Genomic DNA, 41,557 nt, shown 5'->3' with positions numbered 1-41,557 from the left:
AGTCACGATTGACGAAGCTTGCGCTTCATTCGTTTTTGTATTCCGTAGAATACGATTTTTGCCTCATCGTTCAGTTTTCAAAGTTCGTCGTGTCGTTTTCAGCGACTTTAATATCTTAACAAGTTATCAACCCGATTGTCAACAACTTTTTTGATATTTATTTTTGTGTGTCACGACCATTCGCGGCACAAGAAGTAATATACCATGGCTTTTTGAATCCTACAAGCATTTTATTAGAAAAACATTTAAAAACTTTTATTTACCCGTTTTTCGACTCGTTTATCCCTGTGTTGACTTCAAAAAGAATGCTCCATTCCTTCTATACAGTATAGAAAGAACGGAGCTCCACTCATTAATTTTGTTGGTGACGCATCGTTGGGAAGAGTAATACATCACGAATCGATGGCGCATTCGTCAACAACATGACGAGACGATCGATCCCGATCCCAAGACCACCCGTTGGCGGCATACCGTACTCGAGTGCTTCAATGAAGTCTGTATCCATTTCATGTGCTTCATCGTTTCCTGCTTCTTTTTCGACGAGTTGTGCTTCGAAGCGTTCACGTTGATCGATTGGATCGTTCAATTCCGTGAAGGCATTCGCATGCTCACGACGGACGATGAATAATTCAAAGCGATCCGTAAAGCGTGGATCCTCTGGATTTTTCTTCGCAAGCGGTGACACTTCAACAGGATGACCATAGACGAATGTTGGTTGAACGAGTGTTTCTTCTACTTTTTGTTCAAAGAACTCATTCAAGATATGTCCCGTCGTCATGTGTGACTGAACTTCAACACCGTGTTCATGTGCTAGTTCGAGGGCACGTTCGTTTGAAATCTGTTCAAAGAAGTCGACACCTGTCGCTTCTTTAACGAGATCGACCATGTGTGCTCGTTTCCAACCGACAGATAGATCAATGACGTCTTCTCCGTAAGTGACTTGTGTCGTACCGAGTACTTCTTGTGCGACGTGAGCGATCAGGTTCTCTGTTAAGTTCATGATGTCTTTATAATCCGCATACGCTTCATAGAGTTCGATCATCGTAAACTCTGGGTTATGGCGTGTTGAGATTCCTTCATTACGGAACACGCGACCGATTTCGTAGACTTTCTCAAGTCCACCGACGATCAAACGTTTCAAATGGAGCTCGATCGCAATCCGCATGTAAAGCGTCATGTCGAGTGCATTATGATGCGTGATGAACGGACGAGCCGATGCTCCACCCGCAATCGTGTGCAACATTGGTGTTTCAACTTCCAAGTATCCGAGGTTATCGAGATATTGACGAATTCCACGAATGACTTTACTCCGCGCGATGAATGTCTCACGTGATTCTTGGTTCGTAATGAGGTCGAGGTAACGCTGACGGTAGCGTTGCTCGATATCTTTTAATCCGTGATATTTATCCGGAAGCGGACGTAATGCTTTCGTTAATAACGTAAATGCTGTGACGTGAACAGAGAGTTCACCAACATTCGTCTTGAACACATATCCTTGAATTCCGACGATGTCGCCTAAGTCACATGTCTTATAGATCTCATACGCCTCTTCGCCGACGTCATCTTTACGGACATACAACTGAATTTGACCTTGCACATCCTGAACATTCGTAAAGCCAACCTTCCCTTTACGACGTGTCGTCATGACACGCCCCGCGATGGCAACTTCCGGTTTCAGTTCAGCCAATTCTTCTTTTGTATGTTCACCAAATGATGCACGAATGCTCTCAGTATCCGTCGAACGTTCAAAACGTGCGCCGAATGGATCGAGACCTTGTTCACGCATGGCGTTCATCTTACCGAGACGCACCTGCATTTGATCGTTCATTTCCATATCCTGACTCACTGTCTTCACTCCTTTTAATAATGGTTCACGACGATTCTCTCGAATAAAAAGCTGTCGGAATGACCGACAGCCCTTTTAGAAAACCGATACGCTCATCTTCAATGCAACTAGCGTAACACAAAACGACTCTGTCCGACTATACTTTACCTGTTAGGCATATGCTACGTCTGCTTCGAGTGTCTGCAAGTACTGCTGTAACAGTTCGACGAGTCCTGCGTGTGTGTCGATATTGAATAACGCATTGCGAACGCGACCGTTCCCCTTCATTCCTTTCAAATACCAGGCGACGTGTGTCCGCATTTCGCGTACGGCGAGTTCTTCTCCCTTTAGCGCGACTAGTCGTGTTGCGTGTAAGAGACAGATATCAATCTTCTCACGCGCCGTCGGTTCTGCCGGAAGCGTTCCTGATTCGAGATACTGGATCGTCTGATACAACATCCACGGGTTCCCGAGAGCTGCCCGTCCGATCATGACACCGTCGACGCCGATCTCATCAATCATCCGTTTTGCATCTTGCGGCGTCTGAACATCTCCATTTCCGATGATCGGAATGTTGACCGCTTTTTTCGCTTCGCCAATGATGTTCCAGTCTGCGACCCCTTCATACTTTTGCGAACGTGTCCGCCCGTGGATAGCAACGGCTTTCGCACCACCCGCTTCTGCCGCTTTGACATTATCGACACAATAGATGTGATGACTGTCCCAGCCGGTCCGCATCTTAACAGTAACGGGTTTATCGATCGCTTGCGTCACCGCATGGACCATCTCATATACCTTATCCGGATCAAGCAACCATTTCGCTCCAGCATCACTTTTCGTGACTTTCGGGACCGGACAGCCCATGTTGATGTCAATGATATCGGCATTCGTGTTCGCTTCGACATATCGTGCCGCTTGAACGAGTGTCTCTTTTGAACCGCCATAGATTTGAAGGCTGAGCGGTTTTTCCCGCTCATCCACGTACAGCATCTGTAGCGTCCGTTCATTCTCGTACAAGATCCCTTTATCGCTGACCATCTCCGCACAGACGAGTCCCGCACCGAATTCCTTTGCAATTAACCGAAACGCCGGATTACAGACGCCTGCCATCGGTGCCAAGATGACTTGATTCTTCAGTTTGACATCACCAATGTTAAATTCCATTATTGTTCCTCCGCTTCTAAAAGCCCACCTAACCGTCGTACACCGTTTCGTTCTGTCTCTGGTAACTGCTGATACAACTGCTCGACACTTTGTCCAAGACCGGGTATGACGCATGTTGCTGCGAGTTCACGTAATGGTGCGAGGACGAATGCCCGCTCTTGCATCCGCGGATGCGGAACGGTTAATCCTTCGAGATCAATGCGTTCTTCCTCATATAGCAAAATATCTAAGTCAAGCGTTCGTGGTCCATTTTTGAACAGACGCTCGCGTCCTTCTAGCTGTTCAATTTCCTGCAGTCGTCTAAGTAAGACAGATGCCTCATCCGTCGTTTGAATTGCGACGACCATATTATAGAATAAATCCTGCTCGAGATATCCGACAGGTACCGTCTCATAAATGGAAGAGGCCTTCACATCATGAACAGACGGTAACGCTCTCAGGCGAGCAATCGCTGCTCTTAAGTGAGCCGCCTTATCGCCGATGTTCGAGCCGAGTGCAATGTAAGCTTCCTTCATGCATAGTCCTCCCGAAGGCGATTGATCTCGACCGCCACATGTTCATAATGACCGGCAATCGGCGGATCCGGTTTGATGACCTTGATCGACGCTTCTTGAATTCGTTCGTCTAACGCAAATACTGCTTTTGCAATACGGTCCGCCAAGGCTTCGACGAGTTGGAGCGGTTCTCCTTCGACGACACGTTTCGTCGCTTCATACAATTCGGCGTAATTGACACTTTTCGTCAAATCATCCGTCCGACCGGCTTCTGCCAATGCAAGTCCGATCGATAAGTCGACATTGAATCGTTGACCGAGTTTTGTCTCTTCTGCGAATACACCGTGGTACCCATAAAAACGCATTCCTGTTACATGAATTCGATCCACCGTTATTCCCCCTTCGTCGCAGCCAACATGATGTCCATCATCTGCGCTGCCCGTTTGACTTCTTTGACGTCATGCACACGCATCCAGTCACATCCTTGTTGAATCCCATAGCAAACCGTCGCAATCGTTCCTTCGAGTCGTTCTTCTGTCGGTAATCCAAGCGCGAGACCAATCATCGATTTACGGGATGTCCCGAGTAAAACCGGATACCCGAAGTCCGTTACGATCGATAGATGACGCATCAGGTACAAGTTCTCTTTATGCGTCTTCATGAATCCAATCCCCGGGTCGAGCCAAATGTGCTCTTCCGCCACGCCTGCCTGTTTTGCTAACCGAATTGATTCCTCAAGGTCAGCTCGAACTTCTGCCAGCATATCTGTCCCATGCGCCGTCTCCCGGTTATGCATCAAAATGATGGGTACTTTATACTGCGCAGCAACGTTGACCATCGAACGATCGCCCCACTTCGAGCCCCAAACATCGTTGATGATGTCCGCTCCCGCTTCAATAGCAGCCTCTGCGACGACAGGTTTGTACGTATCGATCGACACCAGTACGTTCAGCTCTCGTTTGATGCGCTTGATGATCGGTAAAACACGGGCGAGTTCTTCTTCGACTGATACGAACGCTGCACCCGGCCGTGTCGACTCTCCACCGACATCGATCGCATCTGCTCCATCCGCGACGAGCTGACGCGCTTGCCGCATCGCTTGCTCGACATCGACATATTGTCCACCGTCCGAAAAGGAGTCCGGTGTCACGTTCAAGATACCCATGATGTAAGTCATCGTTGTTCTCTCCTTGTCGTCACATGTTCGACGGATTGATCGAACAGCGTCATGATTTGTGCATATCCTGTTCCGTTGATTCCAGGGAAAGGGCGTCCGTCAAGTGACGAAATCGCGACCGCTTCCTGAACGGAATTCGTATAGATGATCTCATCTGCTTCTTCGAGCTGCGGTAAATAAGCCAAGCGTTCTTCGACCGGTACATGTTGCATGAGAAACTGACGGGTAATCCCGTTCAGTGCACCGGTTTCAAGCGGTGACGTATACCATGTACTTCCGTAACGCCAAAAGATGTTTGACGTAATGCCCTCACAGACATGACCTTCCTTCGTTAAAAACAGCCCTTCTGCTTCCGGATTGAACAATTGGCGTTTCGCCACTAGATTGTTCATGTAATGATGTGACTTCAAGCGGTAAGTCGTCTCCGGCGTACTGCGCGGTAAACGAATCGTCTCGAGTGCACGTTCCGCCCGTTTTCGCGGAGCGATTGGTTTCGCATAGATCAACACGGTCGGCGTATCGTAAGGATCGATTGATAAACCGATCTCGCGTGGACCGGCTGAGACGTTCAACCGAATATATAAATCGTTCGCCCCATATGCTGCATATAAATCTTGGATCGCTTGCCGCAAGGTTTCCCGGTCATATGCTAGCTGGATTCCGAGTGCGACACAACTCATCCGTAAGCGTTCAATATGATCATCGAACAAAAACGGATGTCCGTTATAGGTCCGAAACGTCTCGAATACACCCATCCCGTAGACGAATCCGTGATCGAGCGGGGAGATGCGTACTTCTTCTTCTCGTTTAATGGTCCCGTCATGCCAGAGATACATAATGCGTCAACTCCAAGAAATTTTTTAACATCTGCTTCCCGTCTCGCGTCAAAATCGCTTCCGGATGGAACTGGACACCGAGAATCGGCAACGTCCGGTGACGGAGTGCCATGATCTCTCCACCGGCTTCCGCCGTCACTTCGAGCACTTCCGGGAATGTCTCGCGTTCAACGACGAGCGAGTGGTAACGTGTCACCGGTGTCGATTGTGGGATCCGTTCAAAGATACCTTGTCCGTCATGCGTCAGTGGCGAGACTTTTCCGTGCATCAATTCCTTCGCGCGGACGACTTTACCACCGAATACTTGCCCAATCGCTTGATGACCTAAGCAGACCCCTAGTATCGGCACCTTCCCAGCAAAATAAGCAATCGCTTCTAAACTGATCCCCGCTTCATTCGGCGTACAAGGACCCGGCGAGATGACCAGATGATCCGGTTGCAACGCTTCGATTTCCGCAAGGGTAATCGCGTCGTTGCGAAATACCCGGATGTCTTGTCCGAGTTCGCCAAAATACTGGACTAAGTTGTACGTAAAGGAATCATAGTTATCAATCAATACAATCATTGCGTTCCCTCCGCTGTTTCTTTGGTCACCCATAACGCTTTGGCTTTACTGAGTGACTCTTCGTATTCACGTGCTGCGTCCGAGTCCGTGACGACTCCAGCACCTGCTTGGACATATGCCATCCCGTCTTTTGCAACGAGTGTCCGGATCAAGATGTTGAAGATGACATCATCCGCCCAACTGATGAAGCCAAGCGACCCGGTGTAGATACCGCGCCGGACCGGTTCCAGTTCTTCAATGATTTCCATCGTCCGGATTTTTGGTGCTCCAGTGATCGTACCACCTGGGAACATCGCAGCGAGCACCTGACTCCCCGAGTGTTCCGGAGCTACTTCCCCTCTGACGTTTGAGACGATGTGTTGTACGTGCGAGTATTTCTCGATCACCATCAGCTCATCGACATGAACCGTACCATAACGACTGACGCGCCCTAAATCATTTCGCTCTAAATCAACGAGCATCACATGCTCTGCCCGTTCTTTTTCATTATCGAGTAAGGTTTTCGCAAGTCGTAAATCCTCCGCTTCATCCTTCCCGCGCGGTCGTGTTCCGGCAATTGGACGTGTCGCTAACGCATCACCGATTTTTTCGACGAGCAACTCGGGTGAGGCGGACACGAGTGTTAAATCTTCATCCACAAAGTAACCCATGTATGGAGAAGGATTGACTTGTCGTAATACATCATACAAATGTTCCGCTGTCGTCCCTAGCGGCTCTTGTTGACGGACGGACAAATTAACTTGGAAGACGTCACCGTCCTCAATATAGGATTTAATCCGGTGTGCCGCTGTCATGAACGCCTCCTGTCCGAAGGCTCGTTCCCGCTCACCGGATGAACCGGTCGCTGTAAACTGAGGTGCGGTCGTCTCGATGCACCAGCGCGCGACTTCTTCTTCAAGGATCCGCTCCGCTTCCTCTGCCGTGTCTCGCGTCACGGCAATGAACAACTGCTTCGTCTCCTCATCAAACACGGCGACTTCATCGTACCAGTAAAATGACAGATCGGGTGTTTGCAAATCATCCATCGCTCGCTCCGGTAACTTTTCTAAATAACGGACGGCATCATAACTGACGTAACCGGCAAATCCACCAAAGAACGGTGGCATTCCATCCGGTCGGACTGATTCACGGTCGACGCGGAGCTGTTCGAGTACATCAAACGGATTCGCCGTCGATGTCTCGACTTTTCCATCTGTCTCAATCGTCGTCGTTCCGTCTTTTGTCCGGACGTATCCGACAGGACGAGTCGCCGCCATCGTATACCGGCCGATTCGACCGCTTTCGAGCCAGACGTGTCCCGTTGTGCCATTCGTCTGTTCAACATATCGATTGTAGAATTGTTCTTTCGTCCATGGTACTGCTTTGTATTTCGTCTGTCGCATACGCGTCCCTCACTTCACACTATTCTGCTCTCATTATACGCAAAAAAGTACACGGAAGCCGAATGACTTCCGTGTACGTCCAGTTGATTACTTCGATTGGTCTGCTTCTTCCTCGATTTGATACAGCGGTGTACTTAAGTACCGCTCTCCATTCGAAGGAATGATTGCGAGAACGTTTTTCCCTTTACCGAGACGTTTCGCTGTCTTGAGCGCCGCTGCAATCGCAGCACCTGACGAGATACCACCTAAGACACCATTCGTCTTCGCTGCTCGGCGTGCGTGATCGAATGCTTCTTCCGTCGTGATTTGCTCGACACCATCATAAATCTCTGTATCGAGAATCGACGGCACGAATCCAGCACCGATTCCTTGCAGTTTGTGCGGTCCCGGTTTACCACCTGATAAGACCGGTGAATCCGTTGGTTCGACGGCAATGATTTCAATACCTTGGAAAGCATCACGTAACACTTTACCAGCACCGGTGATCGTTCCGCCCGTTCCAATTCCCGCGATGAACGCATCGAGTTGCATGCCTTCGAACGCTTCGACGATTTCAGGACCTGTCGTTTTTTCATGGACGACTGGATTGGCACCGTTATTGAATTGTTGCGGCATGAAGTAACCGTGTTCTTCCGCTTCCGCTGTCGCGCGAGCGATCGCACCCTTCATCCCTTCAGGACCCGGAGTCAGAATCAATTCCGCACCATAGGCGCGAAGCAACGTCCGGCGCTCCATGCTCATCGTTTCCGGCATGACGAGGATGGCGCGGTATCCTTTCGCCGAAGCGACCATCGCTAGTCCGATCCCTGTGTTTCCACTCGTCGGCTCGATGATCGTGTCTCCTTCTTTGAGTTGACCCGCTTCTTCTGCGGCCTCAATCATAGATAGCGCGATCCGGTCTTTTACGCTTGATCCAGGGTTCATGTACTCCAATTTCAGATACACATCTGCATCCTCAGGACCCGTTAGATGATGTAACTTGACGATCGGGGTCCGACCGACTAAATCTAATACTGAATTCGCAATACGCATGACCATTCCTCCTCATTAGTGAACCGCTTGAATTCCAAGTAATCCGATAAACTAATTATCAGCGGATTGGATGAAATCTGTCAATCAAAGCGTTTGACTTCCGGCTTTTTTCCATCCTTCGTCTGGCGTTCGACCGCTTCTTGAATCAAACGATCAATCGTCTGTTTTTCCTGTTCCGTTCGCATCGTCTGATAGACCATCGCGCGCGTGATTTTCTCATCACCGACTTCGGCGACGACATCCTCGAGCGGACCACCGATGCTGTCTTGAACGATTTTAGGAGAATCGACCTTTGGGAGCTCACCCATGAAAGCGTAAGCACCGGTCATGAAATTCGTCAACATTAAGATGAAGATCAACATCCACAAGTACTTAGGTTGTACATTCCCCATATTAGATCCCTCTTATGCTCTTTCGAGTGATTTTTCGCGAAGTTCCTCTAATTCTGGAACATCATAGTGATAATGCTCTGAACAGAAGTGACAAACAGCTTCCGCACCACCATCTTCATCAATCATCGCTTGAATCTCATCTGGTCCAAGGGCGATGATCGCTGTCGCTAATTTGTCACGGTCACACGTACATTCGAATGATACTGGAATCGTATCAAGATGTTCGTAGTCACCGAGAACGAGTTCTAACATTTCTTCTGGTGTTTTTTCCTCACCGACGAGAATCGAGATCGGTTTTAGGGCTCCAACACGTTTTTCGAGTGCTGCAATCGTCTCTTCCGATGCACCTGGCATCAATTGAACGATCAAGCCACCTGCTGCGATGACTGATTCGTCTTCTGGATAAACGAGAACGCCAGCCCCAACGACCGATGGGCTTTGTTCCGATACAGCGAAGTAATACGTGAAGTCTTCGCTGATCTCACCTGTTTGAATCGGCGATTGACCACCGACGAAGTCACGCAACCCGAGGTCTTTGATGACAGAGATGTTTCCGCGACCGACCGCTTCACCGACTTTTAGTTTCGTCAGACCATCTGCATTGACATACGTATCCATCTCGACGCGGGGACGACTCACATATCCACGTACGACACCTTTTGCGTCGGCATCGACGATGATTTTCCCAATCGGTCCATCGCCTTCGACTTTTAATGTGACACGTGTATCGCCTTTTTGCATCGTACCCATCATTGCACCGATCGTCAGTGTCCGACCGAGCGCTGCTGTGACGACAGGTGTCGTCTGGTGGCGCAGTTGTGCTTCATAGACCGTCTTCGTCGAACGAATTGCAAACGCACGGACTTCTCCATTGAAGCCTAACGCCCGTACTAAATAGTCATCTTTTAATTGTGCTAATAATTCTTCACGTTTCATCTTGATTCCCTCACTTATTTCGTTCGTAGATAATCCGTAATCCATCTAACGTCAAGAATGGATCGACGACCTCAATCATCGTGGATTCCTCGCTGATTAATCGGGCTAAGCCGCCGGTCGCAATGACCTTCGCTTCTCCCATTTCTTCTTTCATCCGGTGAACGAGTCCGTCCACCTGTGCCACATATCCGAAATAGGTCCCCGACTGCATCGCATGGATCGTATTCCGTCCGATGGCTGACTGCGGTTTCGCGATTTCGATTCGCGGCAATTTTGCTGCCTTATTATAGAGTGCCTCGGTTGCAACCATCACACCGGGTGAGATGATGCCGCCGTAATACCGTTTTTGTGCATCGATGTAACAATACGTCGTCGCTGTTCCGAAATCGACGATGATCATCGGTCCCTCGTATTTCGCCGTCGCCGCTACTGCGTTGACGATTCGATCGGCTCCCACTTCCCGTGGATTATCGACTTTTAAATCCAGTCCTGTCTTGATTCCTGGTCCAATCAAGAACGGACGGCGTTTAAAGTAACGCACACACATATTTTCTAGTGGAAACACGACGGGGGGTACGACAGATGATAACACGATTCCCTCGATTTCTTCCACGTTTAGCTCTGCGTCACGGAACAACGCTTTGACGAGCATACCGTATTCGTCCGTCGTCCGTGTCCGGTCTGTCGCAATCCGCCAATGCTCAATCAACTCTTGTCCCTGATAGACACCTAAGACGATATTCGTATTTCCGACATCGATGACTAAAATCATTTGCTTATTTCCCCGCTTCTTCTCGATTTTCATGCTTCTATATTCCGTTGTTTCACGATCGGAATAATATACGTTGTGATTATACCATGCTCATATGGTCACACCTACCGATGTGTATTCGCTCGGTCTGCCACAAAAAAGAACGGATTCGATGCGAGATCGAATCCGTTCCATCCGTTTACACTTGATCGTCGCGACGCGGCGTGTCTGGTGTATCCGTATCTACATTTTTCCCTTCGTCAACGACTGAACCCATTTGCGTTGGAGACTGCGTCGGTTGATCAACAGTTGCATCTGTCGATTCCGGTGCTTTCTCTTCTGCTTTTGGAGTCGTTGCTTCTGGTTCATGTTTTTTGTATTCGCCCGTCTCTAGGAGATGGTGAATTTGTTTTTGATCGAGTGTTTCGACTTCAAGCAACGTCGTTGCAATCAAGTCGAGCTGATCGCGTTTCTCAGTCAGGATATCTTTCGCTTTTTGGTAACAGCGGTTGATGATCGCTTGGATTTCCGTATCGATCTCGTGTGCGATTGCATCCGAGTAATTCTGTTCGTTTTGGAAATCACGGCCGAGGAAGACGTTACCGCTTTGACCTGATCCGAATTGAAGTGGTCCGAGTTTTTCACTCATCCCGAACTCCATGACCATTTTCCGTGCAAGACCTGTCGCACGCTGGAAGTCATTGCTTGCCCCAGTCGAGACTTCTCCGAAGACGATGTCCTCTGCGACGCGACCACCGAGCAATCCAGTAATCTTATCTTCGAGTTCCGGCTTCGTCATGAAGTAACGATCTTCTTTTGGCAACATGACGACATATCCGCCCGCGTTTCCGCGAGGAACGATCGTTACCTTGTGTACTTCATCCGCATCGTCGAGCGTGACACCGATGATCGTATGTCCAGCTTCGTGCCATGCGACAATTTTTTTCTCTTTCGGCGAGATGATCCGGCTCTTCTTCGCTGGTCCCGCGATGACGCGGTCAATCGCTTCTTCGAGATCAACGATCGAGACTTTATCACGGTCTGAACGTGCTGCAACAAGTGCTGCTTCATTCAGAAGGTTCTCAAGATCCGCACCTGAGAATCCAGGTGTCCGCTGTGCGATAGCTTTCAAATCAACCGTCGAATCGAGCGGTTTGTTCCGTGCGTGAACTTTCAAGACTGCTTCACGACCGACGACATCTGGACGATCAACCGTGATTTGACGGTCAAAACGACCTGGACGGAGTAAGGCTGGGTCAAGAATATCAGCACGGTTCGTTGCTGCGATCATGATGATACCTTCGTTTTCACTGAATCCATCCATCTCGACGAGAAGTTGGTTCAATGTTTGCTCACGCTCATCGTGTCCACCACCGAGACCTGCGCCCCGTTGACGACCAACAGCATCGATTTCATCGATGAAGATGATACATGGTGCATTTTTCTTCGCGTTTTCGAACAAGTCACGGACACGTGATGCCCCGACACCGACGAACATCTCAACGAAGTCAGAACCTGAAATCGAGAAGAATGGTACGCCAGCTTCACCAGCTGCGGCACGTGCGAGCAACGTCTTACCTGTACCTGGAGGACCTACGAGGAGGACCCCTTTCGGAATACGGGCACCGAGTTTCGCGAATTTACGCGGATCTTTCAAGAATTCAACGACTTCGACGAGTTCTTGTTTCTCTTCGTCTGCGCCGGCTACATCATCAAACGTGATCTTTTTCTTCTCTGTATCATAGAGGCGTGCCTTCGATTTCCCGAAGTTCATGACGCGACCGCCACCACCGCCACCTTGTGCTTGATTAATCAAGAAGAAGAAGAGGATGAAGATGATGATGAATGGAACGATCGTCGTCAGTAACGCGATCCAACCACCATTCGTTTCTGCTGCCTTGAAGTCCAATTTGACTCCTTGGCTTCTGAGTTGCGTATAGAGATCCGTTAGTTCCGTATCAACAGCCGGTACGACCGTCTCATACGTCGAATCTTTTTCACGCAAATCTCCTGTCACATTATACGTCTGCCCTTCATATTGGAAGGTAGCCGTCTTGATTTCACCTTTTTCAACAGACTCGACAAACTGTGTGTAATTGATTTCTTTGCTTTTGTTCACTGGACTCTGCAAGTATTGCAGAAACAAGATCAAAGCTAGAAAAATGACCCCAAACACGAGGGTATTCTTCACTGCTCGGTTCATCTTATGCCTCCTCTCCGCATCCATCTCGTTTTTCTAGTGGATGAATACGAATCCTGGCGCGACAGGGCGCGCTTTGTAATTGGTTTCATCTTATCATGGGACAGACGAGATTAAAAATAATTAGCCGCCGTAGACTGCAGGTTTCAAGACACCTACATACGGAAGGTTACGGTATTTCTCTTCGTAATCCAGACCATAACCGACGACGAATTCGTGTGGAATGACGAAGCCGCTGTAATCTGCGTGCAAGTCATTCTTCCGTCCTGTTGGTTTGTCGAGCAACGTCACGATCTTAACGGACTTCGCTTTCCGGTACTTGAAGAGGTCGACGAGGTAGCCAAGCGTCAATCCGCTGTCGATGATATCTTCGACAATCAAGATGTCGCGTCCTTCTACCGATGTGTTCAAATCTTTTTCAATCTTGACTTCACCTGTTGATGTTGTCCCACCGTGATACGTTGAAACGTCCATGAAGTCCATTTCAAGGTGCATATCCATCTTTTTCACAAGATCAGACATGAAAGGCATTGCGCCTTTTAAGACACACACAAGCAACGGAAAACGATCGTGATAATCCGCTGTCAATTCGCCGGCGAGTTCGCCCACTTTATTTTGGATCTCTTCTTCTGAAATCAGTACTTTTTCCATATCGTTCATCAAGGTCATGCTAGGTATTCCTCCTCCATAATAAACACTACATTACCATTCTATCATTAAATAAGATTTTGCGAGGAGTTCAAATGACCCGAATATTGCAATTCGATGTCCAATGACGGCTAAAATCACTCCATTTGCATCGACGACGACCGGAACCTGTTCTCGGAGATAACGTGGAACCTTAGCATCAATCAGAATTCGACTGACTTTTTTCGAACCCACAGCAAGCTGAATCCGATCTCCTGGACGTGGCGGACGCACCGTCAACGGGAACGTAATCGCGTCCAGCGGGATACCTTGGTTTCCGATTGAGAAGCGAACCATTTGTTCACCATAATGATACGTTCCCAAATTCTCCCCTACTTGAAACGGTAAATCGTCATTCATTGACCGTATCACACGATCCTGCATCAAAAAGCCATATGCACGTCGCATCCTCCAGTTTCCATAATACACTTCGTCCGAGCCCTTATCCACCCGAAGCCACATGATGAAGTGACGAATCGTTTCTGAAGAAAACGTTTCTTTCGTTAGTGTCGGCAAGACAAGCCGCTGTAAATCCGTCGGTAATTCTAAAATACGTGCTATCGGAATTCCGTTTGCTTCCTTGCACCGGTCGAGATAGGTCGCGACGAATGTCGCCTGCTCACGCATGATTTGCTGTCGCGCATGTGCTGCCGCTGCTGTTGCTTGTTCAAACTCTGGCCGAATTTCTCGAAGTGGCGGCACAATCGTATGCCGGATTTGATTACGCAAATAAGTAGTTTCTGCATTTGACGCATCTTCTCGCCACGGGACTTCATGTTGCAGCGCATACTCGAGTAATGTTTGCTTCGATTCATGTAGCAACGGGCGATGCAACCAACCGTTACCAAATGGACGAACGACGGGAATACCATCAACCTGCGCTTCTCCACGAATGAGCTGAATGAGTAGCGTCTCAATTTGATCGTCTTGATGATGAGCGAGAATCAGACGCGAACGCCCGGTCTCTTCCATGATTCGTTCAAAAAACGCATATCTCTCTTCGCGACAAGCTGCTTGAGAGCTCGTACGTCCGGTCCATTCTAAACGTGTCATGAAAAAGGATATCTTTCGGGCCGTTGCCCACTCCTTAATAAAGCGCGCTTCTTCGTCGGACGCTTCTCGTAATCCATGATGCACATGCGCAATCGCGATATCGTAGCCTTCTTTGTACAAGCGATCAACGAGGACCATCGAATCACAACCTCCCGACACACCTACTAAAAGTGGTTCGAACGGCACACCTTCCATAACGACTTCACCCCTTTCCATCAAAACCTAAAAAAAGCTATCTCTATATAATAGAGATAGCTTTTGAGAATGACCCGTACGGGATTCGAACCCGTGTTACCGCCGTGAAAGGGCGGTGTCTTAACCGCTTGACCAACGGGCCAAAAAATATGGTAGCGGCGGAGGGAGTCGAACCCACGACCTCACGGGTATGAACCGTACGCTCTAGCCAGCTGAGCTACACCGCCATATTTTAACTCGTGCGTCTTAAGCACATTTTCTATAATACGGGCAGGTCAAATGAAAGTCAACGCTTTTTCTAAAAATAATTTCAAAAAAATAAAAGATGGAATGAACGGCGTCATTCCATCTCTATTCTTATAAAGAACAGGTCAGCAAGTTATTGACGTTTTGCGCCGCGTCCGCCACGTTTTGAATCCGTTTGACGTTTCAATGTAGCAAGACGATCTTCACTATCTTTCAGGAAACTAGACATCAGCGTATCGAACGATTGTTCTTTGCGCGGTGGTGGTGTACCACGGCCGCCTTTGTTGAAGCCTCCACGGTTACCGCCTCCACGTGGTCCTTTGTTATCGAACGAACGTGGTCCACGATCTTGTCCTGCTGGACGTGGTCCACGGTCGAACTGACGTGCAGGACGAGGACGTTCGCCTTCTGGACGATCGACGGCTTTTTTGATGGAAAGACCGATCTTACCATCGTTTTCAACACTTAAGACTTTGACGGTGATTTCTTGACCAACCGTCAACACATCATTGATGTCTTTAACGTAAGAATCTGCCACTTCACTGATGTGAACAAGACCAGTTTTCCCTGTTGGTAACTCAACGAACGCTCCGAAATTCGTGATGCCTGTTACTTTCCCTTGCACTTTGCTGCCTACTTCAATCGACATAAATTGTATTGCTCCTTTTTAGTTGATTCGTTTCTTATTATACGAGTGATTCATTCTTTTTTCAATCAATCGGCAACCTTCAATTAGTCTTCCGGTGAAAAGTAGAAGATCGTTTCCCCTTTTTTCGAATAGAGCAACTCGCTCCGAGCTAAGTTCGCTACATACTCTTTATCATTGAGACGATTGATTTCTTCCTTCAGACGGGCGGTCTCTTTTTTCGCTTTCGTCTGCTCTTGTTCAGCGACTTGAAACGACTGCTTTTGTTCAGCGATCAATTGCCGTTTTTCCATGTATGACCACCCCATGAGGGAAAAGATGAGCAAAAAGACGGTCAGACACAGGAAAAAGCGATTTTTGAGGCGTCGACGGTTTTCGATGGCATTCTGACTCAACTGCTTCTTACGGTCATTGAGCGGCTTGATCTTTGGCGCTGGACGCCCTGATTCGAGCGGTGTTGGCATATCATCCCTCCTCTTTCTGAGTGGTCATCCCTGACACTCTTTAGTATACTTCCTTTTTCCGGTAAATTACATCGATTCTTCGGAATTCACCTTTTCTTCACGGATGATCTCATACATATCAGACGCTTCTTCTTTTTTGGCATGTTCTTTAATGCTCGAAATCGCAACCGTGACAATCTTGTTTCCGAACCGGATCGTCATCTCGTCACCCGCTGCTACCGTGCTACTTGCTTTCGCCACATTACCATTGATCGTAATCCGACCTTGATCCGCTACTTCTTTTGCAAGCGTCCGTCGTTTGATCAGACGCGATACTTTTAAAAATTTATCAAGTCTCATGACTGTTCCTCCTGCTTCGCTTGATGCCAGAGTGAATCTTGCTCTTCAAGCGTCATCTCAATGAGCGGTCGATCCGCTAGCTGTTCCATTCGCGTAAAGCGACGGATGAATTTATCATTCGTCTGTTGTAGCCCCTCTTCTGCCGAGAGACCAAGGTATTTCCCGACGAGTGTCATCGAAAACAGAACGTCTCCGAATTCACCTAGTCGTTCTTCTGGTGCGGCTTCCTTCAATTCACGTAACTCTTCGATTACTTTTTCAAGTGCACCCTCGACGTCACTCCATTCAAAACCGACTTTCGCCACTTTCTTTTGAATATCTTCTGCGCGCATCAAGGCAGGTGCTCCTTTTGTTACGCCATCGAGCAAGGAAGTTCGCTCCGGTTTTTCTTGTGCTTTGATGTCTTGCCAGTTTGAAACGACGTCGGCTGAAGAATCGACAATCGTTTCTCCGAAGACGTGTGGATGACGACGAATCATCTTATCACTGACGCTTCCGATGACATCTCGAATGTCGAAATACCCTTCATCTAGACCAATTTGTGCGTGGAGCATGACCTGTAAAAGGACGTCTCCTAGCTCTTCTATCATTAAGTTATCGTCCTGAAGGTCGATTGCTTCCAGTAATTCGTAAGATTCTTCGATTAAATGACGTTTTAAAGACTCATGTGTCTGCTCTTGATCCCATGGGCAACCACCTTCACCACGTAATCGCGCGATGATCTCTTTTAATGTCGCGAAGTCACGGTTCAACGTCTGCTCATCCGTGACTGGTGGCACGTAGACTGTCGTCAGGTTACTGAGCGTCGTCACATGATCGAGTTCATATAACGGCACGCTTTGGACAGTTTGTTTGCTTGTACCCGCTGCCGTGACCAAAGTGACAAGATGTTCGTCCGGATAACGTTCCATCAGCTGAACCTTTAAGTCACCGGCGACGAGCGCATCATAGACTTGTCCAATCAGCAGATGTTGACGGATCTGTGCTTCATCAACGGCAAACGCCGTCGCATCAAGCAACTGGAATCCTTCAATCGGATCCACACCAAGCGCCGCGAACATCGGATCAAGAAAACTTTGTCCGCCTACAACGTCGACCGCGTCCGTCCGCTCTAATAACTGTTGGACGGTACTCTCAGCGACCAGTGGATGACCTGGGACGGCATAGATGATGTCCGTCGTCTTTGAGAGGCGAAGCAATTCCTCAACGATTTCTGTGTATACGTCTTCAAACCGACTATGTCGTTCGTAAACCGAGTCAAATGATGTAAAGTTCATTCCCTCTGCTGCGAGTTCTGAAACGACTGGATGATCCATTGTCCGTAAATAGACAGGCTGTGTCGTGTTTTTTAATAATCGATAGATGCCAAACGGCAATTGTTCGAGTTCGCCGACGCCAAGGCCGACGATCGTGATTCGGTGTGTCATATACTCCTCCTACGTTGGTACATCTGATATAACTTATCTCCTAAAGGCAATAGCGCCCACTCTTGTTCTGTTAATGCACGGACGCGTAATGCCATACTGCCATAAATGATAGCACCACCGATGACAAGGACGCCGACTTCGAGTGCCGCACCGATTCGTGTCTCAAGCTCAAACAGCTGAAAGAACGTTTCGATCAGATACAGAAACACACTCATGGCGAGCACAGGTAAGACCAGTCGTCGGTAGAACGCGTTTCCTGCCGATACGCGACCGAACTTCCGGTTCAATAGAATCCATTGTGCTGTCGCCATGACGGCAAAACCGCCAAATGTCGCCATACCCGCCCCGATCATACCATATCGGGGAATGAAATAGAGATTCAGAACGAGCTTCGCCCCTAATCCGACAAGAACACCAACGAGCGCATATTTTTCAGCATCGACCGACTGGAGACAAGAGATGATCATCATCGCAATCGAAGCGGCAAATGCCGTCGCCGCGAGCCAAATCAACCCTGCTGTTCCCTGGTCATCTTGATATAACGCAATATTGAGCGGACGCATCACACCCATTAGTCCGATTGTCGCTGCAGCGGCAATCAATAGACCGGAACGGAGTAATGTCTCGAGTTGTTGACGCATCATCTGCGGATCATGCTTTCGATATGCGGTTGATAAGGACGGAACACTCGCAAGACTCATCGATGTCGCAAAGAGAATCGCGAATTGCAGTAACGGATACCCACGGTCGAGCACCCCTTTTTCAATTTTCGTCTCCGTCGTATTACCAAGCAGATTGACGAACGTCAATCCATCGATCAATTGCATTAGTAACAAGGCAAGTGAGGCGATACTGACCGCCACCCCGCTTGTCACGAGCACTTTCCCGACCCGACGTACGTGAATACCTGAAAACACAGGACGACCGATCTTCCCTTTCGCAAAACGTAACAGGACGAATAACGAAACGATGCTGCCACCGATCGCTGTCAGATGGGCACTGGCACCAATCCAGTAGGGGTCCGCCTGCATCGAGACGCCGATATAGGTCACGAGCAACAAAAGTCCGACACGGACGGCATTTTCAGAGACTTGGGATACAGCCGTCGGTCGCATCTCGAGATCTGCTTGAAACATGCCTCTAAGAACGGCAATCACCGGTAGTAAATAAAATGTACACGTGACGGCTCGCAACGGAACAACGAGTTTGTCGTCCCCAAACCAGCCCGCGAGTGTCGGGGCAATCCACCATCCGAGCAGACCAAAAAAGACCGTCATCGCAAGTAAGACATAAAAAATCGACCAAAGGACTTCTCGTTTCTCATCCGGGTGGTAAAGCGTCAACTTCGCCACGATGACGGGCAGCGCATAAATTCCAAGCGCTGCCGCTATCGCGAATAAGGGATAGACCGTCTGATAGACGTACAATCCGAAATCACCGGCGAGGTTCTGATACGGAATCCGGTAAAAAAAGCTGAGCAGTTTCGAGATATAACTAGAGATTGCAAGCAGTGCTGCGCCTTGCGCAATCGTTCGTCTATTCATCGTGCGACGAGCCGACGATCAAGCTCTGCTAGCAACTGTTCTGCCTGCATCGTCATCTGTTGCGTCGACTGTTTATTCCGGTTCAGGGTCAAGACGAGTTTCTGTTCTTGTTGTCCCATCCCTAGACCACGTCCAAGCGGAACGGTCCACTTGACGAAGTCCGCCACGTCAAGCTGCTGTGTTGCTTGAAGCGACAAGACGATCTCGATTTTAGGATCGGTTTGTTTGACGCGTTCGACACGCGCCCGCTCGGCAAAAATCCGCATCCGTGTCAATTGGATTAAACGCGCAACCTCATCAGGGAACTCACCGAATCGCTCAAGCATCTCTGTTTCGAGTTGTTCGAGACTGTCGACGGTATCGACATATTTCAAGCGTTTATAAAACTCGATTTTCAGCTCGGAGTCCGTCATGTAGTGTGATGGAATATACGCATCAAGACTGAACGTGAACTCAGGTACGAATTTCTGGACGCGTTTTTTACCTTTCATCCGTTCTTTGCGTTCTTCAACCGCTTCTGCGAGCATCTGCGAATAAAGATCGAAACCAACGGAGTCGATGAAGCCCGATTGTTGGGAACCGAGTAAGTTTCCGGCACCACGAATCGATAAGTCGCGCATCGCGATCTTAAAGCCGCTACCGAGCTCCGTGAATTCCTTGATCGCCTGTAGACGACTTTCTGCTACTTCCGTCAATCGTTTTTGCGGACGGTACGTAAAGTACGAATAAGCAACGCGACTTGATCGACCAACACGACCGCGCAATTGATACAGCTGCGATAAGCCCATTTGATCCGCGTCATGAACGATCAACGTATTGACGTTCGGAATGTCGATTCCTGTCTCGATGATCGTCGTACTGACAAGAACATCCGCGTCCCCTTCGAAGAACGCGATCAACTGACTCTCGAGTTCGGTTTCCGTCATCCGACCGTGCGCCGTGACAATCCGTGCTTCCGGTACGAGCGCGCGAATCTCTTCTGCCTTTCGCTCGATGCCTTCGACCCGGTTATACAGGAAGAACGCTTGTCCACCCCGGCCAAGTTCTCGTTCAAGTGCTTCTCGCATGACGATTCCGTCGTATTCCATGACATACGTCTGGACCGGATAACGGTTTTCAGGTGGGGTCTCAAGGACCGAGAGATCGCGGATCCCAATCATCGACATGTGCAATGTCCGTGGAATCGGTGTCGCCGTCAACGTCAAGACGTCAACGTTCGTCTTCAACTGTTTCAGACGCTCTTTGTGTTTCACGCCGAATCGTTGCTCTTCATCAATGATCAACAATCCGATATCAGCGAACTGAACGTCTTTCGACAGCACACGGTGTGTCCCGACGACGACATCGATCGTTCCCTCTTTCAATCCTTGTTTCGTCGCCTTTAATTCTGCTGGCGAACGGAACCGGCTCATGACCGACACACGAATCGGCCATTCACTGAATCGCTCAAGCATCGTTTCGTAGTGTTGTTGCGCAAGGACGGTCGTCGGTACGAGTAACGCGACTTGTTTTCCAGACATGACCGCTTTGAACGCCGCTCGAATCGCAACTTCCGTTTTCCCATACCCGACGTCGCCACATAATAGACGATCCATCGGACGCGGACGTTCCATATCCTTCTTGATTTCAGCAATCGATCGCAATTGATCGACCGTTTCCTCATACGGGAACGAAGCCTCGAATGCTTGCATGTTATCGTCGTCCTCTGGGAACGCAAAACCGACGGCAGCTTCACGAGCCGCATAGAGCTTGATCAACTCATCAGCAATATCCTCGACCGATTTCTGGACCTTCGCTTTGACCTTTTTCCATTCCGTTCCACCGAGTTTATAGATCTTTGGCTCTTTTCCTTCAGCGCCGACATACTTTTGAATCAAGTCGATCTGATCGACAGGAACATACAACGAGTCCTCTCCCGCGTAAACGAGATGGAGATAATCCTGATGATTACCGGCTACATCAATCGTCTTGATGCCGTGGTACCGCCCAATCCCGTGATGAATATGGACGACGTAATCGCCTGTCTTCAATTCTTGGTAACTCTTGATCCGTTCAGCGTTCGTCAGCTTCGTCGTTTGCTTCCGGCGACGCGCTGGTTGCTTGAAGACTTCTTCTTCCGTGATGACGACGAGGCGCGCATTCGTCATCTCGAATCCACCATGGATTCCGCCAATCAGGATCGCGGGTTGACCACGAGTGATGCCTTCTTTCGTTACGATCGAGGCTTCGACCCCATAATCGGATAATGTCTGACGCATCCGCTCGGCACGTTCTCGGTTACTCGCTAAGAAAACCATCCACATGTCAGCGCGACGATATCGCTCGACTTCTTGCTTCAGGCGTTCCATCTGACCATGGAACGGTGCAATCGGTTTGATGCTGAAATGGATTGCCGCACTTTCCGGTACCCCACTCCGGCGGGTCGGTAGGAGCGAGAGGTACAACAATGGTTGTCCTTCAAAGACATGTGCCATCGGAACGGACAGGACGTAATCACTGACACTTTGTCCGCGTTCAATGAGAGACGCCATCCATTCTGCTTCCTCTGCATCCTGGACTTCCGCCGCTTCTTCGACCCGTGCGACTTCATCGACGATCAAGACGCTTCCCCTCACGTCTTGACGTAGCGTCGACGTGTAGAGGATCGGTGCATACTTCGCGAACTGTTTCGGACGATCGCCGTTTTCTAACAACTCGACGTCATAGGCGATTCCCTCTTCAAGTGCCGCGAGGACCTCCGTACTTTGGACGCGCTCTTTCGTCGCCTCATAAAGACGACGGACTTTTTCACCCGCGTCCTTCAACTGATCCTTCGTCGCGAAGTGTTCCGCCGCTGGCATCAAACATGCTTCTGCGACGACACCGAGCGAACGTTGTGTCTCCGCATCGAATGTATAGATTGAGTCGACTTCCTCGTCGAATAGATCGAGCCGGTATGGGCGTTCGACCGTAAGCGGATAAATATCGATGATACTTCCGCGAACAGCAAACTCACCGGGTGTCGTCACCGTCGCTGTCCGTTCGTACCCCGCATCGACTAAATCCTGGACGAAGTCCGGAATCGATAAGATGTCGCCCGGCTTCACTTGTTTGACGTGTGACAGGAACGTCTGTGCATCCGGAACATATCGACGTAAACCGACGAGCGGAATGATCAAAATTCCGTCGTCCGTCGTCAGTAAACGATGACGGGTCTCGATCCGCGTCGCCCGCAGTTCTGGACTGGCGCCATAAGAAAGTTCTGCTGCTAACGTCTCATCGACCGGATAGAGCATGACGTCTTCTTCCGGTACGAGTTCAATCAAATCATCGTACAGTTTTTGTGCTTGGAACATATTATGTGTCACGAGTACGAATCGACGTTTCGTCTCCTGATAAATCCCGGCTACGAACAATGCTTTCCCACTGTTCATCAGACCGGTGATCAACTGAGCGTTGACACCGTCCCGGAAACGTTCCCGAACCGTCTTGATTTCAGGAATCGCTAGTAAGAGTTCTTGTAATTGTTTCATCTTCTTCCTCCTAAAACACGACAGCAAAAACGCTTTGGAACCCCAAAGCGTTGCGTTCAGTTATACCGATTCATCAAAGCGAGAAACGGTGTGTCTATGAAGTCCGTCGCTACATCGACAGACGCATTGAGTACATGTTGCAGACTTCCTTGCTCCGCCTTCGAAAAATTCATTAACACCCAGTCAATGACTTGGATGGGTGCCGGTGGTCGACCGACGCCGAGCTTAAGGCGCTTGATCTCCTGCGTACCGAGGTGCTGGATCAACGACTTGACGCCGTTATGACCGCCTGCACTGCCTTTTGAACGCAACCGTAGTTTCTCAAGCGGCAAGTCCAGATCGTCATAGATGACGAGCACATCTTCGACCGCGATTTTATAGAAATCAAGTAACGGTCGCACCGCTTCACCTGATAAGTTCATATACGTCAATGGCTTGACGAGCACGACACGTTCTCCGTTTATCATTCCCGTTCCGAAGAGGGCTTTAAACTTCGATTCTGAAAGCTTGATCCCGTGCTTCTCCGCTAAGGCATCAATCGCAAGAAAACCGATGTTGTGGCGCGTATTCGCATACTTCGCACCAGGATTCCCTAATCCGACGATACATTTCATATCGATTCCTCATTTCTATTAAAAAAAGTAAACGAACAAGGGTCCGATTTCAATAAACCGGACCACGTCGTTCGTATGCATCAAGCAATCAGCTGAAGAGCGGGCTGATTGATTTCTGTTCGTGTACACGGATGATTGCTTCTGCAAGCAAACGTGCCACAGAGATTTGTTTGATTTTGCTTGCACATTCGCGTTGTGTCAAGTCGATCGTGTTCAAGACGACGAGTTCTTCGATCGCTGAGTTCTCGATCCGTTCCATTGCTGGACCCGAAAGAACAGGGTGTGTACAACATGCATAGACTTGTTTCGCTCCGTTTTCAATCAAAGCGTTCGCTGCAAGTGTGATCGTACCCGCTGTATCGATGATGTCATCGATGATGATGGCAATCTTGCCATCGACTTGACCGACGATGTTCATGACTTCTGCGACGTTCGGTTTCGGACGGCGTTTGTCGATGATCGCGATCGGTGCTTTTAATTGTTCTGCTAATTTACGTGCCCGTGTGACACCGCCATGGTCTGGAGAAACGATGACGAGTTCGTTTGGATCGATGTTCTTTTTCTCGAAGTATGAAGCGAGAAGCGGTACACCCATCAATTGATCTACTGGAATATCGAAGAACCCTTGGATTTGTGCTGCATGGAGATCCATCGTCACGACGCGTGTCGCCCCTGCTACTTCAAGCAAGTTCGCAACAAGTTTCGCCGTGATTGGCTCACGTGAACGTGCTTTGCGGTCTTGACGCGCATAACCGTAATATGGAATGACGACGTTGATTGTCCGTGCAGACGCCCGTTTCAGTGCATCGATCATGATGAGAAGTTCCATCAGGTTTTCGTTGACTGGTTGGCTTGTCGATTGAATGATGTAAATATCATCCCCTCGGACACTTTCTTCGATGTTCATCGAAATTTCGCCATCACTGAAGTGTTTGACTGAACTTTCGCTGACCGGGATTCCGATGACTTTAGCGATTTCCTCTGCCAGTGGTTTGTTCGAGTTGAGTGCGAAAATACGAATTTCATGTTCTAAGACAGTAGACATGTGTAGGTGGCCTCCATTTGTTTGGGTTTAGACGAGTAGAGCGACAAGTAATGAATTAACGATAATCGGGTTTCGTCGTTTGACGTTCCCGTGCGATCGCGAGACCGTTTTCCGGCACATCATCCGTGACGGTTGATCCGGCAGCAACAAGGGCATTCTTGCCGACCGTGACCGGTGCAATCAAGTTGACGTTACAGCCGATGAAAGCATCGTCCTCAATGATCGTCTGGAATTTATTTTTTCCATCGTAGTTGACCGTGATTGATCCACAACCGAGGTTGACGTTCTCTCCGATCGTCGCATCTCCGACATAGCTCAGGTGTGCTGATTTGCTACCTTCGCCAAATGTTGATTTCTTGATCTCAACAAAGTTTCCGACGCGTGTGTTCGCACCGAGAACCGCTTGCTGACGTAAATGCGCGAATGGACCGACTTGTGCCGCTGGACCAATCTTGCTATCCGTGACGACGGATTGACGAACAATGGCACCATCTGCCACTTCACTATTGCGGATATCCGAGTTCGGACCAATCGTACATTCTGAACCAATGACCGTGCGACCGAGTAATTGCGTTCCCGGATAAAGAACAGTATCTGAACCAATCGTGACGTCCGGTCCGATATACGTCGAAGACGGATCAACGAACGAGACACCTTGACGCATCCAGTACTCGTTCGTCCGCTTACGCATCGATGTTTCCGCTTGCGCAAGTGCGACGCGATCGTTGACACCGATTGTCTCTTCGAACGTAGGTGCCGCGTACGCTGCGATTGTTTCGCCTGCTGCTTTTGCAATCTCAATCACATCTGGTAAGTAATACTCACCTTGCGCGTTATCGTTCTTGACCTGCTTCAGCGTTGCGAACAACATCTCGTTATCAAATACATACGTACCGGTATTGATTTCCCGAAGTGCAAGTTCTTCTGCATTCGCATCCTTGTGCTCGACGATTTTCGAGACGTTTCCATCTTCGCCACGCACGATTCGTCCGTAACCTGTCGGATCGTCAGCGAGTGCCGTCAAGACAGTCACTTTTGCGTTCGTATCCGTATGATGTTGTAACAATGAAGACAGTGTCTCGCTCGTCAAGAGTGGTGTATCGCCACAGACGACGAGTGTTGCTCCCTGTTCGTTCCCGAGTACGGGTTCTGCCATTTGAACAGCATGACCTGTGCCAAGCTGCTCACTTTGAAGTGCGTATTCCACCGATGTGCCAAGCACTTCTTTGACGGATTCCGCACCGTGACCGACGATGACGACCTGTCGCTTGACGCCGAGCGTCGCTAATTGATCGACGACGTGCTGTACCATAGGTTTCCCAGCGACTGGGTGAAGTACTTTGTAAAGCTTCGATTTCATCCGAGTTCCTTTACCCGCTGCTAGAATTACCGCGAAATGATTCATCCTTGTCGCTCCTCCACGTAAATTAGTGTTGATTTCGTTCTGAAATAGTACACTCGTTCCAACTATAACGAAAATGGCATCGTTATTCAATGATGGGACGAAGCGGAATCGAGGAAAAAACGAGAAAAAAGACAGGTTTTCCCAAGAAGAGAAAACCTGTCTTTTTCTTATGCTTGATCTGTCGTTTGGGCAGAAGAGACTTCGTAACCGAGACCTTCTTCTTGATCCTCACGTGCCGCATAGGCTTCGAGTACTGAATCTTCGACCTTTTTTCGCATTAATGCATTGATTGGATGAGCGACATCCCGGAAGATACCTTCTTGCGTTCGTTTGCTTGGCATGGCGACGAAGAGACCACTGTTCCCTTCGATCACACGCAAATCATGTACCACGAATTCGTGGTCGAGCGTAATAGAGGCAAGTGCTTTCATTCGACCCTCTGCCACGACGCGACGAATTTTAACGTCCGTAACGTTCATTTTGTCCGCACCCCTTTAACCGTTGTCACAACTCTTCGTTGTCTACTTCTACTTACGGCTTAAAACAAACAAAGGTTTAGTCTTTCCCAATCTTTTTACGCATAATTTCCAAAAGTTTGATAATTACAGTATAGTTACAATCCATGCGGCTGTCAATTTCAGGTAGTCTCTGCTTCCGAGAAATAGTGATCGACGTTTCCACGCTTGACTTGAATTTGACCAAGATCGACGTCGACGTCCGCTAATTTCATTAAGCTAACGTATTCGTTGACCATCTTCTTCTCGGCACCCTCTGCCTCGATCAAGACACCCACACCTGCGACCTTTGCTTCGAACTCGCTCAAGAGACTCATCATTCCGCGAATCGTTCCGCCGGCTTTCATGAAGTCATCGATCAATAAGACGTTCGCCCCGCGTGGTAAACTCCGACGCGCAAGTGCCATCGTCCGAATCGCTTTTGAAGACCCTGAGACATAGTTGATACTGACCGTTGAACCTTCTGTCACGCGACTATCCGAACGCACGATGACGAACGGCACACCAAGTTGCTCAGCGACCGCATAAGCAAGTGGAATCCCTTTCGTCGCGATTGTCATGACGACATCGACTTTCTTTTGGCTAAAGACAGATGCAAACACTTGCCCCATTTGTTTGACCATCTTCGGATCCCCGAGTAAGTCCGTCAAATAAAGGTATCCCCCTGGCAACAGTCGATCTGGACGTGCGACACGTTCACATAGATCGTCGATGAACGGTAACGCCTTCTTACTGCTCCACGTCGGGATGAACATGACGCCACCCGCAGCACCTGGTACCGTGACGAGACGACCCGTTCCCTCATGCTCTAACATCTCGCTGACGATATCTAAATCTTCACTGATCGACGATTTCGCCGATTTATAGCGTTCTGCAAAAATCGTCAATGAGACGAGATGATGGGGATGGTCAAGCAAGTACCGCGTCATGTCGACCAATCGACCACTTCTCCGAATTTTCATTTGTTTTGTTCCACCTCTCCGTAATTCCGAATATTCAATAGTGAATATATCATTTTCATACGGATATTATCAATGGTTTTCGCCTAAAAGACGAACGACGTAGACTTCGTTACAAAAGCCGCGTAATCCATTATAGAGACGTTGTGCCCGATTCTCGTGTTCCGTCAACGCAAAGACCGTCGGACCACTTCCGCTCATCAAGACGCCTTCTGCGCCACAACTCGCCATGAATTCCTTGATCTGCTCGACTTCCGGGTGCATCGGCAACGTGACCGATTCGAGAACATTACCGAGTGACTGGCAAATGCCTTGGAAATCTTGCGCCTTCACCGCATCGATCATCGCTTCGACGTTCGGACGTTTTGCCGTGTTCAAGTCAAGGGCACCATAGACGTCAGCCGTCGAGACACCAATCGTCGGTTTAGCAAGAACGACCCAGCATGGGGGTGGTGAGACAAGTTTTTCTAGCTTCTCTCCGCGACCCGTTGCAATCGCCGTTCCTCCCATGACACAAAATGGGACGTCAGAGCCAACCGCTGCCCCGACTTCCGCCAACTCTTCCAGCGTCAAGCCAAGTTGCCATAACTCGTTCAAACCACGTAATGTCGCTGCTGCGTCACTAGAACCACCTGCAAGTCCCGCTGCGACCGGGATGTGTTTTTCTAAGAAGATTTCGACCCCTGTCTTGACGTCGTATTTTTCTTTTAAGATCGCTGCTGCTTTATACGCAAGATTACGTTCATCGTTCGGAACGTAAGCATGCTGGGCATTCATTCGAATTTCTCCTGACGGCAGCTCCGTCAATTCTAGACGGTCTGCCAAATCGACTGTCGTCATCACCATATGTACATCGTGATAGCCGTCCGGGCGCTTTGCCGTCGCATCCAGGACTAGGTTGATCTTGGCCGGAGCCTTTACAATAATCGTCATCGTGCCGTTCCTCCTCTAGTTCGTTTCCTGTAGGAATTGTATCAACCTTTCCACAAAAAAAGAAGCGAACATTTTGTCCGCTTCGGAAGGTAAGTTTACGAATTCGCAAATTCGATTTGTACGGAGTCTGTTAGCACGTCGGCGTAGCTATAAGAAACTCGCTCGACATTGTGGCGCTCTGCGTCTAGCTTGACTACAAACACCGAAGGATACGTCTCAACGAGCGTTCCGATTCGGGTTACGACCTTTTTACGACCGCCGCTTGCTTTTAGCGTCAGTCTTTCACCAACATGTGTTTCGAAAACATGTCTGATTTCGTTCAACGTCTTTGGCATACGCTTCACCTCACTAATATTTATTATAGCATATTAAATAAATATTAGAAAGGGGAAAATATTATATCTGTTCTAATCGTATCCGTCAACGTTTTTTAATTGGCAAAAGTGCATCCGCTAACTGTGCGAATTCCTGCAGGCTGAGCGTTTCTCCGCGACGACGTGGTTCGATTCCAGCTTCCAACAATGCCGCTTCGACCGCCGCCTTTTCCGTCTTCCCGAAGTGTGTCGTCAAGTTGTTCAAAATCGTTTTCCGGCGTTGTGCAAAACTTGCTCGGACGATTTCGAAGAATAATGCCTCATCCTGTGTCTGTACCGCCGGCTCTTTTCGAATGTTCAAACGGATGACTGCTGAATCGACATTTGGTGCCGGAATGAAGACTTGTTTTGGAACCGTGAAGCAGACTTCAGCTTCCGCATAATACTGAATCGCGATCGATAGAGAACCGTATGCTTTCGTGCCCGGTTTTGCACCGATTCGTTCAGCGACTTCCTTTTGAATCATCATGACGAGCGTCCGAAACGGTGCTTTCGCTTCGAGAATCCGCATGATGATCGGTGTCGTGACGTAATACGGGAGGTTCGCGACGACGGCAATGTCAGTGATGCCTTCTTGCGTGAACTCTTCTGCGACGATCGTCGAAAGATCAAGTTCAAGAGCATCGCCGTGAATGACCTTCGTATGAGGATACGGTGAAAGTGTATCGTCAAGAATCGGTAGCAACCGCTGATCGATTTCAAGAGCGACGACTTTTTTCGCCTGTTTCGCCGATTGTTCCGTCAATGAGCCGATTCCTGGTCCGATCTCGAGTACTCCGCTTTCAGGCGTTAATCCAGCTGCCCCGACGATGTTTCCTAATACGTTTAAATCGATTAAAAAGTTTTGTCCCAACGATTTTTTAAACGAAAAGCCATGTTTCGCTAAAATTTCTTTCGTCCGGTGCAATGTAGCAATGTCTTTCAAACTTCTTCCTCCTCTAATTGTTTCAATGCCGCTTCCCATTCCGCCTGCGTGATTCGGATCGATGCGACGCGTTTGACGAGTTGTTTTGCATTCGGTTCACCAATCGCAAGAATCTGACCGAGACGACGACGACGGATCGAGGCTGCTGGTCCACCAATCAAATCGGCTGCTAGAATCATCTCACGTGTCACTTCGGCAACCGGTGCTTCTTCCGTCTCATAGACAGCAGCGAGCGCCTCTTCGATTGCGGCAGGTGAGGCATGCTCCACACCAATTTTCCCTCGCTTATCTTTTGCTTGGGCACGAGGAAGATAGGCGTGTTTACAGCCTGGTACGCGTTCATTGATTCGGGCACGGATACGATCTCCTGGAAAATCAGGGTCCGTGAAGATGATGACACCGCGTCGTTCCAGTGCCTTCTCGATGCGTTGCATCGTTTGTTCATTAACGGCTGAGCCGTTCGTTTCAATTGTATCGACATCAAAGACTTCTTGTAATCGTGTCGTATCATCTCGTCCTTCGACGACGATGACTTCTTTTAAGCGTTTCCGCATGATCTCTCCACCTTCTTCAAACACTCTCGTAATTGTACCTGTTTCCACGAAAAAAACAAGGAAGCGTCACATGTCCGCTTCCGTTGCACTAGGAATGACCCAGACTTGCAGTTGTTTTCGACCGAACGTCTTCGCTGTTTGTTCTCCGTCGACCAAGACATCGATCTTATTGCCTTTGATGGCGCCACCGGTATCGAGAGCGATCGCAAGCCCCACTCCTTCGACGTAGACTTTCGTTCCGAGCGGAATGACTTTCGGATCAACCGCGATGATCGGCATCCCTTGATAGGTGATCGTATCCGTCACGTCATACCCGGTCGCGGTCAAGGCACGTCCGTTGTACAAACGACTGCCGTTCGAAGCTGGGTCGTTCGTATACGCCGTCGCTTCGACCATCAAACTCTTCGCACTTGAAAAATCAAGATCTGCATCAGCTTTCGGTGTTTCAGCTAGTGGATTCGTCGCCTGTTCTTCGTTGAAGACTGGTGCTTCAACAGGTGTCTCAACCGGCTTGGTTCCAACTTTGACGACTTGTTTGATCGGTTTTTGCGTCACTTGATCACCAATCAGTTTTTTCTCTTTACTGAGACCGTCAGCGAGCGTCAATTGATACTTTTTCGTTCGGATACCCGGACGACCTGATGCCGTCACGAGTTGTTCGCCTTCCGGTAGAGTTGGATCCTCGACTTCTTCAATCTCAAACGGCACGAGCTGTTCTTGCGTCAACGTCGCACGACGTGTCGTGTTGACCGTGATCAACGTTCCTTCCGTCACGCGGGTATCGGGATCCGGAGCGACTCGGTCTTCCTTTTGCAGACGGATTCCTTCCCGTGCTAACAATTCCCGAACTGACGTCTCATACGTGTAGATTTGTCGGGCTTTTCCACCAACGACGAGATCAACGGGAAAAGCTTCCCGGTACCGAACGGTCATTCCGTTCGTCAACACAGCGTCAGACGACGGATAAATATCATCCGTCTCCGCTTTTTTGATGCCGCGTTCTGCAAGCAAATCCTTCACTTGGCGTGCCTGCGTCCGAACCCGACGGGACTCACCATACCCCATGATCAGCGTGATTTCTTTCGCCCGCTGAATGACGATTAATCGTTTTTTCGGCAGGTCGGCACTGAGCGCCGGTTCAATCACATCATTGTCACGCGTCGTAATACCGGCTTCTTCAAGTGCTCCATAGACAGAGTCAGCTGTCGTTTCAATTTGCTGTTCTTGACCATCAATCAAGACAGTCACGGTTTGTGGATGATCCATCATCCCATAGACGAGCGCAGCCGCAAGTAGCAGGCTGCACCCGATCGTAATGAACGTCAACGAACGCATCATGGCAAACGGAAGACCCGTTTTGCATTTTCCGTCGTCGCTGCTTCGACGTCAGCATACATCATGCCACGGAGCTGCGCGATCTCTTCGGCGACGAATCGGACGTAAGCCGGTTCGTTGCGTTTACCGCGGTGCGGTGTTGGTGTCAGGTACGGACAATCCGTCTCAACGAGTAGACGATCGAGCGGAACTTCCTGCGCGACACGTTTCGGCATCTTCGCATTCTTGAACGTAACGGGACCTCCGAGTGAAATATAGAAGTTCATCGCCAGGCATCGTGGTAATAATTCAGCACTCATGCTGTAGCTATGCAGAATCCCTCCGACTTCTTTTGCATCCTCTTCTTCAAGGATCCGTAACGTATCTTCTGTCGCTTCCCGGTTATGGATGACGATCGGTTTCTTTTTCTGCTTCGCGAGCCGGATCTGTTTGCGGAAAGCTTCCTGCTGCACATCTTTCGGTGACGTATCCCAGTGATAGTCGAGCCCGATTTCTCCGAGCGCGACGACTTTTTCGTGATCCATCAACCGTTCGACCTTTTGGTACGCTTCCTCGTCAAAATCAATCGAGTCGACGGGATGCCAGCCGATGACCGCATAAAGATCATCGTACGCTTCGACGAGTTCCATCGCACGATCAATCGTCTTATGATCAAATCCGACGACGATCATAGGTGAGACACCGTTCGCGCGTGCCCGCTCGATCGTCTCGTGGACGTCGTCCGCAAATTGGTCTGCATTCAAGTGAGTGTGTGTATCGATTAACATAGCTGTTCGACTCCTTCTTTAAAAAAATGCCTGTGACATGAAGTCCACAGGCATCGGTTTTATTTTACGCTTGCGCCGTTCGCCATCGTTGACGGGACCGTCGCTAGTTCAAGTTTTCCTGCTTTTTCAGCAGCAAGGACCATTCCTTGTGAGAGTTCGCCACGTAACGTGACCGGTTTTAAGTTCGCCACGACAATGACTTTTCGTCCGACTAAATCTTCCGGCTCATACCACTGAGCGATACCAGAGACGATTTGGCGTGTTTCTTTGCCCATATCGACTTGTAGCTTCAATAGTTTTTTCGCTTTTTTGATCTTTTCAGCCGTCACGACTTCACCGACACGTAATTCGATCTGGTCAAAGACATCGATTGTCGTTTCTGGACGAATATCTTCGTCTTCTTCTTCAACTTCCTCAACACGTGCTGCAGAAGCTTGACGCATCATGTCGACGATTGCTTCGACTTCTTCTTTGACGTCGAGACGTGGGAAGATTGGTGTCGCTGTACCGACTTTCGTTCCTGGTGCGATGTCTGCGAATTTCTCGAGCGCTGCCCAGTCCATCGCTTGTCCAGAGAGACCCAGTTGCGCGAAGATCTCTTTTGGTGAACGCGTCATGAACGGTTGTAACATGATCGCCACGTGACGCAAGACGCCGACGAGATGCACCATGACAGAACCGAGTTCCGCCGTTTTGGATTCGTCTTTTGCAAGCACCCACGGTTGTGTCTCATCAATGTATTTATTGGCACGGCTGATCAATTGCCAAATATTCGACAGTACGACAGAGAATTCCATGTGTTCCATCGATGCTTCGACTTTCGTGACCGTTTCTTTTGCAAGATCCGACAGAGTCGCATCAAACGGTGTCACGTTACCTGTATAGGCTGGGATCTCACCATCAAAGTATTTCGTGACCATCGCGATCGTCCGGTTAAGTAAGTTCCCGAGATCGTTCGCTAAATCATAGTTCATCCGCTCAACGAATGCTTCAGGTGTGAACATACCGTCCGAACCGAATGGCACTTCCCGTAAGAGGTAGTAACGAAGAGCGTCGAGACCGTAGCGATCCGTCAATGGAATCGGATCGACGACGTTCCCTTTTGATTTCGACATTTTTCCGTCTTTCATCAACAACCAACCATGTGCGAAGACTTTCTTCGGTAATGGGAGGTCAAGCGCCATCAAGAGTGCGGGCCAGATGATCGTGTGGAAACGAACGATTTCTTTTCCGACGAGATGGACATCTGCTGGCCAGTACTTATCGAAGTTACCGTGATCGTCTGTACCATAACCAAGTGACGAGATGTAGTTCGTCAACGCATCGATCCAGACGTAGACGACGTGTTTTGGATTCGACGGGACTTGTACACCCCAGTTGAATGTCGTCCGTGAGACCGCTAAGTCTTGAAGACCTGGTTTAATGAAGTTATTGATCATTTCGTGTTTACGTGATTCTGGCAAGATGAATGACGGATTCGCTTCAAAGTACTCCAGCAGACGGTCCGCGTACTTACTGATCCGGAAGAAGTAACATTCTTCGCGAACGAGTTCGACCGGGTGTCCACTGTCAGGGCTCTTCCCGTCGACGAGTTGTGATTCCGTATAGTACGTCTCATCCGGAATCGAATACCAACCTTCGTATTCACCTAAATAGATATCGCCCGATTCAAGAAGTGTCTCGAACACTTTTTCGACGACTTTCTTGTGACGTGGTTCTGTCGTCCGGATATAATCATCGTACGAAATGTCGAGACGATCCCATAAGACTTTAATCTGTTCGACGACACCGTCGACGAATGCCTGTTCCGAAATCCCTGCTTCTGCTGCTTTTTCCTGGATCTTTTGACCGTGCTCATCGCTACCTGTCAAATACCGGACGTCGAATCCTTGAAGTCGTTTGTACCGTGCCATCGCATCTCCAGCCACCGTCGTGTACGCGTGACCGATATGTAGTTTTGCACTTGGATAATAAATCGGGGTCGTGATATAAAATGTCTTTGCCATGTTATTCCTCCGTTCTCTGATTTCCATCTTCATTATAGGCTATTATACGCTGTTACGGGACTGATGTCGAAACTCACTTTTTGTCGAATCGAAACATTTTTTGACATCAGACATCAAATTACAAAAAAACACACTCTATAGTTTCATTTCCTTTAAAAAGGGAAAATGTATTAATAAATCGTTTCAAATATGGTGTTTTTGAGAAATAAATGACATTTTGATTTCAAGCTATTCAGATTGGTTGACTACTTTTGGAAAGTCTAGTATTCTACATTCTATAGAAACGATGTCGAATTTTGACGATTTTTCAAAAGAAAAAGAGATCCATGACATCAAAGGAGGAACAACAAAATGAAATCAACAGGTATTGTACGTAAAGTAGACGAGCTCGGTCGTGTCGTAATTCCAATCGAATTACGCCGTACACTTCAAATTGCAGAAAAGGATGCCCTCGAGATTTATGTCGACAACGAACAGATCATCCTTAAAAAATATAAACCAAACATGACTTGCCAAGTAACAGGAGAAGTATCAGAAGATAACTTCAAATTGGCTGATGGTAAATTGATTCTTTCACCAGATGGCGCACAACGCGTTCTCGTTGAATTAAAAGATTTCCTCGATCGTCATTACGCAAGCAACGAATAAGCAAAAAAGGAAGCTCCTGACGGGGCTTCCTTTTTTTAATCTGCTTCGTGAAACGCAAGGTATAGTTCCTGACGATCCAGTCCCCGTTCCTTTGCGACACGCTTCAACGCCGCGTTCGGCTTTTCGCCTTCTTCGATATACCGACGGATTTGCTCGAGTGGATCACTGTCTTGAATGACCGCATCAGGTCGTTCTTCATTTGACCCTTCGACAAGAACGACGAACTCACCTCGAACGTCTTCTGCTGCCCAAGCACGTAATTCACTCACGCTTCCCCGAATGTACTCCTCGTACCGTTTTGTTAATTCCCGGGCTAACGTCACCTGGCGATCACCGAGTACTTCCTCGATCCCTTGTAACATCTCTTTCAATCGATGTGGTGCTTCATAAAAGACGAGCGTTCCGGTTTCGTATTTCAATTGCTCCAACGCTTCGCGACGTTCTTTTTTCTTCCGTGGCAAAAAGCCGTAATATAAAAAGCGTTCTGTCGACAGACCAGACGCGACAAGAGCGGTCAACGCAGCGTTTGCACCCGGAAGAACGATGACAGGAATGTCTGCTGCAATCGCTTGGCGGATCAAGTCGCTTCCCGGGTCCGAGATACCGGGCATACCGGCATCGGAGACGAGGGCGATTTGCTTTCCTGCTTCTAAATCAGCGAGGAGTCGTTCCCCGCTTGTTTGTTTATTGTGTTCATGATAACTGACAAGCTTCGTCTCAATCGAAAAATGTCGAAACAGTTTCATCGTCTGCCGGGTATCTTCTGCTGCGACGATATCGGATTCCTGTAAGATCCGTACTGCCCGATATGTCATGTCTTCTAAATTGCCGATTGGTGTCGGGACGATATAGAGACCGGCTCCTTGCTGTTGATAGCTACTCGTCGCTTTCATGAGGTTCCTCCTTGAATCAACCGTTCTTTTTGTGAACGTGTTAATTGTTTAATCGCATATTCCCGCTTCATTGCCTCTGACTTCGTTGCGAATATCTCCTGATGAACGAGGACGACCGGTAGACGGGCACGTGTATACTTCGCACCCTTACCTGCGTTATGTGTCGCGATGCGTTGCGTGACGTCTACCGCGTAACCCGTATAATACGTATCATCTTGGCAACGAACGATATAGACTGCATGCTCAGACATCGAACAGTTCCTTCATCTGAGCCGCATACGAGTTGTCCGCCTCATAGACGATGAATGGGGGGAGCACCTTCAGTCCAGGTTTTGCATCCTTGATCCCCTCGATCAACAGCATGTTTGCTTCCTTCCCTGCTTTCGGATAAATCAGCTGCATCCGTTTCGGTTCCAAGCGATACGTCCGCATCAAGGTAACGATATCAAGCAGTCGTTCCGGTCGATGGACGAACGCTGCTTTCCCGCCTTGTTTCAACAAATCAGATGCACCTCGAATACAGTCTTCGAGTGTACAGAGGACTTCATGTCTTGCAATCGTATAATGTTCACTTTGGTTTTGGTTCGATGTCTCGTTTGCTAAAAAATAAGGGGGATTACAGGTGACAGCATCATAGATGCCGTATCCAAGACGCGTACCCGCCTCTTTGACGTCCCCTTCAATCATCTCAATCCGATTGTTCAGTTCATTCAAGTTGACGCTACGTCGTGCCATCTCCGCTAGTCTCGGTTGAATTTCAAGACCCGTGATCTGCCCTTTCGTCCGGTAGGATAAAAAGAGTGGAATCGCACCGTTTCCCGAACAGAGATCGGCAATCCGTCCCTGTTGAATCGGGACCCACGCAAATCGTGCGAGCAGTGCCGCGTCGAGTGAATACGAGAAGACGGATGGACTTTGAATGATTTTCCCTTCTTGTCCTAAGAGATAATCAAGTCGTTCGTCTGGTAATAGTTCAAACATGTCGTGCCTTCCTTTCCGAAAAAAAGACTGACTCGTGTAGAAGTCAGCCTCTCAATGTTTCGTTAACATGGATAAGCAAAAGAGGCAATCGCCGTCTTTTCGTACTTGTCCATAATGCAAGTTACAGATGTGGAACCCTTCCTGGTACAATCGTCCGAGATTATCGTAGCCCGCACCGACGCCCGCTTCCGCTTCTTCCGCTTCCGTGACCGGCTGTTGTTCATCGCGTTCGACTTTTTCCCGAAGATGATGATTCTCCAGATACAGATGTTGGTTCTCTTCCATCATGTAAGCCAGCTGATCCTTTAACACGCTCAGATGCTCAGTCAGCAAATGAATCTGTTGCTCAATCGCATCGACACGCGTAATGATTTCTTTTTTATCGACTCTCTCCACGCGTATGCACCCCGTTATTCTTTTGGTCGTTTTGGTTTTACGGCACCAACGGATAATAGTTCTTCCATCGAATACGTCAAGACGCGGGAACGATCCTTCAGTTCGATTTGAACGACTTGATCGAGGATGTTCAAGCCAACGACGCGTCCTTCGCCTTCAGGTACCGTCAAACGTTTTCCGTAGTCCGGCAAATCACGGCGCATCTCTTCATACGTATCGTTCTCATATTTCAAGCAGCACATCAAACGACCACATACTCCTGAAATCTTCGTCGGATTCAACGACAGGTTTTGATCTTTTGCCATCTTGATCGAGACCGGTTCGAACTCACCAAGGAAAGATGAACAACATAAGACACGACCACACGGACCGATGCCTCCAAGTAACTTCGCTTCATCCCGAACACCGATTTGACGGAGTTCGATGCGTGTCCGGAAGACAGCCGCTAAATCTTTGACGAGCTCACGGAAATCGACACGTCCTTCTGCCGTGAAGTAGAAGATGACCTTATTGCGGTCAAACGTGTACTCGACATCGACCAATTTCATATCGAGTTTATGTTCACGGATTTTTTCGACACATACCGCATGCGCATCAAGCGCTGCGACTTTATTTTCGCGGACGATCATTGCATCCTTATCGTCAGCAATTCGAAGAATGGATTTCAGTGGCAACACCACATCTTCTTCGTCCATTTGTTTATCGGCGATGACCACTTCGCCATATTCAATGCCCCGTACCGTCTCAACGATGACTGCTTGTCCTCGTGATAATGACTCTTGTCCAGGTGCAAAATAATAAATTTTGCCCGCTTCTTTAAAGCGAACGCCTACTACTTCTAGCATGTCGCTCTACCCTTTCTGTAAGTCAAACATGAGACGCTCAACTGTTAATTGGGGATTAACATTCGCTTCGACCCGTCGGACTGCAGCAAGCACAGCTTGCAACCAGCGGGTGATCGTCGTCTGGCTCTTAGACCCCATCTGTTCAAGTTGGGGTTTACTATTCGTATAGGTCATACCTTCCCACGCCGGATTCAGTTTCAGACGTAAGACATCCTCGAAGAAACAGGTGACGAGTTCAAGACCGATTCGGACATCCTGACGGTTCTTGAATTGTCCCATCCATTTCTCTTGTACGAACAGCGGTAAATCAGCCGGACGATTCGCTAATTCCTCCATCAATTGTAACACTGACGCTCGCGCATTTACAAACCAGTCTTCGAGTAATGCTTCTTCTGCATCCTCGACTTTTGGATAGACACGCGCTGCCAATTGCGTCAACTCGTGGTCCCGTCCCGTTTTTTCAGATAAAACCTCGCCAATCATTTGACGATCCGCCGGACGAAAACTTAATAACTGTCCCCGCGATCGAATCGTCGGTAAAAGGAGCTGGGGTTGATTCGTCAACAATAAGGCCACTTTTCCTTCTCCTGGTTCCTCAAAGAACTTCAGTAAACTGTTTGCTGCCTGAGGAGTCATCTTATGGGACTGGGTAATGACATAAATCTGACGATCGCCTTCGAGTCCTCGGAGTGAGAGATCATGCATCAATTGTTGAATCTGTTCTTTTTTGATGGTCGCGCCATCTGGTTCGATTTCATAATAATCGACCAAGTTGCCACTTTCCATCCGCCGACAGCTACGACAGACACCACACGGCTCTACATCAACCGGGTCCTCACAAAATAGGCTTTTCGCGAACAAGTGAGCCGCTTCAAGTAGAAGCGGCTCATAGTCTCCGGTGAAGATATAAGCGTGATTGATTCGATCGTTTCGTAACGAATTTTGAAGAATCGTCGAAATGACCGATTGTGTCTGTTCCAATTCATGAAACGTCTGCATCAGAATTGATGAAACCCTTCGATTGGTAAGACGAAGACCGTCGCCCCGCCTACCTGGACTTCAACAGGGTACGGGATATAAGAATCGGCATGACCACCCATTGGTGAGATTGGAGAAACCATCTGTTCGCGGCTTGAACAGTTCTTTTTGATCAATCGCAACAAATCATCGAGACGCTCACTCTGTACACCAATCATGAACGTCGTGTTCCCTTCTTTAAGAAAACCACCTGTCGTTGCTAGTTTCGTTGCTCGGAAATCATGCTCGACAAGTGCTTCCGCCAAACGTAAGCTATCTTTATCTTGAACGATCGTAATGACCATTTTCATGAGAATCTCTCCTTTTCTTCTAAATACGTAATGACATCTTCCACTAAGTCCTGATGAATCGCTTCAATCGATCGATTGGCTTGTACGATCTGCACCCGTTCCGGATCCGACGCCGCAATCTGCTGAAAACCATCATAGACGCGGGCACGAAACGCATCATCTCGTTGCTCGATTCGATCAAGTGCTCCCCGGTCCATCATTCGTTTTTTAGAATCCGTTACCGTTAAATCAAATAAATACGTTCGGTCTGGCGCTAACCCACCTGTTGCAGAATCATTGATTTGACGCACGAGATCAATCGGATGTCCAAGACCATACCCTTGATACGCAAGTGACGCATCAACGAATCGGTCACATAAAACAATTGTGCCTGCCTCTAACGCCGGTCGAATCAATTCCTCGACATGCTGGGCACGAGACGCTGCATACAACAGAATTTCTGTCATCTCTTTCATCTCTTCAAAATCAGGATTCAAAATCAACGAACGAATTTCGTTCCCAACGCGTGTGCCACCTGGCTCACGGGTCGTCATGACGTTATAGCCTTTTTCTTTTAACACATCACTAAGCAATTGTAGTTGTGTCGTTTTACCGGCACCATCTGGTCCTTCGACAGTAATGAACGTACCTTTCATCCTTCAAACCCTTCCTCTATGACGCGTAACGCTCCTCGTTGCAATTGTTCGCCCCCTTGCAAATGAACGGCTACGGTTTGATAATGTCGTAAACGTAGTACCTGTTCCGCCGTAATGCGTTCGCCTCTGACAATCAACGGAATGCCTGGCGGGTACGGAATAATCGTTTCGAGTGAAACATGACCGATACACTCATCCAGCTGACGGAACGTACCTGTTGCTTGTTCTAACTGTTCATAAGAACAAGCTAAAGCAGATACCTGTATTTTACCCATAATTGGTTGCTCGATATACCTTTTCAAAGGAATTCCTTCTGATTTCATCATTTGAATGGCTCGTTCGACACGGTGGACCCAGTCATTCTGCTCAGACTTTGTGAGCGGACGAAGTGGCAAAATACAGACGACGTGATCTCCTAAAGCAAATTCTGCATCGAGTTGAACAGCTCGTAACGCGTGCAGCAACGCATCTCCTGAATATCCCTCATACGTTAATGTCATCCGTGACCAATCATCGAATCGCAGAACCGTCATATGATCGAACCGTTGAAGTGCTTCGATGAATGCATCATGACTAGCTTGAACCTCTGACATACCCTTAACTGTCCATTGTTCACGATAGGAACGGGCGTAGTCTAATGAAGCTAGCAGTAAATATGAAGGACTCGAAGTCTGAAACGCTTGAAGTGCTCGCTGTAATTTCCTTCTCATCTTTTCTGAAAATCGCTCATGCATCCATGCTCCCATCGTCAGTGCTGGAAGTGTTTTATGGGCAGACTGGACAACAGCAGTTGCTCCCAATTCAAATGCAGAGCGTACACCAAATGCTTCACCGAAGTGTGCACCATGTGCTTCATCCACTAATAAAGGGAGCCCGTGCGACGCTGTGAGCTGAACGAGTGACGTGATATCAGCAGCTTCCCCGTAATAGGTCGGTGAAGTGATAAACACGCCGACTCCTCCTGGGTATTTCGTAAACGCTTCCTTTAATGTTTCACGTGAAACATGTCCACTGATTCCCGTTTCCTCATGGATGTCTGGTTCAAGAAAGATCGGTTCGATCCCCAGCCATTCTAACGCATTGAACACCGATTTATGGGAATTACGCTGTACATAAACACGCTCTCCTCTTGCTGCTGTAGCGGCAAGCATCGCCCAGATCCCAACGGTCGAACCATTCACAAGGAAATGACTCGCTTTTGCACCGTAGACTTTTTGCAGCAAAGCTATCGCGTCTGCAATGGCCTCTTCCGGATGATGAAAATCATCTAGACCAGGTAATTCTGTGACGTCCCATTTAAAGAAGTCAGGAAGAGGTGTCAATGTTCCATTCTTATGACCAGGAACATGCCATGAGATGGGCGTTCGATCTAAATGGCGTTGAAGTGCATGTACAATAGGAAGTTCGTGTTTCATGAAAAAACTCCTTTTCCTCTAAAATGATTACACAAAAAGACCGACCTGCAATCTGCAGATCGGTCAAGTGCCTGGCAACGTCCTATCCTCACAGGGGGAAGCCCCCAACTACTTTCG

General features: G+C 48.6%; 43 protein-coding genes and 2 tRNA genes. 1 reads left to right on the top strand and 44 read right to left on the bottom strand.

Annotated features, from left to right (window positions below):
- Positions 1-352: 352 nt before the first annotated feature.
- From lysS to metG, 35 genes are all read right to left on the bottom strand, one after another.
- Entirely contained in the window at positions 353-1,834 is a 1,482-nt protein-coding gene (gene lysS, locus KNQ08_RS16520) for a lysine--tRNA ligase (RefSeq protein ID WP_214772669.1), read from the bottom strand.
- Positions 1,835-1,996: 162 nt separating this feature from the next.
- Complete coding sequence (gene dusB, locus KNQ08_RS16515) at positions 1,997-2,989, bottom strand: tRNA dihydrouridine synthase DusB (RefSeq protein WP_214806327.1); 993 nt, start codon at positions 2,987-2,989, stop codon at positions 1,997-1,999.
- Positions 2,989-3,504 (bottom strand): 2-amino-4-hydroxy-6-hydroxymethyldihydropteridine diphosphokinase, encoded by a 516-nt coding sequence (gene folK, locus KNQ08_RS16510; protein WP_214806325.1) that lies wholly within the window; start codon positions 3,502-3,504, stop codon positions 2,989-2,991. The genes dusB and folK overlap by 1 nt, the downstream gene beginning before the upstream one ends.
- Positions 3,501-3,872: a dihydroneopterin aldolase gene (gene folB, locus KNQ08_RS16505; RefSeq protein ID WP_023466572.1), complete on the bottom strand. Its 372-nt coding sequence runs from the start codon at positions 3,870-3,872 to the stop codon at positions 3,501-3,503. Before folB ends, folK begins: the two co-directional genes overlap by 4 nt.
- A 2-nt stretch (positions 3,873-3,874) precedes the next feature.
- Positions 3,875-4,660, bottom strand: a complete 786-nt coding sequence (folP, locus tag KNQ08_RS16500; RefSeq protein WP_214806323.1) for a dihydropteroate synthase — start codon at positions 4,658-4,660, stop codon at positions 3,875-3,877.
- Positions 4,657-5,496 carry an aminotransferase class IV gene (locus KNQ08_RS16495; protein WP_214806321.1) on the bottom strand — a complete coding sequence of 280 codons (840 nt, stop codon included), beginning with the start codon at positions 5,494-5,496 and terminating at the stop codon, positions 4,657-4,659. The genes folP and KNQ08_RS16495 overlap by 4 nt, the downstream gene beginning before the upstream one ends.
- Entirely contained in the window at positions 5,480-6,061 is a 582-nt protein-coding gene (locus KNQ08_RS16490; protein ID WP_214806319.1) for an anthranilate synthase component II, read from the bottom strand. Before KNQ08_RS16490 ends, KNQ08_RS16495 begins: the two co-directional genes overlap by 17 nt.
- Positions 6,058-7,443, bottom strand: a complete 1,386-nt coding sequence (locus KNQ08_RS16485; RefSeq protein WP_214806318.1) for an anthranilate synthase component I family protein — start codon at positions 7,441-7,443, stop codon at positions 6,058-6,060. Before KNQ08_RS16485 ends, KNQ08_RS16490 begins: the two co-directional genes overlap by 4 nt.
- Positions 7,444-7,530: 87 nt before the next feature.
- Positions 7,531-8,475, bottom strand: a complete 945-nt coding sequence (gene cysK, locus KNQ08_RS16480; protein WP_023466565.1) for a cysteine synthase A — start codon at positions 8,473-8,475, stop codon at positions 7,531-7,533.
- 80 nt (positions 8,476-8,555) lie between these two features.
- Entirely contained in the window at positions 8,556-8,867 is a 312-nt protein-coding gene (locus KNQ08_RS16475; RefSeq protein WP_023466564.1) for a SurA N-terminal domain-containing protein, read from the bottom strand.
- A gap of 12 nt (positions 8,868-8,879) precedes the next feature.
- Complete coding sequence (hslO, locus tag KNQ08_RS16470; protein ID WP_023466563.1) at positions 8,880-9,803, bottom strand: Hsp33 family molecular chaperone HslO; 924 nt, start codon at positions 9,801-9,803, stop codon at positions 8,880-8,882.
- A gap of 10 nt (positions 9,804-9,813) precedes the next feature.
- Positions 9,814-10,575 (bottom strand): type III pantothenate kinase, encoded by a 762-nt coding sequence (locus tag KNQ08_RS16465; protein WP_029343061.1) that lies wholly within the window; start codon positions 10,573-10,575, stop codon positions 9,814-9,816.
- Positions 10,576-10,753: 178 nt separating this feature from the next.
- The gene (gene ftsH / locus KNQ08_RS16460) at positions 10,754-12,757 is read right to left on the bottom strand and encodes an ATP-dependent zinc metalloprotease FtsH (RefSeq protein WP_050677371.1); all 2,004 of its coding nucleotides are present in this window, start codon (positions 12,755-12,757) and stop codon (positions 10,754-10,756) included.
- Positions 12,758-12,877: 120 nt separating this feature from the next.
- Entirely contained in the window at positions 12,878-13,423 is a 546-nt protein-coding gene (gene hpt / locus KNQ08_RS16455) for a hypoxanthine phosphoribosyltransferase (RefSeq protein WP_023466560.1), read from the bottom strand.
- Between the two features lie 33 nt (positions 13,424-13,456).
- On the bottom strand, positions 13,457-14,689 hold the full coding sequence (gene tilS / locus KNQ08_RS16450; protein WP_214772657.1) for a tRNA lysidine(34) synthetase TilS: 1,233 nt from the start codon (positions 14,687-14,689) through the stop codon (positions 13,457-13,459).
- A 70-nt stretch (positions 14,690-14,759) separates the two neighbouring features.
- A tRNA-Glu gene (locus KNQ08_RS16445) sits at positions 14,760-14,831 on the bottom strand.
- Positions 14,832-14,839: 8 nt separating this feature from the next.
- Positions 14,840-14,916 (bottom strand) — tRNA-Met (locus KNQ08_RS16440).
- 152 nt (positions 14,917-15,068) lie between these two features.
- Entirely contained in the window at positions 15,069-15,584 is a 516-nt protein-coding gene (locus tag KNQ08_RS16435; RefSeq protein WP_023466558.1) for a S1 domain-containing RNA-binding protein, read from the bottom strand.
- 83 nt (positions 15,585-15,667) lie between these two features.
- Positions 15,668-16,045: an FtsB family cell division protein gene (locus KNQ08_RS16430; RefSeq protein ID WP_023466557.1), complete on the bottom strand. Its 378-nt coding sequence runs from the start codon at positions 16,043-16,045 to the stop codon at positions 15,668-15,670.
- 66 nt (positions 16,046-16,111) lie between these two features.
- Entirely contained in the window at positions 16,112-16,384 is a 273-nt protein-coding gene (locus KNQ08_RS16425) for an RNA-binding S4 domain-containing protein (protein ID WP_023466556.1), read from the bottom strand.
- Positions 16,381-17,811: a bifunctional methyltransferase/pyrophosphohydrolase YabN gene (gene yabN, locus KNQ08_RS16420; protein ID WP_214806317.1), complete on the bottom strand. Its 1,431-nt coding sequence runs from the start codon at positions 17,809-17,811 to the stop codon at positions 16,381-16,383. Before yabN ends, KNQ08_RS16425 begins: the two co-directional genes overlap by 4 nt.
- Entirely contained in the window at positions 17,808-19,355 is a 1,548-nt protein-coding gene (locus tag KNQ08_RS16415; RefSeq protein ID WP_214806316.1) for a putative polysaccharide biosynthesis protein, read from the bottom strand. Before KNQ08_RS16415 ends, yabN begins: the two co-directional genes overlap by 4 nt.
- Positions 19,352-22,867: a transcription-repair coupling factor gene (gene mfd / locus KNQ08_RS16410; protein ID WP_214725609.1), complete on the bottom strand. Its 3,516-nt coding sequence runs from the start codon at positions 22,865-22,867 to the stop codon at positions 19,352-19,354. Before mfd ends, KNQ08_RS16415 begins: the two co-directional genes overlap by 4 nt.
- A gap of 56 nt (positions 22,868-22,923) precedes the next feature.
- Positions 22,924-23,481, bottom strand: a complete 558-nt coding sequence (pth, locus tag KNQ08_RS16405) for an aminoacyl-tRNA hydrolase (RefSeq protein ID WP_023466549.1) — start codon at positions 23,479-23,481, stop codon at positions 22,924-22,926.
- 88 nt (positions 23,482-23,569) lie between these two features.
- Complete coding sequence (locus KNQ08_RS16400; protein ID WP_012368955.1) at positions 23,570-24,526, bottom strand: ribose-phosphate diphosphokinase; 957 nt, start codon at positions 24,524-24,526, stop codon at positions 23,570-23,572.
- Between the two features lie 55 nt (positions 24,527-24,581).
- The gene (gene glmU / locus KNQ08_RS16395) at positions 24,582-25,931 is read right to left on the bottom strand and encodes a bifunctional UDP-N-acetylglucosamine diphosphorylase/glucosamine-1-phosphate N-acetyltransferase GlmU (protein ID WP_214806315.1); all 1,350 of its coding nucleotides are present in this window, start codon (positions 25,929-25,931) and stop codon (positions 24,582-24,584) included.
- Between the two features lie 167 nt (positions 25,932-26,098).
- The gene (gene spoVG / locus KNQ08_RS16390; RefSeq protein WP_064301046.1) at positions 26,099-26,410 is read right to left on the bottom strand and encodes a septation regulator SpoVG; all 312 of its coding nucleotides are present in this window, start codon (positions 26,408-26,410) and stop codon (positions 26,099-26,101) included.
- Between the two features lie 158 nt (positions 26,411-26,568).
- On the bottom strand, positions 26,569-27,408 hold the full coding sequence (gene purR, locus KNQ08_RS16385) for a pur operon repressor (protein ID WP_023466544.1): 840 nt from the start codon (positions 27,406-27,408) through the stop codon (positions 26,569-26,571).
- A gap of 69 nt (positions 27,409-27,477) precedes the next feature.
- Positions 27,478-28,338: a 4-(cytidine 5'-diphospho)-2-C-methyl-D-erythritol kinase gene (gene ispE, locus KNQ08_RS16380; protein ID WP_023466542.1), complete on the bottom strand. Its 861-nt coding sequence runs from the start codon at positions 28,336-28,338 to the stop codon at positions 27,478-27,480.
- A 95-nt stretch (positions 28,339-28,433) separates the two neighbouring features.
- A complete protein-coding gene (locus tag KNQ08_RS16375) occupies positions 28,434-28,673 on the bottom strand; it encodes a Veg family protein (protein WP_012368950.1) in 240 nt (79 codons plus the stop codon).
- Positions 28,674-28,758: 85 nt separating this feature from the next.
- The gene (gene rsmA / locus KNQ08_RS16370; RefSeq protein ID WP_023466540.1) at positions 28,759-29,637 is read right to left on the bottom strand and encodes a 16S rRNA (adenine(1518)-N(6)/adenine(1519)-N(6))-dimethyltransferase RsmA; all 879 of its coding nucleotides are present in this window, start codon (positions 29,635-29,637) and stop codon (positions 28,759-28,761) included.
- The gene (gene rnmV, locus KNQ08_RS16365) at positions 29,634-30,191 is read right to left on the bottom strand and encodes a ribonuclease M5 (protein WP_214806314.1); all 558 of its coding nucleotides are present in this window, start codon (positions 30,189-30,191) and stop codon (positions 29,634-29,636) included. The genes rsmA and rnmV overlap by 4 nt, the downstream gene beginning before the upstream one ends.
- A 66-nt stretch (positions 30,192-30,257) precedes the next feature.
- On the bottom strand, positions 30,258-31,529 hold the full coding sequence (locus KNQ08_RS17010) for a 3D domain-containing protein (protein ID WP_214806313.1): 1,272 nt from the start codon (positions 31,527-31,529) through the stop codon (positions 30,258-30,260).
- On the bottom strand, positions 31,526-32,293 hold the full coding sequence (locus tag KNQ08_RS16355; RefSeq protein WP_023466535.1) for a TatD family hydrolase: 768 nt from the start codon (positions 32,291-32,293) through the stop codon (positions 31,526-31,528). The genes KNQ08_RS17010 and KNQ08_RS16355 overlap by 4 nt, the downstream gene beginning before the upstream one ends.
- Before the next feature lie 59 nt (positions 32,294-32,352).
- On the bottom strand, positions 32,353-34,299 hold the full coding sequence (gene metG, locus KNQ08_RS16350) for a methionine--tRNA ligase (RefSeq protein ID WP_214772638.1): 1,947 nt from the start codon (positions 34,297-34,299) through the stop codon (positions 32,353-32,355).
- A gap of 351 nt (positions 34,300-34,650) precedes the next feature.
- Here metG and KNQ08_RS16345 point away from each other — a divergent pair, with 351 nt between their 5' ends.
- The gene (locus KNQ08_RS16345) at positions 34,651-34,947 is read left to right on the top strand and encodes a transition state genes transcriptional regulator AbrB (RefSeq protein ID WP_023466531.1); all 297 of its coding nucleotides are present in this window, start codon (positions 34,651-34,653) and stop codon (positions 34,945-34,947) included.
- Positions 34,948-34,982: 35 nt separating this feature from the next.
- Here the strand turns inward: KNQ08_RS16345 and rsmI are convergent, their stop codons facing one another.
- Genes rsmI through KNQ08_RS16300 form a run of 9 tightly spaced genes read right to left on the bottom strand, consistent with a single transcriptional unit; the run spans position 34,983 to position 41,440 of the window.
- Positions 34,983-35,840 (bottom strand): 16S rRNA (cytidine(1402)-2'-O)-methyltransferase, encoded by an 858-nt coding sequence (gene rsmI / locus KNQ08_RS16340; protein WP_195866262.1) that lies wholly within the window; start codon positions 35,838-35,840, stop codon positions 34,983-34,985.
- Positions 35,837-36,091, bottom strand: a complete 255-nt coding sequence (locus tag KNQ08_RS16335; RefSeq protein ID WP_029343047.1) for a GIY-YIG nuclease family protein — start codon at positions 36,089-36,091, stop codon at positions 35,837-35,839. The genes rsmI and KNQ08_RS16335 overlap by 4 nt, the downstream gene beginning before the upstream one ends.
- Entirely contained in the window at positions 36,084-36,821 is a 738-nt protein-coding gene (locus KNQ08_RS16330; protein WP_214806311.1) for a tRNA1(Val) (adenine(37)-N6)-methyltransferase, read from the bottom strand. Before KNQ08_RS16330 ends, KNQ08_RS16335 begins: the two co-directional genes overlap by 8 nt.
- Before the next feature lie 51 nt (positions 36,822-36,872).
- Positions 36,873-37,223 (bottom strand): DNA replication initiation control protein YabA, encoded by a 351-nt coding sequence (gene yabA / locus KNQ08_RS16325; RefSeq protein WP_119182633.1) that lies wholly within the window; start codon positions 37,221-37,223, stop codon positions 36,873-36,875.
- Between the two features lie 8 nt (positions 37,224-37,231).
- Entirely contained in the window at positions 37,232-38,062 is an 831-nt protein-coding gene (locus KNQ08_RS16320) for a PSP1 domain-containing protein (protein ID WP_029343044.1), read from the bottom strand.
- Positions 38,063-38,068: 6 nt separating this feature from the next.
- On the bottom strand, positions 38,069-39,061 hold the full coding sequence (locus KNQ08_RS16315) for a DNA-directed DNA polymerase (protein WP_023466521.1): 993 nt from the start codon (positions 39,059-39,061) through the stop codon (positions 38,069-38,071).
- Positions 39,061-39,390: a cyclic-di-AMP receptor gene (locus tag KNQ08_RS16310; protein WP_023466519.1), complete on the bottom strand. Its 330-nt coding sequence runs from the start codon at positions 39,388-39,390 to the stop codon at positions 39,061-39,063. The genes KNQ08_RS16315 and KNQ08_RS16310 overlap by 1 nt, the downstream gene beginning before the upstream one ends.
- Entirely contained in the window at positions 39,387-40,025 is a 639-nt protein-coding gene (gene tmk / locus KNQ08_RS16305) for a dTMP kinase (protein ID WP_214725618.1), read from the bottom strand. The genes KNQ08_RS16310 and tmk overlap by 4 nt, the downstream gene beginning before the upstream one ends.
- Positions 40,022-41,440 (bottom strand): aminotransferase class I/II-fold pyridoxal phosphate-dependent enzyme, encoded by a 1,419-nt coding sequence (locus KNQ08_RS16300; protein WP_214806309.1) that lies wholly within the window; start codon positions 41,438-41,440, stop codon positions 40,022-40,024. The genes tmk and KNQ08_RS16300 overlap by 4 nt, the downstream gene beginning before the upstream one ends.
- Between the last annotated feature and the right edge of the window lie 117 nt (positions 41,441-41,557).

The sequence above is a fragment of the Exiguobacterium sp. s46 genome (assembly GCF_018618875.1).
Taxonomy (GTDB): domain Bacteria; phylum Bacillota; class Bacilli; order Exiguobacteriales; family Exiguobacteriaceae; genus Exiguobacterium_A; species Exiguobacterium_A abrahamii.
Note: the sequence above shows the minus strand (reverse complement) of the source record. Positions and strands in the feature narration are given on the sequence as shown.

Excerpts from the sequence above, each read along its gene's own strand:
- lysS (WP_214772669.1), bottom strand. The coding sequence starts at position 1,834 with ATGGAAATGAACGATCAAATGCAGGTGCGTCTCGGTAAGATGAACGCC.
- dusB (WP_214806327.1), bottom strand. The coding sequence starts at position 2,989 with ATGGAATTTAACATTGGTGATGTCAAACTGAAGAATCAAGTCATCTTG.
- folK (WP_214806325.1), bottom strand. The coding sequence starts at position 3,504 with ATGAAGGAAGCTTACATTGCACTCGGCTCGAACATCGGCGATAAGGCG.
- folP (WP_214806323.1), bottom strand. The coding sequence starts at position 4,660 with ATGACTTACATCATGGGTATCTTGAACGTGACACCGGACTCCTTTTCG.
- KNQ08_RS16495 (WP_214806321.1), bottom strand. The coding sequence starts at position 5,496 with ATGTATCTCTGGCATGACGGGACCATTAAACGAGAAGAAGAAGTACGC.
- KNQ08_RS16490 (WP_214806319.1), bottom strand. The coding sequence starts at position 6,061 with ATGATTGTATTGATTGATAACTATGATTCCTTTACGTACAACTTAGTC.
- KNQ08_RS16485 (WP_214806318.1), bottom strand. The coding sequence starts at position 7,443 with ATGCGACAGACGAAATACAAAGCAGTACCATGGACGAAAGAACAATTC.
- cysK (WP_023466565.1), bottom strand. The coding sequence starts at position 8,475 with ATGCGTATTGCGAATTCAGTATTAGATTTAGTCGGTCGGACCCCGATC.
- KNQ08_RS16475 (WP_023466564.1), bottom strand. The coding sequence starts at position 8,867 with ATGGGGAATGTACAACCTAAGTACTTGTGGATGTTGATCTTCATCTTA.
- hslO (WP_023466563.1), bottom strand. The coding sequence starts at position 9,803 with ATGAAACGTGAAGAATTATTAGCACAATTAAAAGATGACTATTTAGTA.
- KNQ08_RS16465 (WP_029343061.1), bottom strand. The coding sequence starts at position 10,575 with ATGATTTTAGTCATCGATGTCGGAAATACGAATATCGTCTTAGGTGTC.
- ftsH (WP_050677371.1), bottom strand. The coding sequence starts at position 12,757 with ATGAACCGAGCAGTGAAGAATACCCTCGTGTTTGGGGTCATTTTTCTA.
- hpt (WP_023466560.1), bottom strand. The coding sequence starts at position 13,423 with ATGACCTTGATGAACGATATGGAAAAAGTACTGATTTCAGAAGAAGAG.
- tilS (WP_214772657.1), bottom strand. The coding sequence starts at position 14,689 with ATGGAAGGTGTGCCGTTCGAACCACTTTTAGTAGGTGTGTCGGGAGGT.
- KNQ08_RS16435 (WP_023466558.1), bottom strand. The coding sequence starts at position 15,584 with ATGTCGATTGAAGTAGGCAGCAAAGTGCAAGGGAAAGTAACAGGCATC.
- KNQ08_RS16430 (WP_023466557.1), bottom strand. The coding sequence starts at position 16,045 with ATGCCAACACCGCTCGAATCAGGGCGTCCAGCGCCAAAGATCAAGCCG.
- KNQ08_RS16425 (WP_023466556.1), bottom strand. The coding sequence starts at position 16,384 with ATGAGACTTGATAAATTTTTAAAAGTATCGCGTCTGATCAAACGACGG.
- yabN (WP_214806317.1), bottom strand. The coding sequence starts at position 17,811 with ATGACACACCGAATCACGATCGTCGGCCTTGGCGTCGGCGAACTCGAA.
- KNQ08_RS16415 (WP_214806316.1), bottom strand. The coding sequence starts at position 19,355 with ATGAATAGACGAACGATTGCGCAAGGCGCAGCACTGCTTGCAATCTCT.
- mfd (WP_214725609.1), bottom strand. The coding sequence starts at position 22,867 with ATGAAACAATTACAAGAACTCTTACTAGCGATTCCTGAAATCAAGACG.
- pth (WP_023466549.1), bottom strand. The coding sequence starts at position 23,481 with ATGAAATGTATCGTCGGATTAGGGAATCCTGGTGCGAAGTATGCGAAT.
- KNQ08_RS16400 (WP_012368955.1), bottom strand. The coding sequence starts at position 24,526 with ATGTCTACTGTCTTAGAACATGAAATTCGTATTTTCGCACTCAACTCG.
- glmU (WP_214806315.1), bottom strand. The coding sequence starts at position 25,931 with ATGAATCATTTCGCGGTAATTCTAGCAGCGGGTAAAGGAACTCGGATG.
- spoVG (WP_064301046.1), bottom strand. The coding sequence starts at position 26,410 with ATGAACGTTACGGACGTTAAAATTCGTCGCGTCGTGGCAGAGGGTCGA.
- purR (WP_023466544.1), bottom strand. The coding sequence starts at position 27,408 with ATGAAAATTCGGAGAAGTGGTCGATTGGTCGACATGACGCGGTACTTG.
- ispE (WP_023466542.1), bottom strand. The coding sequence starts at position 28,338 with ATGACGATTATTGTAAAGGCTCCGGCCAAGATCAACCTAGTCCTGGAT.
- KNQ08_RS16375 (WP_012368950.1), bottom strand. The coding sequence starts at position 28,673 with ATGCCAAAGACGTTGAACGAAATCAGACATGTTTTCGAAACACATGTT.
- rnmV (WP_214806314.1), bottom strand. The coding sequence starts at position 30,191 with ATGCGGAAACGCTTAAAAGAAGTCATCGTCGTCGAAGGACGAGATGAT.
- KNQ08_RS17010 (WP_214806313.1), bottom strand. The coding sequence starts at position 31,529 with ATGATGCGTTCGTTGACGTTCATTACGATCGGGTGCAGCCTGCTACTT.
- KNQ08_RS16355 (WP_023466535.1), bottom strand. The coding sequence starts at position 32,293 with ATGTTAATCGATACACACACTCACTTGAATGCAGACCAATTTGCGGAC.
- metG (WP_214772638.1), bottom strand. The coding sequence starts at position 34,299 with ATGGCAAAGACATTTTATATCACGACCCCGATTTATTATCCAAGTGCA.
- KNQ08_RS16345 (WP_023466531.1), top strand. The coding sequence starts at position 34,651 with ATGAAATCAACAGGTATTGTACGTAAAGTAGACGAGCTCGGTCGTGTC.
- rsmI (WP_195866262.1), bottom strand. The coding sequence starts at position 35,840 with ATGAAAGCGACGAGTAGCTATCAACAGCAAGGAGCCGGTCTCTATATC.
- KNQ08_RS16335 (WP_029343047.1), bottom strand. The coding sequence starts at position 36,091 with ATGTCTGAGCATGCAGTCTATATCGTTCGTTGCCAAGATGATACGTAT.
- KNQ08_RS16330 (WP_214806311.1), bottom strand. The coding sequence starts at position 36,821 with ATGTTTGAACTATTACCAGACGAACGACTTGATTATCTCTTAGGACAA.
- KNQ08_RS16320 (WP_029343044.1), bottom strand. The coding sequence starts at position 38,062 with ATGCTAGAAGTAGTAGGCGTTCGCTTTAAAGAAGCGGGCAAAATTTAT.
- KNQ08_RS16315 (WP_023466521.1), bottom strand. The coding sequence starts at position 39,061 with ATGCAGACGTTTCATGAATTGGAACAGACACAATCGGTCATTTCGACG.
- KNQ08_RS16310 (WP_023466519.1), bottom strand. The coding sequence starts at position 39,390 with ATGAAAATGGTCATTACGATCGTTCAAGATAAAGATAGCTTACGTTTG.
- tmk (WP_214725618.1), bottom strand. The coding sequence starts at position 40,025 with ATGAAAGGTACGTTCATTACTGTCGAAGGACCAGATGGTGCCGGTAAA.
- KNQ08_RS16300 (WP_214806309.1), bottom strand. The coding sequence starts at position 41,440 with ATGAAACACGAACTTCCTATTGTACATGCACTTCAACGCCATTTAGAT.